The organism is Photobacterium aquimaris, assembly GCF_002954455.1.
In the GTDB taxonomy this organism is placed as follows: domain Bacteria; phylum Pseudomonadota; class Gammaproteobacteria; order Enterobacterales; family Vibrionaceae; genus Photobacterium; species Photobacterium aquimaris.
Genome location: NZ_MSCC01000001.1, coordinates 1,754,691 through 1,801,608, shown reverse-complemented (window position 1 = coordinate 1,801,608; position 46,918 = coordinate 1,754,691). Strand labels below are relative to the sequence as shown.

Sequence of the window (46,918 nt, the reverse complement as noted above, 5' to 3'; positions counted from 1 at the left end):
CCACAGGTTGAACCGCAGCCGTATGTTGCGCCAGTTGAGCAAGTAGCACCACAGGTTGAACCGCAGCCATATGTTGCGCCAGTTGAACAAGCTGCGCCTCTACAAGGTTTGTCTGTATCTGCACTTGAGCGCGAGCTTGAAAAAGATGAAGACTTTACTGTTGCTGTCGATGAGAAAACACAAAATGTGATTAATGCTGTTGTTAGTGAACAACCTGCGGCATCACAAGTTTATACTGCCCCGGTTGCTGAATCTTTTGTACCGACAGCGAATGTTGATACTTCAGAAGAAGGTTTAACCGATGAAGAAATCTTCCTAAAACGTATTCGTGATAAACAAAAAGAACAAGCACACCTTGCAGGATTAGATAATCCATTTTTAATGCAAAAAGAGCCTGATCTACCTGTACCAACATCACCAATGCCAACATTAGATTTACTGCAACCTGCACGTAAAACGGTTGAAAAGGCGTCTGATGAAGAGCTACAAGCCACTGCGGCCTTGATTGAGTCAAAACTTGCTGATTATAAAATCAAAGTACAAGTTAAAGGTATTTACCCAGGTCCGGTGATCACCCGTTATGAACTTGATCTTGCTCCTGGAGTAAAAGTTAGTCGTATTTCTGGGTTATCAAAAGATTTAGCACGAGCATTATCAACCACATCAGTACGTGTAGTTGAAGTGATTCCGGGTAAACCTTACATTGGTTTAGAACTACCGAATAAGAGCCGTGAAACGGTTTATATGTCTGAAGTTGTTGCCAGTGAGCAATTCCAAAATGTTGGTGGTGCATTACCTATCGTTTTAGGTAACGATATTGCGGGCGATGCTGTTGTGGCCGATTTAAGTAAAATGCCACACTTATTGGTTGCAGGTACCACAGGTTCTGGTAAATCAGTTGGTGTAAACGTCATGATCCTGAGCTTACTTTACAAATGTAAGCCAGAAGATTGTCGCTTTATTATGATTGACCCGAAAATGTTGGAGCTATCAATCTATGAAGGTATTCCACATCTATTAACAGAAGTGGTTACTGACATGAAAGATGCTGGTAATGCGCTGCGTTGGTGTGTCGGTGAAATGGAACGTCGTTATAAAGTATTAGCTGCTTGTGGTGTACGTAACCTTGCAGGTTATAACGCTAAACTGAAAGAAGCGGCAGAGGCGGGACATCCAATTCACGATCCATTATGGAAACCTGGCGATACCATGGATGAATACCCACCATTATTGGAAAAAATGCCAAGTATTGTGGTGATTGTCGATGAGTTTGCTGACTTAATGATGGTTGTGGGTAAAAAGGTGGAAGAACTGATTGCACGCTTGGCTCAAAAAGCCCGTGCTGCAGGTATTCACTTAGTATTAGCCACTCAGCGTCCATCAGTTGATGTTATTACCGGTTTGATCAAAGCTAACATTCCAACTCGAATGGCATTTACTGTATCAACCAAAACCGATTCTCGTACAATCTTGGATCAAGGTGGTGCAGAAACGTTATTAGGTATGGGTGATATGTTGTACTTACCGTCAGGTCAAAGTCATACCATCCGTGTTCATGGCGCATTTGCATCTGATGATGATGTACATAATGTGGTTAATGATTGGAAAGCACGTGGCAGACCACAATATATCGATAGCATTCTAAATTCAGATCAAGGTGCAGATAGCTTGCTTCCGGGTGAAGCACCATCAGGTGATGATGATTTAGATCAGTTATTTGATGAAGTAGCTGCTTTTGTTGCAGAAACGCGTCGAGCATCTATTTCAGGTGTACAACGTCGATTTAAGATTGGTTATAACCGTGCAGCGCGTATTGTTGATCAATTACAAGCACATGGCATTGTCAGTGCGCCGGGGCATAACGCTAACCGTGAAGTGTTAGCGCCGCCACCAGTACAACAACACGATTAATCATGATCGATAAATAACGACTCACTTGCTATGAAGCACTAAAGTGAAAACAAAGCTGCTGTGATAATGATTATCACAGCAGTTTAAGACCAAAGAGGTTAGCGAATATGATGAAGAAACTCGTAATGAGCATGCTAGTTGCTGCACCAATGTTGGTTGCGTCAAGTGCATGGGCTGCAACACCGCAACAAGCGTTAAGTAGCCGTCTCGATAAAGTGAATGCATTTAGCGCTAACTTTACTCAAAAAGTTACCAGTCCTGATGGTGAAGTTTTAGTAAATGGTACTGGTGATTTGTCGATTAAGCGTCCCAATTTATTCCGTTGGACAACCGAAACACCAGATAAAAGCTTATTAGTTTCTGATGGTAAAACCGTGTGGTATTACAGCCCGTTTGTTGAGCAAGTAACGGCAATGTGGCTTAAAGATGCCACTGAACAAACGCCATTTGTTTTATTAACTCGTAATAGTGCCAGCGATTGGTCAAAGTATAATGTAGCGCAATTAGCCGATACATTTACACTCACACCAAAAGATAAAACCTCATCGATGGATAAGTTTGTGGTCACAGTATCAAATACCGGTCAGGTACGTAATTTCTCGGTAGTTGAAACAGATGGTCAACGTAGTAAATACGTCTTAAGTGATTTTAAACGTACTACGCCTGCGGCGAGTTTATTTACCTTTACACCGCCTAAAGGTGTGGAGCTAGATGACCAACGTAACTAATTGTTACTGAATTTAATTATTATGAGAAGGTGGCGAATAAGCCACCTTTTTCTGTCTTAGGGGAGTCATTATATTGAGTAATTTCAGCCTAGATTTTTCCTCGGATTTTAGACCTTTAGCTGCAAGAATGCGACCTCGTACCGTCGAGGAATACATAGGTCAACAACATATTCTTGGTGAAGGTAAGCCACTACGTCGTGCTTTAAAAGCCGGCCAATTACATTCGATGATTTTGTGGGGACCACCGGGTACAGGTAAAACGACCTTAGCCGAAGTTGCCGCGCATTATGCCAATGCTGAAGTTGAGCGAGTGTCAGCAGTCACGTCTGGTATTAAAGATATTCGAGCAGCAATAGACAAAGCCCGTGACAATAAAATGGCAGGCCGACGGACTATTTTATTTGTGGATGAGGTGCATCGGTTTAATAAAAGCCAGCAAGATGCATTTCTGCCGCATATTGAAGATGGAACAGTAACCTTTATTGGTGCCACCACTGAGAATCCATCATTTGAGCTCAATAACGCACTGTTATCGCGCGCACGAGTGTATAAGTTAAAATCCCTTGAAGATGATGAAATTCTTGAAGTGATCGAACAAGCGTTAACAGATAAAGAACGCGGTATTAGCGAAACTGATTTTGAGTTTGTCGGTGAGGTAAAACAGCAGTTAGCGCAGTTTGTACGTGGTGACGCACGAATGTCACTTAATTATCTTGAACAGTTAATTGATATGGCGGAAGAAGATCAGCAGGGGATCAAACAAATAACGGTGGAGTTATTAGCTGAAGTCACGGGTGAAAAAGTGGCGCGGTTTGATAACAAAGGCGATCTTTGGTACGACATGATTTCTGCAGTGCATAAATCGATTCGTGGTTCTAATGCTGATGGTGCCTTGTATTGGTTTGCGCGAATGCTGCAAGCAGGCTGTGATCCGCTATATGTTGCACGTCGATTATTAGCAATAGCCTCAGAAGATATTGGTAATGCTGATCCACGCGCAATGCAAGTCGCTGTGTCGGCATGGGATTGTTATACCCGCGTTGGTGCCTATGAAGGTGAACGTGCTATTGCGCAAGCGATTGTGTATTTAGCCTGCGCTGCTAAAAGTAATGCAGTATATGTGGCCTTTAATCTTGCCAAAGCGGATGCGCGTGAATTTCCTGATTTTGAAGTACCGCCACATTTGCGTAATGCGCCGACCAAACTGATGAAAGAATTGGGGTATGGCGAAGGTTACCGTTACGCTCATGATGAGCCGGGTGCTTATGCGCCTGGTGAAGTGTATTTACCGCGCGAAATTCGTGATCGAGTTTATTATCAGCCTTCAAAACGGGGCTTAGAGATAAAAATATCGGAAAAGTTGGATTATCTTGCTTCTTTAGATGCAAAAAGCCCGCTAAAGCGCTACCAATAATAAGGCTTTTTGGGTATCGTTAAGTGATTGGCAACAATTTTTTATGGTTGCCTCCCAACTACAACTATTTTAATAAGAAATGCCTAAATAACGCGCATTTCAGACTATTAAGAGCACAGGATTAGCATGCTAGATTCTAAATTACTTCGAACTGAGCTGGATGAAACAGCTGCAAAACTCGCGCGTCGTGGTTTTAACCTTGATGTAGAAACTTTACGCAACTTAGAAGAGCAACGTAAGTCTCTTCAAGTAAAAACAGAAGAGCTACAAGCACAGCGTAACTCGCGATCGAAGTCGATTGGTCAGGCAAAAGCGAAAGGTGATCACGCAGAAGCTGAACGTATTATGGCTGAAGTTGGCAACCTAGGTTCTGAGCTTGATGAAGCGAAAGCAGCATTAGCAGAGCTTCAAGGTCAACTTGATACTATTACTCAAATGCTACCAAACATTGCTGATGAGTCAGTACCAACGGGTAAAGATGAGTCAGAGAACGTAGAAGTTTTACGTTGGGGTCAGCCAAAAACTTATGACTTTGAAGTAAAAGATCACGTTGATCTTGGCGAAATGTCTGGTGGCCTAGATTTCGCAAGCGCAGTTAAAATCACTGGCGCACGTTTCATCGTAATGAAAGGTCAATTTGCACGTCTACACCGCGCAATTGCACAGTTCATGCTAGATCTTCACACTGAAGAGCACGGCTACACAGAAATGTATGTACCGTACCTAGTAAACGCTGACAGCCTATTTGGTACAGGTCAATTACCGAAGTTTGGTGAAGATCTATTCCACACTCAGCCATTAACTGAAAAAGTGAATGATGAAGAGCCTCGCATTCTTTCATTAATTCCAACAGCAGAAGTGCCTGTAACTAACATGATGCGTGACACCATCACTGATGAAGCAGATTTGCCAATCAAGATGACGGCTCACACACCATGTTTCCGTTCAGAAGCGGGTTCTTACGGTCGTGATACACGTGGTCTTATTCGTATGCACCAGTTCGACAAAGTTGAGCTAGTTCAGATCACTCGCCCAGAAGATTCAATGGCAGCCCTTGAAGAACTAACAGGTCACGCTGAGAAAGTACTACAAATGCTAGAGCTTCCTTACCGTAAAGTGGTACTTTGTACTGGCGATATGGGTTTTAGTTCTTGCAAAACATACGACTTAGAAGTGTGGGTTCCTGCTCAAGAAACTTACCGTGAGATTTCTTCATGTTCAAACATGTGGGATTTCCAAGCGCGTCGTATGCAAGCGCGTTTCCGTCGTAAAGGCGAGAAGAAGCCTGAGCTACTACACACTCTAAATGGTTCTGGTTTAGCGGTTGGTCGTACTATGGTTGCTATTCTTGAAAATAATCAAGAAGCAGATGGCCGTATTATGATCCCTGAAGTACTACGTAAGTACATGCGCGGTGCTACGCACATCGGTTAATCACTGATGTAGTGATAAGTGTATGTCGTTCAAAAAACCAGTCTTAAGACTTAATGTCGTTCGAATAAGCATCATCGCTTATACCTAAACGAATACTTGGATGGCACAAACAGGACTGAACGTGGAAACGTTCGGTCCTTTCTTTTATCTGGCAGAATAAAGTGGCTGACGGCCTCTGCTTTAACTTGGCTGGGAGTGTTCCATCTGGACTTAATGCTAACCACCTAAGCTGGATGTCAATGAGGTTAATTGCTACCGTAAAACTCACTCGAGTCGACTTCACATCAGCATCTGCAGCTATCTGTACCATTTCTAGTCGCATTAAGTTATATGCTAGCCCCCCAGAGTTCTTGTTTTACTCTAGACGGGAACCGATTCCTCAATGTAACTTCGCTTTGCAACTGAGTTTGTTTTATCTCACCAAAGCCTTCCTCGATCTCCTAACGCTGCCAGTAAATGCGCAGTATCTCTGCGAGTGGGTATTGCTTTTGGTCAGCCAAAGAGAGCATAAAACCTTTAATTTCACCCGCAGGATCTTTGAAGCCCTGCCTGCCTGGTGGCTGGCTGCTCAGAGTTCTTCTTTCTCGCCTCTTTGGTTGAGATTGAAGAGCTAAGTCTAGAGAGCTACATACCTCCTTGATAGACTTGTTGCGTTGCAAACCCATCCAAATGACGAGTCATACGGCTTGTTGAGCTGATAATCGGCGATGTTGAATACTTGCTTTGTTAGTAGGGATTATTACTCGATCTTAGGATCGTTCAAGTATTTTAAACGATCGGCATTAAGTCTTAAGACTGGTTTTTTGGCTGCATTAAAGAGGATAGGTTTAGTATATGAGGCTATGGGTGTTTTCAGCATGACAATAAGCGTTAAATATTAATGCAATTATGATTCTATAACGAGCACTTAGATTTACTTTGACAAGATGACATCTACAAAGAATTAATTTTCACTTTTTTCATGATTAGTAGGTTTTTTTTGTAAAAATATATTTTATATAGGTTTATTTTCTATTTATCTGTCAAATCATAGGTGTAAAAGTAACATATTACTCTCTTTAATTCTCTATACTTTAATACGGCACTAATGGGTGAAAATCCAATGAGTTAAAATAATTATGAATGAGGGTGCGCCATGAATTTAAAACTACTAACTATCTTTCTTTTTGTCTCTGTTTGCTTAATTTGGGGAACCACTTGGTTCGCTATGGAAGTAGCATTACATTCTATTCCACCTATTTTTGCTACTGGTTTGCGTTTTTTACTTGCCGCTCCTTTACTTATGGTATTAGCGAAGGTATTTAAACAACCACTATTATTTCCTAAAGGTAAGCGTCGATGGTTGCTTATTGTTGCACTGATGTATTTTGCGATTCCGTTTACTTTGATGATCTTTGGTGAGCAATATATATCTTCTGGTTTGGCGTCGATAATCTTTGCCAATATGCCTGTCGCAGTGATGTTGATGTCAGGTCTATTTTTGAGTTTAAGATTAGCAAAGCATCAAATACTAGGATTAATGACAGCCGTTGTGAGCTTATGCTTAATTCTTGCAAATGAAATGCAAATGGGCAGTGAGGACTATCTCATTGGTACAGTGTGTTTAGGCGTTGCTGTTGCTATGCACGCTATTATGTATGTGTTAGTTCAAAAGCACTGTAAAGATATTGAGGTACTGACCTACAACGCTCTGCCGAGTTTAATTGCCGCTTTATTCTTATTTGGCGTTTCTGCTATGGCTGAAAATGTAAATATTGAAGCATTCACTTGGGATTCAATGTCAGCTGTTGTTTATCTTGGCTTCGTTGCGAGTGTTGGTGGTATTGTTGCTTATTTCAAATTGGTGCAGGTATCAACACCCTTTCAAGCGTCTATCTGCTTTTTGATTTTTCCTGTGGTTGCCCTAATTATTTCTGGTTATATTAACGGCGAAGCGTTGTCTCAACAATCATTGTTAATGATGGTTCCTCTTCTGTTAGGTATTTTATTGACCAAAGTGCCAAAAGGTATTTTAAAGCAGCGTGCAGCTCTAAAAATAGTGAGTAGTAATTAAATTGATCTGCTATTTATAGTTGATTGGTATAGGCAGATATTTCCTGTCTATACCTCTCTGTGAATAGTGTGGCCTATTAACTTCGTCATTTCCCACAGTGAATATCTACGAGGACGATAGAAATTCTTTTGTTCGCACGTTGTAGACAAAGTCTTTTTACTGGGATTATAGAGTATTTTCATTAGCATATTTACGGTCAATCTCGCGGTGAGTAGCTCACCTTACCGAGCATCTTAACGTGTAAGTTGAGCATTAAAAATACAATTTATTGTCCCTTTATATCTAATTTATTTTTTTGCAAAACCCAAAAAAGGGCACATTATGTGCCCTGAATTATGTTGTGCTCGCAAGTTTGTTACTCGCAGTTATTATTTCTGTGGCTGTGGATGAAAACGAACAACTTCATCTTCAGTTGCTGCTAGTGGATCATTAAAACGCTCAACATCCATTTCATCTTCAGATTTTGCAACAATACAGGTTACTACGCTATCACCCGTAATGTTCACCGCAGTACGCACCATATCAAGTAGACGATCAACACCCATGATTAATGCGATACCTTCAACAGGTAGACCCACTTGGTTAAGTACCATCGCCAGCATAATTAGACCAACACCAGGAACACCTGCTGTACCGACGGATGCTAACGTTGCTGTTAGAATAACCATTAGGTAATCAGTCATGGTTAGGTCGATATTAAACGCCTGCGCTATAAATACCGTTGCCACACCTTGCATAATTGCAGTGCCGTCCATGTTAATGGTTGCACCTAGTGGAACAGTAAATGACGCAATTTTATTGTTTACACCTAAACGCTTAGTTGCCGTTTCCATGGTAACAGGAATAGTTGCGTTTGATGATGCGGTTGAGAAGGCAAACATCACTGCGTCTTCCATTTTCTTTAAAAACGTAAGTGGGCTTAAACCAGTAAAGGCTTTTAGCATCACACTGTAAGTAACTAATGCGTGTATTAATAGAGCAGCAACTAATACTAGGAAGTAGTTAATTAAGCTATAAATAGCGTCAAGACCTAATCCTGTGAACAGCTTAGCCATTAAGAAGAACACACCAAATGGTGCAATATTCATCAATAATGCCACCAACTTCATGATCACTTCATTTAAATCAGCAAATACTGCTGCTAGACGCTCACCCGGTTTACCCGCAGCACTGATAGCGATACCAAATAATACCGCAAACACAATAATCTGCAGGGTGTTACCACTTGCCATTGCACTGATTGGGTTAGTTGGGAACATACCTACAATAACGCTACCTAATGATGGCGCTTCTTTTGAGGCAAAGGTTGTTGCAGCACTTAAATCGGCACCTGCACCTGGCTGAAAGATATTTGCCATTGTTAATGCAAGCGTAATTGCTAAGGCCGTTGTTGTTAGATAAAACGCAAGGGTTTTACCGCCTAAACGACCTAATGTTGCTAAATCTTTTAATGAGCTAGTACCACAAACCAGTGATACAAAAACCAGAGGAACAACCAACATCTTTAAACTGGCAATAAAGATTTTACCACCGACATCAAACAGGCCATTTACGATATAGTCATGAATAAAAGCGATATCAGCAAAAAGGGAACGGATCATAAATCCTGTTAGAATACCTAATACCATGCCGAGAATAACGCGGCTGGTGAGTGACATTTTTTTCTTTTCTGTGGTCATTAAAACTTATCCTTATGTTTATTCACTCTGTCCTTCGGTAATCAGAGTGCATTCGGAGAGTAGCAGTTATTCGTCTGTTAACGTGAAGTAATAATAATTATTAATAGCTAAAATATGCGCCAACTCACAAATTTTATACTGATTTCATGTTTAACATGCCAGTTTTTAACTGCATTTTAACAAAAGTGACGTTTTAAAATCATAATTAGTTGGTTGGTTATGATTTTTACGAGGTGTTTTGTCGGAATTTTCGATAAGTTAGGTTGGTGTGAATGAATAACTATAATTGATAGCTGTGGTGATAATTAGAGTAATTAAGCCACGCAAGTGAAAAAATCGCTCATACGTGGCTTAAATGAATAGAAGCGAAAATACCAATGGTATTATTTAGCGACGTTACCTGCGACGTTTATAATATCCCAAGTACGAGCAAAAGATGGCGCATAAGCAAAATCCATCATGCCTAATTGCTCGGTGGTTGCACCAAATGCGATACCTAAACCTAAGCTCGCAAATACACGTTTAGTAAAGCTATAGTGTTTGTTTTGCATGTGATAAAGAAATGCAATCAAGCCGACAAATATGGCGAGGATCGTTACAATACCTAAGGTCATCATGAATCCTTCATATCAAATAAAAGAGGGTGATTTTTATCATTCCAATATATTTAGAGTTAAGTTTTGCTTCTTTGATATTGCTTAGAGGTAAATTAGCGCCATTAATGTAAGGGATATTAATAGCTGTAAAAACGTTCAATATCGCTAATACTGAATGTGAGATGAATATTTAGGTGTAAAGTTTGAATTAGCAGCTGAGGTAGATCAAGACTCAACAGCCTATTAACAACGCGTAATAAGTTGACTCAATTTGGTGTATTGATGCGGGGATATATAAAAAAAGACAAAAAAATACCGATAACAAGGTTATCGGTATTTAAAATTTAAAATGGCGTAAATTACATTACACGCATACCTGGTTGAGCACCTTCATGGGGCTCTAGGATCCAAAGATCTTTACCACCAGGGCCTGCAGCAAGGATCATACCTTCTGACATACCAAATTTCATTTTACGTGGTTTTAGGTTAGCAACCATTACCGTTAATTTGCCAACAAGCTCTTCTGGTGTGTAAGCTGACTTAATACCAGAGAATACTTGGCGCATTTCACCACCGATATCCAATTGGAATTTCAGTAGTTTGTCTGCTTTTGGCACTGCTTCACAAGAAACAATTTTAGCAATACGCATATCAATTTTAGCGAAATCATCAAATTCGATTTCAGCTTCAATTGGCTCTGCTGCTAATGGGCTAACAGTTGGTTGAGCAGCTTCAAGTACAGCTTTATCAGCGGCAGCTTCTTCTTTTGATGCTTCAACCATTGCAGCAACGTGAGCAGGATCGATACGGTTAAACAACGCCTTGAACTTAGTTACTTCATGGTTTGTTAGTGGAGTTTCGATACCTTCCCAGGTTAATGTTTCGTTTAGGAAGCCTTCAGTACGCTCTGCAAGTTTTGGCATTACAGGTTTTAGGTAAGCCATTAACACGCGGAATAGGTTGATACCAACAGTACAGATTTCTTGTAGCTCTTGATCTTTACCTTCTTGTTTAGCAACAACCCAAGGTGCCTTTTCGTCAACATACTGGTTAGCTTTATCTGCCAATGCAGTAATTTCGCGAATAGCGCGGCTGTATTCACGGCTTTCATAAAGATCGCCAATGCGTGCTGCAGCTGCAACGAATTCTGCGTAAAGCTCAGGCTCGGCAAACTTCTCAGATAACATGCCGTCAAAACGCTTAGCAATAAAGCCTGCGTTACGTGATGCTAGGTTAACAATCTTATTCACAACATCGCTGTTTACACGTTGAGTGAAATCTTCAAGGTTAAGGTCTAGATCATCAATACGGTTGTTTAGTTTGGCTGCGTAGTAGTAACGTAGGCATTCAGGATCAAGGTGGTTTAAGTAAGTACCCGCCTTAATGAATGTGCCTTTTGACTTCGACATTTTCGCGCCATTTACGGTTACGTAACCGTGTACAAACACGTTATTTGGCTTACGGAAACCAGCACCATCTAGCATTGCAGGCCAGAATAGGCTGTGGAAGTAAACAATGTCTTTACCGATAAAGTGGTAAAGCTCAGTTGAACTGTCTTTATTCCAGAACTCGTCAAAATTAAGATCATCGCGCTTATCACAAAGGTTCTTAAATGAACCCATGTAGCCGATTGGTGCGTCTAGCCATACGTAGAAGTATTTGCCAGGTTCACCAGGGATCTCAAAACCAAAGTAAGGTGCATCACGAGAAATATCCCACTGTTGTAGGCCAGACTCGAACCACTCTTGCATCTTGTTAGCAGTTTCATCTTGAAGTGCACCAGATTTAGTCCACGCTTTTAGCATGTCTTCAAACTGTGGTAAGTCAAAGAAGAAGTGCTCAGAATCTTTCATGACAGGTGTCGCGCCAGAGACTGCTGATTTTGGATTAATCAGATCTGTTGGACTGTAAGTTTCACCACAATTGTCACAATTATCGCCGTATTGATCTTCTGCTTTACACTTAGGGCAGGTACCTTTTACAAAGCGATCAGGTAAGAACATTTCTTTCTCAGGGTCAAATAATTGAGAAATAGTACGGCTAGTAATAAAGCCTTTGTCTTTTAACTGAGTGTAAACAAAAGAAGCAAGTTCACGGTTTTCAGGTGAATGCGTGCTGTGATAATTACTAAAATCAATATCGAAACCAGCGAAGTCAGCTTGGTGCTCTTTGCTCACTTCTGCAATCATTTGCTCAGGTTCCACACCCATCTGCTGGGCCTTAAGCATGATTGGCGTACCGTGTGCGTCATCTGCACAGATAAAATGAACTTCATTGCCACGAAGGCGCTGATAGCGCACCCAAATATCCGCTTGAACATGTTCTAGCATGTGACCTAAGTGGATAGAACCGTTAGCGTACGGCAGGGCGCAGGTCACCAGAATTTTTCTTGGATTAGCAGCCATAATTACTTCTTTCGCTCATGATGGGTAAAAAAACATAGCTGCAAATACTACCTGATGGACAGCATATTGACTAGCGTCGATGCGGTTTTATCTGTTTTTGAGTAGGGGAAATCGGGCGGTAAGGACACTTTGGTGGTAGCATTAAGCAAAAGAGGTAAGTATTACTCGGCAGCATCAACGTTACTGGTTGTTTTGTATACGAATACTGTGACGCAGATGTTGCTCATAAGCTATGACATTTATGTGGAGCGCTAATTTATGGCAACAACGACAAACCATTTCGACAGTGTTGGTGATATCAGCCAATGGCTGAATCAGTTTGAACACCCACTGTTAAGTGCGGAATGGGCAGATGTTCCTCACTTTGTTTCAGTCTCGGCTGAGGGCGTTATCATTATCACGATCCCATTTGCAGCCAACGAATTAGCTCAGCAATTGCGTCAATGGATCGCACAGCAACAGCAACAAGGCATCATCAATAAAGGCTTAAATTTCGATGTCCGTTGTCGAGTTTCGCCACTGGCGGTTGTCGATAAACAGCCCCTTCGCGGCGTTAAAAATATTATTGTTGTGAGTTCTGCTAAAGGCGGCGTGGGTAAATCAACCACCTCGGTTAACTTAGCATTGGGTTTACAACAACAAGGTGCCAAAGTTGGATTATTAGACGCCGATATTTACGGTCCGTCGGTACCGATGATGTTAGGCACGATGGATCAAAAACCCCAATCGCCTGATGGCAAAATGATGTCACCGATTGAAGCGCATGGTTTATATACCAACTCTGTCGGTTATTTAGTGCCAGCTGAGAGTGCAACCATTTGGCGTGGGCCGATGGCGTCAAAAGCACTGGCTCAAATTATCACAGAAACCTGGTGGCCAGATTTAGATTATTTAGTGATTGATATGCCACCAGGTACGGGTGATATTCAATTAACTTTATCACAGCAAATTCCAGTAACGGGAGCGATAGTGGTGACTACGCCACAAGACCTTGCGTTAGCTGATGCAATTAAAGGTATCAGCATGTTCAATAAGGTTGATGTACCTGTGCTGGGTATTGTTGAGAATATGAGTTACCACATTTGTAGCAATTGTGGCCATCAAGAGCATATTTTTGGTACTGGCGGTGCAGCAAAAATGGCGCAAGATTATGCGGTGCCATTATTAGCTCAATTACCATTAGACATTAAAATTCGCGAGGATATTGATAATGGTACGCCAACGGTGATTTCATCACCTGAATCAGAACAGGCAGCTGCATACATTATGTTAGCTGCAAATATTGCCAGTCGATTATATTGGCAAGGTGAAACTGTGGTAGAGCAGATTACTATTCGTACAATGTAGGTATTGATTCGACAAGATTTGCCGAGATTATAATCAGATATGTCAGATGTCTCATTTTTACTGGTATCTGGCATAGCAACTGCTTATAATCAGAGGGTTTAATTTATCCATATTCGCCTTGCTACGTGGTCTAATAGGTACTTTCTGATATGTCTGAAACTTCACACCAATGCGTTATTATCGGTATTGCAGGCGCTTCTGCTTCCGGTAAAAGTCTGATTGCCAGCACAGTTTATAAAGAGTTAAAAGCAAAAGTCGGCGATCATCAGATCGGTGTAATCACGGAAGATTGTTACTATAACGATCAAAGCCACCTAACAATGGAAGATCGTGTTAAAACTAATTACGATCACCCTAATGCGCTTGATCATAATTTATTGTGTGATCACCTTGAGCAGCTAATGAAAGGTGAAGCAGTAGAAGTACCACAATATAGCTACAGTGAGCATACTCGTTTACAAGAAAGTACTACAATGACACCGAAAAAAGTGATCATTTTAGAAGGTATTTTATTGTTAACAGATCCTCGCTTGCGTAACATCATGCACGCTAGCGTATTTATGGATACGCCACTTGATATCTGTTTACTACGCCGTTTACAACGTGATGTTGCAGAACGTGGTCGTACAATGGAGTCAGTGTTGGTTCAGTACCAAAAAACGGTACGTCCAATGTTTATGCAGTTTATTGAACCATCAAAGCAATATGCGGATATTATTGTTCCGCGTGGTGGTAAGAACCGTATCGCAATCGATGTGTTAAAAGCACATATCGCGAAACTGCTACGTTCGTAATAATTTAAAATGAATAAGGCTGACAATATGTCAGCCTTATTTTTATGGTTATATTGGTGGAAATACCCGTTAACCGTTGTTAACCCATCAATTAAAAGTAATCATGATTGATGGGTTTATTATATCACTCACATGTGCTGAGCACTGATAGGATAGAGTGCGTATTACGCAGGAGAGAGCTTAAATGAGACTGTGCGATAGAGATATCAGGGCTTACCTTGATGAAGGAAAAATCAGCATTGAACCACGACCAGCTGATGATAGTATTAGTGGTTTAACGATTGATGTTAGTCTTGGTAATAATTTCCGCGTCTTTAATGATCATGGTGCACCATTTATTGACCTATCAGGTAAAAAAGAAGATGTTGCCGCTCAACTTGATAAAGTCATGAGTGATGAAATTGTGGTTGCAGAAAATGAAGCTTTTTTTCTTCATCCTGGTCAATTAGCATTAGCGGTTACCCATGAGTCGGTAACGCTGCCTGATAATATCGTAGGTTGGCTTGACGGACGTTCATCATTGGCACGTTTAGGCTTAATGGTACATGTGACAGCTCACCGTATTGATCCCGGCTGGTCTGGACGTATTGTACTTGAGTTTTATAATTCTGGCCGTTTGCCTCTAGCATTGCGTCCACATATGCCAATTGGTGCGCTAAGCTTTGAGACTTTATCTGGTTCAGCAGAAAAACCATATAATAAGCGTGCGGATGCCAAATATAAAAATCAGCAAGGTGCAGTGGCCAGTCGTATTAATGAAGATGACAAGCAAAGCTAATCTTCTTTAATCGCTAATAGGTGTATTCTCGCATACACATTATTGAAGGCAGCCTTTGGGTTGCCTTTTGTTTAGCTATTACGTTTGTGGTGAACTATTCTTGGAGTTAATGGTCTTAATAACATTGATTTTTAAGGTTAATCTTCAATAAATTATTTTTGCATAACGACCAATTCATTGTGGCGTTATATGCATAGCCGAGGACATAATGAAAAAAATACTTTATATTCTACTCGGGCTGATTTTATTAGTCGTGATTGGTATTGGTGCACTAGTAACTTTTGTTAACCCTAATCAGTTTAAGCCACTGTTAACAGAACAAGTTAAAAAGATAACCGGACGTGATTTGGTTATCAAAGGCGATATCAGTTGGCGTTTTTTCCCAACACTAGGCTTAAGTGTTGGCGAAACCGCATTTCGAAACCCAACCGGATTTGCACAGCCTAATTTAGTCCAATTTAAGCAAGCAGATTTATCTGTCTCTGTTTTACCTTTGTTGTCACAGCAGCTTGATATTGGCGATATGCGTTTAGAAGGGGCACATGTTTTTGTACAAACATTAAAAAATGGTGTGACTAACCTTGATGGTTTAACTGATAAGAGAGCCGTAGCAGACAACGCAATAACAGACAAAGCCGCTAATCAGCAAACTGCTAAACATTCGCAGTGGAAAGTGGCTGTTGCAGGTATCGAGCTGGTTGATGCGAGTGCTGAAATTCGTAATGACCAAACTAAGACTGTGGCACAACTGAATCATATTAATTTTACCCTTGGTAACTTTAAGTCACAAACATGGACCAAAGCCACTTTTGATATTCAAGGTAAAGTGAATGCCTTGTCTTTTAGTGCTAAAGGTAGTACTGAACTTAATCTGGCTGCTGATTATAAAAATGTTGAACTAAAATCATTTGCTGCTCAAATGAGCATGAATGATGGTAAGACTGAGATTAAAAATGCGCAATTAGGATTGGATCAGTTTACGATTGGACAATGGTCTAATGTTACTTTTGCCGTTAACGGACAAGTACCTAATTTAAGCTTTGATACTCACGGTAGTGCTAAAGTAAAACTGTCGCCAGATCATAATACCGTTACGCTGCAAGGGCTAAAAGTGACCAATGATTTAGCTGGTAGTGCCTTACCGCGCTCAACCATGAATGTGGTGGTTAATAGTGATGCAACGTATGATATTAATCAAAAGTTAGCGTTAGTGAGCAAGCTTGATATTAATGCTGATGGTACTAAGGTATCGGGTTCTGGTTCATATTTAGCAGCGGCTATTCCTGATGTTCGCTTTGCGTTATCAAGTGATAATATTAATATCGACAGTTGGTTACCGGCTAAAAAAGCCACGTCAGATTCTGCTGAATCGGCCGCTGAAGTCGGGGATACATCAGCCGCTGCGGTAACTCATCAACCTTCAACGGTTGAACCTGATCTTAGTGCACTCAAAAACATTAACGTTGCAGGCATGATTGCTATTAAGCAATTAAAAATCGCCAATGCTGACGTTGCGAATGTCAAAGTTGTTACGTCGATTAAGAAAGGTGTAGCAACCATCAATCGTTTTGAAGCAAATTTATATGACGGTCAAATCACCGGTAGCGCATCAGTTGATGTAAACAGTGCTTTACCTAGTTATCGTTTAAAAAATACCATTACCAATGTGGCTATTTTACCGTTATTAAAAGCGGTAGCGAATAATCAGCAACTGGCTGGTAAAGCAAACATTACTGCAGATCTGAGTGGTCGTGGTTTATCAGAAGCTAATATTCGTCACAATATCACCGGCTCTGTGAAAGTAAATATTGCTGATGGTACGGTATATGGGGTTAATATTTCTGATCTGTTACGTAATGCGAAGGCTAAACTAAAAGGCCAAGCAGAAGCTAAAACCGATACCACCAAGAAAACAGATTTCTCAGCCTTAACGACAACCTTACGCTTAGGTAATGGTATTGCTTCTACGGATAATTTCCAATTAGCCTCACCGTTATTGGCGATTAGCGGTCAAGGTAAAACCAATTTGGTTGATGAAGGTATTGATCTGATGATTAATACTAAGGTCGTTGCCAGTGGTAAAGGGCTTGATGAAATTAAAGGTATTAGTGTACCTATCCATGTTGGTGGTGATTGGCAGCAACCTAAATATCGTTTAAATATTAAAGATTTATTTAAAAATAATGCGGTATTAGAGAGTAAAGCTAAGAAAGAGATCAACCGTGGCTTAGAAAAACTGTTTGGTGATAAAGCCAAAGATGACAATATTAAAAATGCTGCAGATAAATTATTGAAAGGGTTATTTAATTAACCTTCAGTCTGTAGTGGTATCACTAACATAAAGTATGATAAAAAGGTTTGCTGCTATCGGCAAACCTTTTATTTTTAAACTCTATTATCAACCAAGTCACCACTATTTAGTGACTTGTTATTATCAAATGGCTGACTTTTATCCATTGTTAATATTGTTGAGTATTTTTATGACGCATCACTAAAATTATGACTAACAAAACCACATCTTCTGAAAAACCAACGTTAATTTCTAAAGTAATAGCGGGATTAACAGTGGTTGGGAATGCAATCAAAGCATTACCACCGATAGACCATTTTATTCGAGCTGCTGATCGATTTAACGATCGTCTAGGCAGTCAGTTTGGTGCAGCAATTACCTATTTTTCATTTTTGTCGCTGATCCCCATTTTAATGGTGTTATTTGCTGCTGCGGGTTTTATATTGGCATCAAACCAAACATTGTTGACCAATATTATTGATAAAATTGTTGCTGGTGTTACTGATCCAAACTTAGCCAATACCCTTAAACAAATGGTACAAACGGCGATTAGTCAGCGTACAACGGTGGGGTTAAGTGGTCTCGCGATTGCTTTTTATTCTGGCATTAGTTGGATGGGAAACTTACGTGAAGCTGTTCGCGCACAAACCCGTGATGTATGGGAACGTAAACCTGAAGACAAAGAGCATATTTTGCTGCAATACGCAAAAGATCTCATCGGCTTAACTGGGTTGGTAGCAGCGTTAATTTTTACCGTTGTATTGACGTCAGTTGCTGGCTCGGCACAAGCAACCATTGTTGATGCTCTAGGGTTAGGGGGGATCACTTGGTTGCGCCCAGTATTAACCACTATTGCGTTAACAATTTCGATTTTGGCTAACTATCTGATGTTTTTATGGATATTTTGGATGTTGCCTCGTCGTCGCTTTAATCGTAAAACATTAATGCAAGGCACTTTATTAGCGGCGATTGGTTTTGAAGCGATTAAATTTGCGATGACATTCCTATTACCTAAATTAGCCAGTTCACCATCGGGTGCGGCATTTGGCTCTATTATAGGTTTAATGGCTTTCTTCTATTTCTTTGCACGATTAACGTTATTTTGTGCAGCATGGATAGCCACAGCAAAAGAAAACCGCCCAGATTATGGTGTCGTTGTTGAAGATGGTACTGATACCGATAAATAACGCTCAAATCAGCGCGATTAAACCGTAATTATCTAAAAAGGATAGCCAGTGAGCTGTCCTTTTTTATTGGTCTTTATTTGTATCAATAGCGTTATAACAGCTAGAGAATAACAATCCCGTAAATGCATTTTGATGACTATTTATGACGCATTGGAAATCAGCATTGTGATGTTGTTATAGCCAATAACTTTGATTTGGTTATTTATTTGTGATTAATGTGTAACCTTAATAAATCCAATGGGTAGCGGGGTTGTTTTGTTGTAGTGGCAGTTTGTTGTGCTGGTTCTCAGAAGTGATATAAGACGATTATTGCTATTAAGTGATTTGATATTTATCAATATGAGCATCTGAGGTAACAGGCATTTTACTTCCTATGATAGGTATTTTGGAAACCAAAATATCAGTGATATATAGGGAGATAAGTCATGTTGTATTTGGAGTTTTTATTCCTGTTATTGGTGTTGTATGCCGGTAGCCGTTTTGGTGGTATTGGATTAGGTGTTGTTTCAGGATTAGGGCTGTTGGTGGAAGTATTTATCTTCCGTATGCCACCAACCTCACCACCGATCACCGTGATGCTGATTATTCTTGCCGTTGTCACTTGTGCCTCGATTTTAGAAGCGGCTGGTGGTCTTAAATACATGCTGCAGGTTGCTGAGCGTATTTTACGTAGTAACCCGAAACGCGTGACGATTGTGGGTCCGTTAGTGACTTACGTGATGACCTTTATGCTAGGTACAGGCCATGCGGTGTATTCAATTATGCCTATCATTGGTGATGTTGCACTTAAAAATGGCATACGTCCAGAACGACCAATGGCTGCTTCATCGGTAGCCTCGCAACTGGCGATAACGGCAAGTCCAATTTCAGCTGCAGTGGTGTACTATCTCGCGCAATTATCAGGCCTCAATGAATCTATCCACTTATTATCTATTTTAATGGTGACCATTCCGGCAACGTTAGGCGGAACCTTGTTGTTATCGTTGTATAGTTTACGTCGTGGTAAAGAACTGGCTGATGATCCTGAATACCAACGCCGTTTACAAGATCCCGTTTGGCGAGATCAAATTCTTCATACCACTAAAACGTCATTAAATGAGCAATTACCCCGTTCGGCAATGCACGCTGTGATGTTATTCGTAGTAGCGTTAGTCTCGATTGTTATTGTGGCAATGGTGCCAGAAATTCGCACTATTGGTGATGCTAAGCCAATCTCGATGTCATTAATTATTCAAATGATGATGCTTGGCTTTGGTGGCTTAATCTTGTTAGTGACACGTACTAATGTGCAGAAAGTGCCAGAAGGGGTGGTGTTTAAATCGGGTATGGTAGCGGCAATCGCTATTTTTGGTATTGCTTGGATGAGTGATACTTATTTCCAATATGCGATGCCATCGTTTAAATCGGGTATTACCGAAATGGTACAAGGCTATCCGTGGACGTTTGCATTAGCGTTATTTATCGTGTCTGTGGTGGTTAATTCACAAGCAGCAACGGCACGTATGATGTTGCCTGTTGGTTTAGCAATGGGATTAAGCCCAGCGTTGTTAATTGGTTTAATGCCTGCGACATACGGCTACTTCTTCATTCCTAATTACCCCTCAGACATTGCTACTGTCAACTTTGATGTAACAGGCACTACCAAAATTGGTAAATGGTACTTTAACCATAGCTTTATGATGCCGGGTCTAATTGGTGTTATCTCAGCATGTTGTATTGGTTATGTGCTTGCTCAAATTATTATCTAACCTTTTAGTTATTGATTTAAAAAAGGCACTCTGAGTGCCTTTTTTTATTTCAATAAACCCAATATGATTTTATTAGTATTATGTTTGATAGCCTGATTGTAATGGGATATTAGTAGCATATTGTTGCGTTAATTTGTTTCAAGATGTAATGTTTATTATTGTTTTTGATTTTTAATTCATTGTTATTTATGGTTTATTTTTAGTAAAGTTAAATATTAACGTTTGCTTTTGTTTTATATCGTTGACCATCTTATTTTTACAGTTATAATGCGCGCCGTTTATCCATAGCATCGAGCTTAATTTTAATGTTTGTATTAGATTGTGGTGGTAAAAATGGCGGCAGATAATAATTATAGTCTTGGTCCTGTGCCAATGACGGCAAGAAAAAGCATAGTATCATTAACCATGGTTATGCTTGGATTAACGTTCTTTTCTGCAAGTATGTGGACCGGCGGAGCGTTAGGTATTGGGCTTTCTTTTGATGACTTCTTTCTTGCTGTAATTATCGGTAACCTTATCCTTGGTATTTATACTTCTTTTCTAGGTTACATCGGTGCTTCAACCGGCCTTTCAACACATCTTCTTGCTCGTTTTTCTTTTGGCGTTAAAGGCTCTTGGTTACCTTCGGCATTGCTGGGTGGCACACAAGTGGGCTGGTTTGGTGTTGGCGTGGCGATGTTTGCTATTCCTGTCCATAAAGCGACCGGTATTGATACTAATATATTAATAGTGGTATCGGGGTTATTGATGACAGTGACAGTCTATTTTGGCATGTCAGCGTTAATGATTTTATCGGCCATTGCTGTGCCTGCGATTGCTTTATTAGGTGGATATTCTGTTTTTGATGCTATTGAGAGTATTGGTGGCGTGAGTGTAATCAAAGCAGTAAAGCCTGAAGTAAGTATTGATTTCTCTGTTGCGGTAGCAATGGTTGTTGGATCTTTTGTAAGTGCCGGAACCTTAACGGCTGACTTTGTTCGCTTTGGTAAAAAGCCTGCTGGTGCTGTGTTAGTGACGATGGTGGCATTTTTCATTGGTAATTCACTGATGTTTATTTTTGGCGCAGCAGGTGCGGCGGCAACAGGCGAAGCAGATATTTCAGAAGTAATGATTGCACAGGGATTATTGATTCCCGCGATTATCGTATTGGGGTTAAATATTTGGACCACTAACGATAATGCGCTCTATGCCTCAGGCTTAGGTTTTTCTAATATTACCGGATTACCAAGTAAGTATATTTCGATGGTTAATGGTGTTATCGGAACACTGTTTGCTTTGTGGCTATACAATAACTTTGTTGGCTGGTTAACCTTTCTTTCGTTAGCTATTCCACCTATTGGTGGCGTTATTATTGCGGATTTTATGGCGAATCGTAGCTGCTATAAAGATTTTGCAACGGCTGAATTTAAAAACGTCAATTGGGCTGGCATCATGGCGGTTGCTGTTGGTGTAGCTTGTGGACATTATTTGCCTGGGGTTGTGCCAGTCAATGCTGTTTTAGGTGGTGCAGTGAGCTATTTAATTCTTAATCCAATTTTTAATAAAAAGCGCGTAGCTGACGTTCAGCCAGCGTAAGGACATATCATGACAACTTTATTGATTAAAAATGCCACCCTTCAAGGTCAATCAAGCTTAAAGCAGATTCTGATTGAGAATGGCCAATTTAAACGTATTGAGAATAATGACGTTGATTTTGATTACCACGGTGAGATCCTTGATGCAGAAGGTGGATTAGCCGTCGCGCCTTTTTGTGAGCCTCATATTCACCTCGATACTACTCAAACAGCAGGTGAGCCTAGTTGGAACATTTCAGGTACGTTATTTGAAGGTATTGAACGCTGGGCTGAGCGTAAGCAAACATTATCGATTGAAGATGTAAAATCACGCGCTAAACAAACCTTAAAATGGCAAATTGCTAATGGCGTACAACATGTACGTACTCATGTTGATGTCTCAGATCCAACTCTGGTGGCATTGAAAGCTATGGTTGAAGTACGTGAAGAAATGAAGCAATGGGTTGATATTCAAATTGTTGCCTTTCCGCAAGAAGGTATTTTGTCATACCCAAATGGTAAGCAATTATTAGAACAAGCAGTGCAGTTGGGCGCAGATGTTATTGGTGCTATTCCTCACTTTGAATTTACTCGTGAGTATGGCGTTGAATCACTACATTACGTGTTTGAATTAGCTCGGAAATATGATTGTTTGATTGATGTTCACTGTGATGAGATAGACGATGAACAATCGCGCTTTGTTGAAACAGTTGCAGCGTTAGCACATAAATATGATATGGGTGAGAAGGTCACAGCAAGCCATACCACGGCTATGGGTTCATACAATGGCGCTTATGCTTCACGTTTGTTCCGCTTATTAAAAATGTCAGGGATTAACTTTGTTGCTAACCCATTGGTTAATATTCATCTGCAAGGACGTTTTGATGATTATCCTAAGCGTCGTGGGGTAACCCGCGTCAAAGAAATGCTAGCGGCTAACATTAATGTTTGTTTTGGCCATGATGATGTGTTTGATCCTTGGTATCCATTAGGTACGGCAAATATGTTGCAAGTGCTACATATGGGGCTACATGTGTGCCAAGTGATGGGCTATGACCAAATTAACCAGTCATTAGATTTGATCAGTAACAACTCAGCACGAACACTGAATATTCAACATCGCTATGGTATTGAGCAAGGTAAGCCAGGAAGCTTATTAATTTTACCAGCAGAAAATGGTTTTGATGCTGTGCGTCGTCAAGTGCCAGTGCGCTATTCGATTCGTCATGGCAAAGTAATAGCTGTGACTCAACCTGCTGTGACTGAGATTCATTTAAATGAAGTAGAGCAAGTTTCATTTAAACGTTAATTATTATTAAGTTATAACGTTAAGGGCGAATCATGAGATTCGCCCTTTTTTTATAGTAAATAAGTGTGTTTTTTAAAATTGATGATTAATCATCAGCTTGTTTTTTGCCCGGTTCTTGTGGCTCTTCATAAGGCCAGTAGTGATGACCAATACGGATCAGTACTGTTGCTGCTGCTAGAATAAATGCTGCTAGTGATAGCCAAATAATAAAGGTGCCATCAAGCTCTTTCATACCAAGGGTAATATAGCGGGCAATAGCCATAATCGCGATATAAAGCGGATATCGCACTGGAATTTTACCGTGAGCAACAAATTGCTGCACCATTGCTAGAATTTCGAGATAAATGAACATCAATAAAATATCAGTTAACTGAATGTTACGGTTAACAAATACATGAATAAATTCATTCACCATTGCGACAACTGTGGCTAAAGTAATCGCGGTTAATAATACCGCTTCTAAAATATGGAACACCTTTAGAAAAGGTTTACTAAATGAGCGAGGTAAATGGGAAGGCATATTTTCTCCAGCGTTAGCGCTGTTTATATTTTTATTGAGTATGCTCTTTATTGTAAGAGATAATGCTTATTCTAATAGTAAAATTTTGTTTAATTCAACTATATGTATGTTTATCATTCTGTGTGCATTTTATTTGAACATTGCTGGTGGCGATTTATTACCAATCAATACCTTTGCGGGCTTTGATACCTTGTTCAAAAGCATGCTTGATATTACGTACTTCAGAAACAGTATCAGCAATTTCAATTAATTGGCGATGAGCAGCACGACCAGTAATAATAACGGTTTGTTGTGGCGGTCGAGCATTGATGGCATCGATGATCTCAGCTAAATTAATATAGTCATAGGTCACCATGTAAGTGAGTTCATCAAGTAATACCACATCAAGTTTTTCATCAGCTAACATCGCTTTGCAATCAGCCCACGTAGTTTGTGCTGCGAGCGTATCTGCGACTTTATTTTGAGTTTCCCATGTAAAGCCTGTGGCCATAATAGAAAATTTAACCCCGTGTTGTTGTAGCAGATTACGCTCACCACAATCCCATGTACCTTTAATAAATTGTCCGACACCACATTGTTGTCCGTGGCCTACTGCGCGGGCGATCATACCAAAACCCGAGGTTGATTTACCTTTACCATTACCCGTAATAACCACTACCAGCCCACGTTCTTGCTGGGCGGCATTGATCTTATTATCAACCTGTTGTTTTAGTCGTTGTTGGCGGGCTTGATGGCGATCATCCTTGGTGGTTTTATCAACCATAATTTCCTCTCAAAAGCATTGTAGTACGAGTAATATCGTGTACTAGTGATTATAAACGAAAGCCCGAGTAGTCAAAGGACTACACGGGCTTTTTTATGTTACGAGATTATTTTAAACCAGTTAATTGATAGCTTAACCTAGAACGTCAGTGGCAACTTTATAGGTTGGATCTTCAAGCATATTCACTTCAACTAGATTACCCGCTTTTTGTAGCAGTCGACGACACTCTGGACTTAAGTGGCGAATATGAAGGGTTTTATTACGGCTTGCGTAACGTTCAGCGAGCGTATCAATCGCTTCAATGGCTGAGTGATCGGAAACACGGGAGTGGGCAAAATCAATAATCACAGTATTTGGATCATTACTCGCATCAAATAATTCTAAGAAATGAGATACAGAACCAAAGAATAGTGGGCCATTGACTTGGTAAACTTTAGCACCGTCTTTATCAGTATGAGACGTCGCATAAATTTGTTTAGCGTGATTCCATGCAAACACTAATGCTGAGTAAATAACACCTACAAACACTGCCACAGCAAGATCGGCAGCAACAGTCACACAGGTAACAAGAATAATGGTGAAAAAGTCATGCTTAGGCACTTTACGGATCATACGTAAACTTGCCCACTCAAAGGTGCCGATAACAACCATAAACATTACGCCAACCAGTGCTGCTAATGGAATCATCTCAATGAATGATGAGCCAAATAGGATAAACACTAATAAGCCAATAGCTGCAGTAATGCCGGATAAGCGACCACGACCACCCGAGTTAATATTGATCATTGATTGGCCAATCATCGCACAACCACCCATAGCACCAAACACTGAACAAGTGATATTAGCCATACCTTGACCGACACATTCACGGTTACCGTGGCCACGAGTATTGGTCATTTCATCAATAACAGTCAGTGTTAGTAATGATTCGATTAAACCAACAGCTGCAAGAATTAGCGAGTAAGGCAAAATTATTTTAAGGGTTGCAAGGTTAAAACCTACATCCGGTAGTGCAAATGTTGGTAGCGAGCCTGCAAGGGTAGCATTAGCATCACCACTCATAGTACGCACAAAATCAACCACGGTACGTGAATCTAGACCTAATACATGTACCAATGCTGTGACGGTTAAAATGGCAACTAACGAAGAGGGTACCGCTTTAGTGAGCTTGGGTAAAAAGTAGATGATAGACATGGTTAACAGCACTAATCCCAGCATGATGTAAAGCTGAGTACCGTGCATCCATTCAAGACCGCCAGCCAGTGACGGTACTTTAAATTGACCAAGCTGAGCTAAGAAAATAACAATCGCTAAGCCGTTAACAAAACCGATCATTACCGGATGTGGAACCATGCGAATAAATTTACCGAGGCGAAATACGCCAGCTAGAATTTGAAAAATACCCGCCAACATTACTGCGGCAAATAGATATTGAATACCGTGTTGAGCGACAAGGCTGACCATTACTACGGCCATTGCGCCTGTTGCGCCCGAGATCATGCCAGGGCGTCCACCAAAGATGGCAGTAATTAACCCGACAATAAAGGCTGCGTATAGACCAACCATAGGGTCGACACCTGCGACAAAGGCAAAAGCAACAGCTTCTGGTACTAGAGCAAGCGCTACCGTTAATCCAGATAGGATGTCATTTTTGACTGATTGTTGTGAGACTTGAGGAAATTCAGACATATATTAGGCGTTCTTCTCTTCGCTAAAATGAATGGAGAATTAAAAAATATTGATTAACAGAATGTTACCGAAAGATTTACATTGCTTCAACTTAAGCTGTTAAATGCGGTAAAGATGTGCTTTGGGGACATATTAATGACGTTAAGCAATCAGATTGTTAAAAATTATGGATGTTTTTGACTCAAAAAAAGAGTAATAAAAAAAGCCATGCAGATGCATGGCTTTTTATTAGCAGTTTAAAATAACTTAGTCAAAAGATGGCTTAGTCATTGGTGCTGCTGCTGTATTGGTCGCTGTTTGGCTACCTGCAGAACGTGTTGTTGTCGCTTCACGTAATGGTGCTGCTTCAACTTTTACGCTTGCCACTGTTTCTGTTGGTGCCGGTGCTTTCGTCATTGCTGCTACCGCATGGAAACCACGTGGAGAGGTTGCTGTTACAGCTATCGCTTCAGTGACAATTTTAGTCATTGGTGCTGATGCTGTTTTTGCAACTGGTGCTTCAACTACTGATGTTTCAACAACAGGTGCTTCAACCACAGGTGCTTCAACAACAGGTGTTTCAACCACAGGAGTTTCAACAACAGGAGTTTCAACAACAGGTGCTTCAACAACAGGTGTTTCAACCACAGGAGTTTCAACAACAGGAGTTTCAACAACAGGTGCTTCAACCACAGGTGCTTCAACAACAGGTGTTTCAACCACAGGAGTTTCAACCACAGGTGCTTCAACCACAGCCGCCGTACGTAATGGGAAAGCTTTACCCATTGCGAGTTCAGGCATCGCAACACCACCTAAAGTAGGTTGTGATACAACCTCTGGTAGTGTTTGCGCTATTGTTGGCTGATGTGCTTGTTCAGTAACAACTTCTGTTTTTGCTACAGGCACTTCAATTGTTGGTTTAATGCGAGACCATACTTTACCCATCGCCATTTCTGGTGTTGCTACACCTGATGTTTGACGTAGTGCTTTTGGTTTCTCAACAATAGAGACAACATTTACCATATCGCTAATAGTATCTGCTGCTTCAACAACTGCATGCTCAACTGCGTCGGCAACATTGTAGCAGCTTGGATCTTCATGCTGCTTATAATCTTGTTTTTCAACACGCGTATCACGAATACGACGACGGCGTTGACCACTTGCACGTAAGTGACGTGGTGAACGACGGTTACGACGTTGGTTGTTATCTTGCTCATTGTTTTCAGCTTGTCCATCAATCACAGCCTGATCTTGAACAGTTGTCGTTTGAGCTTCTTTCGCGATCGTTGTACCCATCTCCATTAATGGTGATGGTGTCGTAAGCGCGGTGATAGCATTTTTTTCAACAACAGCTTGCTCTACAACAGTCGTTTCTACGTTGTTATCAGTGATGCGGATTTTTTTCTGCAACTGACGACGTTGACGACGTTGTTTAGCTTTAACGGTTTTCTCTTCAGCTTCAACAGTGTTATTTGTTTTCGCTTTTACTTCTTCTGATTGTTGGCGCTGTTGCTTCTGCGCTTGAATCTCTTCTTTACGAGATTGGCGCTGCTGCTCTTTCGCTTCTTCAGAACGAGGTTGACGTTGTTGCTTCGCTGGACGCTCTTGAGATTGACGGTTTTTGTCCGTGCGCTCATTACGATCATTGCGACGACGAGGTTGACGCTGCTCGTTATTGCGATCTTGTTGTTCAGCGTTGTTGTCTTGAGCACTCTCTTGGTTGTTATTACGGCGAGAGTTATCGCGATTACCTTGACGGTCATTACGACGATTATCAGGACGACGGTTATTATTGTTACGACGATTATTGTTGTTTGTTTGCTCTTTTACTGGTGCTTCAACTTCTTGCTTAACAACTGGCTGTTCAGTTTTGTTATTGAAGAAAGATGAAATAGCAGCAAAAATACGGCTAAAGATACTTGGCGCTTGAGCAATAATCGCTTGTGGCTTAGCAACAGCAACAGATTGTACTTCTGGTGTTGTGGCCACAGGAGCTGGTTGTTTTGGCGCTGCAAAACCGTGTAGAACAGGTTCTTCACGTTTTTTAGCTGTACGTTCTTGTTGTGGTGACTCAATCGCTTCAGCTTCTTTTAGTGCTTCAATAGTACTAGGAAGATGGTACGAAAGTGTATCTTGCTCTTCACCTTCACGAATACGTAACACTTCAAAGTGTGGCGTTTCCATGTCAGCATTTGGCACAATAACAACACGAACATTATGGTACTTTTCAATGTGCTGTACAGCAGGGCGCTTTTCGTTGAGTAAGTAAGAGGCAACAGGCACAGGTACAATAGCAACCACTTGTGAACTGTTATCTTTTAATGCTTCTTCTTCGATTAAACGTAAAATTGATAGTGATAATGATTCATTATCACGCACAACACCTGTACCCGTACAACGAGGACAAACATGATGGCTTGCTTCTGCTAAAGAAGGGCTTAAACGTTGACGAGACATTTCAAGCAAACCAAAGCGAGATATGCGACCAATTTGTACGCGAGCACGGTCAACACGAACCGCTTCACGTAAACGGTTTTCTACTTCACGTTGGTGACGAACTGGCGTCATATCGATGAAATCAATAACTACTAGACCACCAAGATCGCGAAGACGTAATTGACGTGCAATTTCATCTGCTGCTTCTAAGTTAGTTTGTAGTGCTGTTTCTTCAATATCACCACCTTTCGTTGCACGCGCTGAGTTGATATCAATAGAAGTCAGTGCTTCTGTTGGATCAATAACAACAGAGCCACCTGAAGGTAAACGAACTTCACGCTGGAACGCAGAGTCAATTTGGCTTTCAATTTGGTAGTGGCTAAATAGCGGTACTTCGCCTTCATAACGCTTAATACGCGATAAGAAGTCTGGACGAATTAGCTTGATATGATCACGTGCGCGATCGAATACTTGTGGGCTATCGATAAGGATCTCACCGATATCGCGACGAAGATAATCACGAATAGCACGTGCAATAACGTTACTTTCTTGGTGAATCAAGAATGGAGCAGCTTGAGACTCAGCGGCTTCTTTCACTGCACTCCAGTGATTAAGTAGCACATTTAAATCCCACTCAAGCTCTTCACCTGATTTACCAACACCAGCAGTACGTACAATTAGACCCATACCGTGAGGCAGTTCTAATGTGCTTAATGCAGCTTTAAGTTGTGTACGCTCTTCACCTTCGATACGACGAGAAATACCGCCAGCACGAGGGTTATTAGGCATTAATACAAGGTAGCTACCTGCTAATGAGATAAAGGTTGTTAGTGCGGCACCTTTGTTACCACGTTCTTCTTTATCAACTTGAACGATAACTTCTTGGCCTTCTTTCAAGACTTCCTTAATGTTAGGACGACCTTGGTAAGAATAGTTTGACGGGAAGTAATCTTTAGCGACTTCTTTTAAAGGGAGGAAGCCATGGCGTTCAGCACCGTAATCAACGAACGCAGCTTCCAGGCTTGGTTCGATACGAGTGATGCGGCCTTTGTAGATATTTGCTTTTTTAGATTCGTGACCTGGGCTTTCGATATCAAGATCAAATAGCTTTTGGCCATCAACTAATGCGACGCGCAACTCTTCCTTTTGAGTCGCGTTAATCAACATTCTTTTCATTATATTGTACTCATTATTGTTGTTGTATTAGCGCCGCTAATTACATCAATTTTTTGATGGTGCCTGACTCCAAGTCTTATGTACGGGTGCAACCTCACGGTTGGAATGCAGGAGTGCTCTATGGCCACACGTATTAGCCAACTATGTCGAGATGGTTAGATCTGAAACACACAGCTGGTATCACCACATCGAGGTGTGGTTGTATCTGTTACATCAAAAAAATCTGTAATCTGACGGGCTAAAAAAAACTCCGATAACCATAACGTCTTACGCCACGTGCTGCGTTTATCACCTGAGTTGTATATAAAATAGCCGAAATGATGAGAGCGTGCTCACCTTGTCAGTAAAATAAGCAAAAAAACTTATTCTAGAATGCAATCATAGCAGGCTCACTTTTTTGCGGCAATCTGCTTTATTTGCATGGTACAATCAAACTTATGACAGAAGATAAACCTAAAGTGCAATTCATCGATATTACCGATGATTTTGCTGGCCAACGGATCGATAATTTTCTCCGTGCTAGGCTTAAAAATGTACCAAAAAGTATGATTTACCGTATTTTGCGTAAAGGCGAGGTGCGAGTAAACAAAAAACGTATTAAACCTGAATATAAATTGCAGGATGGTGATCTCGTACGTGTCCCGCCGGTTTTTGTTCCTGAGAAAGATGAGCAAGCACCGATCAGCACCAAACTTAATAAAGTGGCTGAACTTGAATCATGCATTATCTATGAAGATGATCATGTGTTGATTTTAAATAAGCCATCAGGCACTGCTGTTCATGGCGGCAGTGGTTTGAAGTTTGGTGCGATTGAAGCGTTACGTGCATTACGTCCTGATGCGCGATATCTTGAGTTAGTACACCGTATTGACCGTGATACATCAGGCATCTTGTTGGTTGCTAAGAAACGTTCTGCGTTACGTAAACTGCAAGAGCAATTTAGAGAAAAAACGGTACAGAAATATTATTTTGCCTTAGTGATGGGGGAATGGAAGGCAAATTGTAAGCGAGTCACTGCGCCGTTATTGAAAAATGAAGTCAACAGCATTGTGCGTGTTAACCCACAAGGTAAAGCTTCAGATACACGTTTTAAAGTGCTTGAGCGTTTTGCACAAGCGACGTTGGTTCAAGCGAGCCCTGTAACAGGTCGTACTCACCAAATTCGTGTTCATTGCCAATATGAAGGCCATCCTATTGCTTGGGATGATCGTTATGGTGATCCACGATTTGATGCTTACACTAAAAAAGCTGGTTTAGGACGATTGTTCCTGCACGCTGCAAATATTAGATTTACTCATCCTAATACTGATGAGTTAATGGATATTAGTGCGCCAATGGAACCTGTGCTAGAACGCTGCTTAGCGAAATTGCGTACTTTTTAACTGCCTCAATGCAGTAAGGGGCAGGATAAAACAAATAAACAAGGCGAACATTATGTTCGCCTTGTTTATTGTTATAAAACTGAAATTTGTTCATTGGCCAGCATTTCTCGCAGGGCAATAAGTGGCAAGCCAACGAGTGTATTAGGATCTCGTCCTTCTAATCTATCAAATAAGGCTATGCCTAAGCCTTCACTTTTAAAACTGCCAGCACAGTAAAGAGGTTGCTCTTTAGTGACATAATGGGCAATCTCATTTTCAGTGAGAGTTCTAAAATGAACATGAAACGGTTCACAAATAACTTGGGTCGTTTCAGTGCGAGTATTATATAAACACAACCCGGTATAAAAAGTAACCACCTTGCCGCTGGCAGCACGTAATTGTGCACACGCATTAACTTCAGTATGAGGTTTACCTAAAATCTTATCATCAATGACACATACTTGGTCTGAACCTATAATAAGATGATTAGGGTAATCTGATGCACAAGCCAGTGCTTTGGCTTGTGCTAATCGCTTCACGAGCGCCGTGGCTGACTCATTTTTTAATATCGCTTCATCTACATTTGGATTTGCCGTCGTAAACGGTAGCTGAAGCTTTTCTAGTAAGCTTTTACGAAATGGAGAGGTAGATGCAAGAACAAGTGACTGGTTCATAGACTATTTCTTTATCAAAATGAATAACTACTAATGAGTGTAACCATCACCGAGCAGCAATGCTAGTGAGCATAGTTTTGTGATTGTTTAGGTTTCGGTGCAGACAGACGATGTCATCGTTACAGCACAATGGTATTATAAGCGGCAATCATTGATTTTAATTTAAATAGAACCATTATTGGCTATCATTTAAACGATGATTAAGTGATCTCTTGTCATTTTATCAGCAATCATCAAGTGATTGAGTGGCGGAGAAATAAAAACTTTTTAATGAGGAGAGGGAATGAATTTTCATGGCAGCATGAGAATTACTCAAAAGCCGTTAATTCAGGCACATTTCCTTTGACTCAACCAGACTATAAGGCTAATATTCGCGCCCTATGCAAAAGGTAAAATTGCCGCTAAAGGTAGATCCAGTACGCACAGCACAGAAAAGACTCGACTATGATGGCATCATCAAAGCGGATCTTCTGTCTCGTTTAGCTGGTTCAACCCAGAGCGTAATAAGTGATGCAAACGTCAACTTGTCTTTTGACCTTGACCAACGTCGTATTCCTTTCATGCGCGGAAACGCAAGTGTAGATGTGATGTTGACCTGTCAGAGATGCCAGGAAGAATTTCCACACACAATTAGTGTTGAATTCTGTTATAGTCCGGTTCGTGATGAAGAGGCTATTGACAAGTTACCGGAAGCCTATGAGCCGACAATTGTCGACGAAAATGGTGATATTAATCTAATTGAAATCATCGAAGATGAATTGATGTTAGAGTTACCACAAGTAGCAAGACATGATGATGACGATTGTAAGATCGGCACGCATAACTTGTCTTTTGGTGATATTCCCGTTGCTGATGAGCGTCCGAATCCGTTTGCAGTATTGAAAAATCTTAAAAGTTAAATTTAACAGGAGTAGGGTTAATGGCCGTACAAAAGAGCAAAAAATCACGTGCAGCACGTGGTATGCGTCGTTCACATGATGCACTAACTACAGCAGCAGTATCTGTAGATTCAGCATCAGGTGAAACTCACCTACGTCACCACGTGACAGCTGACGGTTTCTACCGTGGCCGTAAGGTTATCAACAAGTAAGGTTGAACCTTGATGGGTCTTACCGTTGCACTTGATGCAATGGGCGGGGATTTCGGTCCTCAAGTAACAGTGCCTGCCGCCGTGCAGGCACTGTTGCATTCGCCTGAGCTCAAACTCATTCTTTTTGGTGATATAAGTGCTATCACTGCGCAACTTACTCTTCTAAATAAGCTCAATCATCCTCGGCTATCAATCGTCCATTGCGATAACGTTATAGCCAACGAAACACGTCCATCTCAAGCATTACGTCATAGCAAAGGTTCTTCGATGCGAATGGCATTAGATGCTGTTGCAACAGGTGATGCAGATGCCTGTGTTAGTGCTGGTAATACTGGCGCACTGATGGCGCTATCTCGCTATGTGCTTAAACAACTTCCTGGTGTTGAACGTCCTGCTTTAATTTCAGAGATCCCTAATCGTAATGCTAATCATACTTGGTTATTAGATTTGGGTGCCAATGTTTCCTGCGATGCTGATACCTTATTTCAATTTGCCGTTATGGGGTCGGTCGTTGCTGAACAAACATTAGGTACAGCACCTCGAGTCGCATTACTCAATATTGGTGAAGAATCGATTAAAGGCAACGATTTGGTTAAGCGTTGTGCTGAAATGTTAACTCAATCAGCTGATATTAATTACATTGGTTATATTGAAGGTCACCAATTGTATTCAGATAAAGCAGATGTGATTGTATGTGATGGTTTTGTCGGTAATGTGAGTTTAAAAACCAGTGAAGGGGTGGCTAACCTGTTCATTGATTGTATTAAGCGTAATATTGGTCGTAATCCATTTAAGCGATTGATTGCTAAATGGCTGTTTCGTGAGCTGTTTAATAGCTTACAACAATTGAACCCCGACCAGTATAATGGCGCAAGTCTGTTAGGATTACGCGGTATAGTAGTGAAAAGCCACGGAAGTGCTGACACCACAGCTTTGGAGAATGCCATAAGCCAAGCGGTTTATGAGATTAAACGCCAAATACCGATGAAAATCAGTGACCGTCTGGAAGAGGTCTTACTAGAGAGGCATTATTAGTCTTCATGTATAGCAAAATTCTAGGAACTGGCAGCTACCTGCCACAACAAGTACGTTCAAATGCGGACTTAGAAAAAATGGTAGAAACAAGTGATGAGTGGATTGTTGCGCGTACAGGTATTCGTGAGCGTCGTATTGCATCTAAAGATGAAACCGTTGCCGTTATGGGCTACCAAGCGTCGTTAAATGCAATAGAGATGGCTGGTATCAATAAAGAAGATATCGATCTGATTATTGTTGCTACTTCTAGCGCAAGCCATTCATTCCCCTCCGCTGCTTGCCAAGTGCAAGGAATGTTAGACATAAAAGGCTGTCCTGCGTTTGATTTATCAGCGGCATGTACTGGCTTTGTGTATGCTCTGAGTGTTGCTGATCAGCATATTAAAACGGGTATGGCGAAAAACGTACTCGTGATTGGCTCTGATGCACTGTCTCATTGCTGTGATCCACAAGATCGTTCAACGGTTATCCTATTTGGTGATGCAGCTGGTGCGGTCGTTATTGGCGCGAGTGAAGAGCCAGGGATCATTTCAACACATCTGTATGCGGATGGTCATTTTGGTGGTTTATTAAGCCTTGCTGTGCCAGAACACGGTAAAGATTTTGACGCTAATACATGGCTTTACATGGCTGGTAATGAAGTGTTTAAAGTGGCGGTAACCCAGTTATCGAACTTAGTAAAAAGCACGCTTGCTGAAAATAATATGGATAAATCTGAGCTTGATTGGTTAGTGCCACACCAAGCAAATATGCGTATTATTTCCGCGACAGCGAAAAAGTTATCAATGTCTATGGATCAAGTAGTTGTGACGCTTGATCGCCATGGTAACACTTCAGCGGCAACGGTACCGACTGCGTTAGATGAAGCAGTACGTGATGGCCGTATTCAACGCGGTCAAACGCTATTATTAGAAGCGTTTGGTGGTGGTTTCACTTGGGGCTCAGCACTGGTGAAATTTTAAACTAAACTCGAATGGGTTTAGTTTGCGTCGCTAAAAGAATTTTGCGATAAGGCAGAAGGTTGAATATAGTAAACGCTGTCTTATTAGCTATTAATTTTACTGAACGATCAGTATATAAAGAATAAGGATTCTCAAATGTCTAAGTTCGCGATTGTTTTCCCTGGACAGGGTTCTCAAACTGTTGGCATGCTTGCTGATTTAGCAGAGCAATTTGATGTGGTTAAGCAGACGTTTGCTGAAGCCTCTGATGCGTTAGGTTACGACCTATGGGCATTAGTACAAAATGGTCCAGTTGAAGATTTAAATCAAACTCAATGTACACAGCCGGCATTATTAACAGCATCTGTGGCAATTTGGCGAGTATGGCAACAACAGGGCGGTGAACAGCCTGCTGTTTTAGCTGGACACAGCTTAGGCGAGTACTCTGCGCTTGTATGTGCAGGTGTGATTGATTTCCAAGCTGCGGTTAAGTTAGTTGAACTACGCGGTAAGCTAATGCAAGAAGCTGTGCCTGCTGGTGTAGGCGCTATGTCTGCAATTATTGGTCTTGATAACGATGCGATTGCAGCAGCATGTGCGCAAGCGGCTGAAGATCAAGTATGTTCACCGGTTAACTTTAACTCGCCTGGTCAAGTTGTGATAGCGGGTAACAAAGAAGCAGTAGAGCGTGCTAACGTATTGTGTAAAGAAGCTGGTGCTAAGCGTGCATTACCATTGCCAGTATCAGTACCTTCACATTGTGCATTAATGAAGCCAGCTGCAGATAAACTAGCAATTGCATTAGAAGGTTTAGCATTTAATGCGCCGACAATCCCTGTGATTAATAATGCAGATGTAGCGACTGAAACTGATCCTGTTGCAATTAAATTGGCACTTGTTAAACAACTATACAATCCAGTACGTTGGACTGAGTCTGTAGAACGTATGGCGTCTGAAGGCATTGAAGAGTTGCTAGAAATGGGACCGGGTAAAGTATTAACGGGCCTAACTAAACGTATTGATCGTGCACTTGGCGGCGCAGCGGTAAATGATGCTGCATCATTAACTGCAGCACTGGCGAAGTAATTAAGCTTTAAAGAGGATTTACAATGAGCCTGGAAGGTAAAATTGCACTAGTTACAGGTGCGAGCCGCGGTATTGGTCGTGCTATTGCCGACATTTTAGTTGAGCGCGGCGCAACAGTTATTGGTACAGCAACATCAGAAAGCGGTGCTGACGCTATTAGTGCGTATCTTGGCGATCACGGTAAAGGTTTTGCGTTAAACGTAACTTCACCAGAGTCAATTGAGACAACATTAAAGCAAATTAAAGAACAATATGGCGATATTGATATTCTAGTAAATAACGCCGGTATTACTCGTGATAATCTATTAATGCGTATGAAAGATGACGAATGGCAAGATATCATGGATACCAACCTAACGTCTGTATTCCGTCTGTCTAAAGCGGTACTGCGTGCTATGATGAAAAAGCGTAATGGTCGCATCATTAGCATTGGTTCTGTTGTTGGTACGATGGGGAATGCTGGTCAAACTAATTACGCCGCAGCAAAAGCTGGTCTATTAGGTTTTACCAAATCAATGGCGCGTGAAGTTGCTTCTCGTGGCATCACTGTTAACGCTGTTGCGCCTGGTTTCATTGAAACTGATATGACAAAAGCGTTAAATGACGATCAACGCGCAGCAACGTTAGCAAATGTTCCTGCTGGTCGTTTAGGCGATCCGCGTGAAATTGCAGCAGCTGTTGCTTTTTTAGCCTCTGATGACGCTGCTTATATAACAGGCGAAACATTGCACGTTAACGGCGGCATGTATATGATTTAAGCAATTTCTTTGTAATACTTCATGATTCAAGTCAAATTGAACTATTTTTCTGGTTAAATCGTGGTTTGACCAGCATTATGAGTATTGCAACTTTTGCTGTAATGAATAAACTACAACAAATCGCATTAGCGAATTCTTGTTAAAGGAAATATATTAGTATGAGCAACATCGAAGAACGCGTAAAAAAAATCATCGTTGAGCAACTAGGCGTAGACGAAGCAGAAGTTAAGAACGAAGCATCTTTCGTTGACGATCTAGGTGCTGATTCACTAGATACAGTTGAACTAGTAATGGCTCTTGAAGAAGAATTCGATACAGAAATCCCTGACGAAGAAGCTGAAAAAATTACTACTGTTCAAGCTGCAATCGACTACGTAAACAGCGCACAGTAATATAAAAATGAATATCTCCAGGCGGTCATTATGACCGCCTGTTTTTTTTCAGTTCCCGTTTTATCCTCAATTCCCGGAGAAATTAATCGTGTCTAAGCGTCGTGTAGTTGTAACTGGCATGGGTATGCTTACCCCGGTTGGTAATTCTGTTGAATCTTCTTGGAAAGCTTTACAGTCTGGCACTAGTGGTATCAGTACCATCCAACATTTTGATGCAAGTGCATTTGCTACTCAATTTGCCGGAATGATCAAAGACTTCAATTGTGAAGATTACATGTCTAAGAAAGATGCACGCAAAATGGATTTATTTATCCAATATGGCGTTGCAGCTGGCGTACAAGCGTTCAAAGATTCTGGTATTGAAGTTACAGAAGAAAACGCACCACGTATTGGTGTTGCTATCGGTTCTGGTATTGGTGGTTTAGGTTTAATTGAAGCTGGCCATCAAACATTAATGGACAAAGGACCACGTAAAATCAGTCCGTTCTTTGTTCCATCAACAATTGTTAATATGATCGCAGGCCACATGTCTATCATGTACGGTCTACGTGGTCCAAATATCGCTATCTCTACAGCGTGTACGACAGGTCTTCATAACATTGGCCATGCTGCACGTATGATAGCATACGGCGATGCTGACGCTATGTTAGCGGGTGGTGCAGAAAAAGCATCAACAGAATTAGGCATGGGCGGCTTTGCTGCTGCTAAAGCGTTATCGACACGCAACGATGATCCTCAAGCGGCTTCTCGTCCATGGGACAAAGATCGCGATGGTTTCGTGTTAGGTGATGGCGCTGGTGTGATCGTACTAGAAGAGTACGAACATGCGAAAGCACGTGGTGCGAAAATCTACGCAGAGCTAGTTGGTTTTGGTATGAGTGGCGATGCTTACCATATGACATCGCCAAGTGCTGATGGCTCCGGTGGCGCATTGGCAATGGAAGCATGTATTCGTGATGCTGGCATTAACGCAGACCAAATTGGTTACATTAATGCACACGGCACATCAACACCTGCGGGTGATGTGGCTGAAACATTAGGCATCAAGCGCGCTATGGGTAGTGCAGTTTATAATGTAATGGTCTCTTCTACTAAGTCAATGACTGGTCACTTATTAGGTGCTGCTGGTTCAGTTGAATCAATTATTACGATTCTAAGCTTGGTTGATCAAGTTGTACCACCAACAATTAACTTGGATAACCCAGGTGAAGGTTGTGATCTTGATTACGTTCCAGGTGAAGCACGTCAAGCGAACCTAGAATATGCATTATGTAATTCATTCGGTTTTGGCGGCACTAACGGTTCGTTATTGTTTAAGAAGATCTAATTTGATTGTTGCCTCTTGAGCAATAATTGCCAGAATCTGATATGATTAGATGGCCTGATATTTCGATATCAGGCTATTTTTTTAGCTGTGAAAAAGGACCTTCGATGGCGTTAGTCAATGGTTGTGAGCAACAAACACTTGCTATCACAGATAGAGCAACTCAATACGGCGATGGTTGTTTTACAACGATATTGGTTGACCAGCAATGCGTTCAGTTGTGGTCATTGCATTTAGCTCGCTTAGAGTTGAGTTTACAACGACTAGCGATTTCCGCACCAAATTGGCAGCAGATATATAGCCAAGTTGCGGTATTAGCCTTGAAATACCCTGATAAAGGCGGTATTAAAATACTCATCAGTCGCGGTAGTGGTGGTCGAGGCTATAATCCGCTTGGTTGTCACGATACCCAAGTAGTTATCAGCGATTTTGAATGGCCATTGCATTATCAGCAATGGCAACAACAAGGGATTACATTAGGTGTGTGTCAGCAACGAATGGGAAATAGCCCTATGCTTGCAGGTATGAAACATCTTAATCGCCTAGAACAAGTATTATTGAAGCAAGAAGTTGAAACGGCCGGTTGGGTCGATGCGATTACACTTGATGGGGACGATCGCGTAATTGAAACCACAGTCGCAAATCTGTTTTGGCGTCACGGTAATACTGTATATACTCCAGCCCTACAGCGGACAGGTGTTGCAGGGGTGATGCGTCAGCAAGTGCTGAATATGCTTGATGAGCTCAATTATGACTATCAAGTGGGTGATTTCAGTGTTGATGCTGTGTTGGCCGCCGATGAGGTATTTATAACCAACTCACTGATGACATTAGTCCCTGTTAATCAAATACAAACAACACAATATTGTCAACGTACAATGTTTAAAACACTATGGAAGAGGTTACATTCGTGCTAAAGAAGTTGATGCTTGTGGTTTTCATTCTGGGCTTGCTAACAGCAAGTGCGGCAGGTTGGGGCTTTTATCAACTCCAATCAGCAATTGATAAACCGGTGCAGATTAAACAACAAACGTTTATTACCGTGAAATCAGGCACGTCTTTTCGTGGCTTATTAGCCCAGTTAAGTGATGAAAAAATCATTAAAGAATCGCCATTATTGCGATGGGTTGGCTATTTAGAGCCGAGTTTAACTGATATTAAAGCGGGTACTTATGCAATAGAGCCGCAACAAACATTGCATGCCGTGTTAACCATGCTCACCGAAGGCAAAGAATACCAATATGCCATTACCTTGGTTGATGGTGAACGTTTTAGCGAATGGCGTCAGTTGCTACAAACTGATCCGCATTTAATCCATACCACTGATGACATGACTCAGCAGCAAATTAGCCAAGCGGTTGGGATTGATAATGATAAGATTGAAGGCTATTTCCTGCCAGATACTTATCATTTTACCGCTGGTACCAGTGATATTAGTATTCTAAAGCGTGCGCATGTAGCAATGATGAAAGAGTTAGATCTTGCTTGGCAGCAGCGTCAAAAAGATCTACCACTCAAGACTCCTTATCAAGCATTGATTATGGCATCGATCATTGAAAAAGAAACCGCAGTGGCAAGTGAGCGTGGTTTAGTGGCATCGGTGTTTATGAATCGCTTACGTGCGAACATGCCATTACAAACAGATCCTACGGTGATCTATGGTATGGGTGATAAGTATGATGGCAATATCACTAAAAAAGATCTGCGTACGCCAACAGCTTATAACACATATACCATGCGCGGTTTACCGCCAACGCCGATAGCGATGCCAAACAAAGCTTCTATCATGGCAGCTGTTGATCCAGATAACAGTGATTATTATTATTTTGTCGCAGATGGCAAAGGCGGCCACAAATTTTCAACTACGTTAGTCGAGCACAATCGTGCGGTTCGTGCTTACCTTAAAATATTAAGAACACAGAAATGATCGGTAAATTTATTGTTATTGAAGGCCTTGAAGGAGCTGGTAAAAGTACAGCTATTGCCCAAGTTATTGCAACATTAGCAGAGCATGGTATTGAAAATCCACAATCAACCCGCGAACCCGGTGGTACGCCATTGGCTGAACAAATGCGTGCGTTGGTTAAACAAGGCCATCCTGATGAGCCGTTAACAGATATGGCAGAGTTGTTACTGCTGTATGCCGCGCGCATTCAATTGGTTGATAACGTTATTAAGCCAGCACTTGCCCAAGGGCGCTGGGTGGTCGGTGACCGTCATGACATGTCATCACAGGCTTACCAAGGTGGCGGTCGTGGTTTTGATCGTGCATTGATGGAAAATCTGCGTGACACAGTTTTAGGTGATTTTCGTCCGGATTTAACTATCTATATGGATATTGATCCGGTACTAGGTTTACAACGTGCCCGTGGTCGTGGTGAGCTAGATCGTATCGAACAAATGGATATTGCTTTTTTTGAGCGTGCCCGTGAGCGATTTTTAGCGTTATGCACTAATCAGCCTAATGTAATTATCATTGATGCGAGTCAAACGTTAGAACAAGTCACTACTGATTTAATCCAAGCATTACAGACTTGGTTGGAGCAACAATAATAATGATCTATCCATGGCAACAAACTTTGTGGCACAACTGGCAGCAGTTGCTTGAGCAACGACGTTTACACCATGCTATTTTGTTATTAGCGGCAAAGGGCAGTGGACGTGGCGTATTAGCACGACAATTATCCAAAACCGTACTCTGTCAAAACTCAGACAGTGAAGCTTGTGATGTTTGCCATAGCTGTAAATTGTTTGAAGCAGAAAGCCATCCCGACTTTCATGTTATTAAGCCCGAGCAAGATGGTAAACAAATTGGTGTCGATGCGGTTCGACAATGTAATCGTTGGGCAACAGAAACCTCACACCTTAATGGTCAGCGAGTGATTTTAATTGAACAAGCGGATGCATTAGGTGAAGCTGGGGCAAATGCGATATTAAAAACCCTTGAAGAGCCACCTGCGGGGTGCCAATTTATTCTCACCGCGCAAAGCCTTGATCGGTTATTACCTACCATTGTTAGTCGTTGTAATAAATGGCGTTTAAATCCACCCGATGAAAAAAATGTCAAAAGCTGGGTTGAAAGTCAGCTGCATCAGTCTATTTTCTTAGAAAGTGTGCGACTTAATAATGGCGCGCCATTAGCAACTTTAGCTTTTATCGAAAGTGGGTTAGACATTCGCTATGGTAACTTAGTCAAAGCGTTTACTGAGTTTGTGCAGCCGCCGCATATTGGTATTTATGATGTGGCGGCGATGTGCAGTGCCGATGGAATTGTTACCCTGCAATTGTTGAGTTACTTGCTTGTTGATAGCTTAAAATGGCAACAAGGGGCAACCGAATATCTTGTTCATCAAGAGTCATTAGCTGCTGTAGAAGCGATTGCGACCACAATACCAACGGTATTATTATTAGAACAAGTACGTAATATTAATAACTTACATCGTCAATTAGCAAAGCATACTGGGCTTAATATTGAGTTGTTAGTGGTTGAATGGTTAACTGGATTTATTGGTCAGTAGCACTGATCAGTAACCTTTTCGATAACCACGTATTACCTGTGTTATAAAATGAAGTAATAGAATAAATTAAGAGGAAAGCCTGTGTTAGTCGATTCACATTGTCACCTTGATAAACTTGATTATGACAAATTACATACAGGGATTGATGATGTATTAAATAAGGCCAAGGAACGTGGCGTTGAATATTTTCTGTCAGTAGGGGTTACATTAGCCGCCTTTCCTAAAATGATGGAATTAATTGCACCTTACGATAACGTGTTTGCATCATGTGGTATTCACCCATTAGATGTTGAATCTGGTTATGATTCAGAGCAATTTAAAGCCTACGCTAGTCATGAAAAAGTGGTTGCGATTGGTGAAACAGGGCTTGATTACCACTACCAGCCAGAAACAGCGGAATTACAGCAAAAATTGTTTCGTGAGCAAGCGCGAGTAGCAGTTGAATTAAATAAGCCACTAATTATTCATACTCGTATGGCGCGTGAAGACACGATGCGTATTTTACGTGAAGAAGGCGCAGAGAAATGCGGTGGTGTGTTGCACTGCTTTACTGAAGACTTAGATATGGCATTAGCGGCGATTGAGCTAGGCTTCTATATTTCAATCTCTGGTATTGTCACCTTCAATACAGCCAGCGATCTGAAGAACGTAGTGAGTCAATTACCGTTAGATCGGTTATTGGTTGAAACTGATTCACCATTCTTAGCGCCAATCCCTTACCGTGGTAAGCAAAACCAACCCGCTTATACTCGTGAAGTAGCGCAATACATTGCATTACTAAAAGGTGTTTCTGTTGAAGAAGTTGAGCAAGCAACAACTAAAAACTTCTTTACTCTGTTTTCATTAGCGAAACAGTAACAGCGATTGTTGAGATGACATTAAAGAGAAGCTTCGGCTTCTCTTTTTTTTTGGGGCTGGTGGCTGGTGTGACAGAATCGCTTGGTGTTTACTCTGTCTATTATCCGTCATCTCGGAAGTTGAGGTACGAGACTATCCGTGATCTACTCACCGCGTGATTGAGCCTTAAAGATGGCGATTTTTGAGAGGTTTAGTTTTGACGTTCATAATTTGAGCTCGCGGGTATTCACTGTCGGGAATGACGGAGGGGAGTTGGGTAAGAGATAGCTACGTGTTTATTTATAAAATTATAATTAGATAAGTGACCGATTTTTTATATTTATAACCATTAGCGAATTAAATTTGGTTATTTAAACTAATACAAACCCAACAGTTTGATTGTTTTTTAAACGTGATCAATAGTTGTATTCGAGATTCCCACTAAGAAGAAAATAGCATTTGCTGTTTTAATTAGGTTAAATATTACGCTGTAGTCTAATTGTATTATTAATGCGTATTTCTGAGTTACATTGTGTTACTTACGTTTCGTTTCTGTAATAAAAGTTTTATTGGAATTACATTTTTTTGTTTTTATTATCAGTAATTTACGGCTCGTAGTCTGTTCTATGTGATCAATGTTCTATATTTTGCATGTTATTTAAGTATATTCTGGAAAAATCGGTCAAAAACGAGCAATATGCTATCGGGGATACGTCTGTGAAGAATGTTTTAATCAATTTATTATTAAAACCAGCTCAAATTAGATTTATTAAAGTAGACGCTCACGTTATATGAATCCCATATTAAGCTAATTAAATTAATAACTTATTACGTATGTACTAGTGCTATATTATTACATTCACTGGTATTTGTTTGAATATAAAAGGTAAAAATCATGTCGAAAGATATTCAATCTTCAGCGGCGAAGATCCTCGAAGGGATTGGCGGTGCTGGTAACATTAAGTTTCTGACGTGCTGTGCAACGCGTTTACGTTTTGAATTAAACGATAACTCAATTGTAGATAAAGCCGCATTAGATGCTGTTCCTGAAGTAATGGGTTGTGTTCCTCAAAGTGGCGAGCGCTACCAAATTGTTGTTGGTGGCGGTGTTGCGACGATGCATAGTGCACTGCAACAGTTAATTGAAGATAGTAAAGCAAGCGGTGGTGCTGATAACACTAAAACTGAAACTAAAGCAGCATCAAATGATGATGTAAAAGCCTCACTACGTTCAAGTGGCGTTCGAGGTAAAGTTGCTTGGGTTGATGGTTTCTTTGAGTACCTTTCAGATTCGTTCCGTCCCATTTTAGGTATTTTACTTGGCGCATCATTAATTATTGCATTATGTGCAGTATTAGATGCGTTACACATTGTTGATTTCCGTGGTGATAAGTCTGCAGGTTGGGTCTTTGTCGATGCAATGTGGCATTCTGTATTCTACTTCCTGCCTATCATGGTTGCTTACAACGCATCGAAAAAACTTAAGGTTGACCCTTGGTTAGGTGCGGCGATCATGGGCGCGTTAATGACACCTGATTTCCAAAAGCTAACGTCGCTAGCATCTACAACGTCAATTAAAGATGCAACATTAGGTACTGTCTCTCACGTTGCTCACGTGTTTGGTTTACCAATGCAGCTTAATGATTACTCTGGTAACGTATTCGTACCGTTGATCATGGTTGCTGTACTAGCGCTGGTATATCGTTTCTTAAAGAAAATTATTCCTGATAACCTACACATGGTATTTGTACCATTCCTTTCTTTGATCATCATGATTCCGTTAACTGCGTTCTTGATTGGTCCACTAGGTGTATGGATTGGTACTTATTTAGGTCTTGGTTTAGCTTGGTTAAATACGCACGCACCGTTTGTGTTCGCGATTCTAATCCCATTACTGTACCCATTCCTTGTTCCATTGGGTCTACACTGGCCACTAAACGCACTAATGTTAATGAACATTCAAACGTTAGGTTACGACTTCATTCAAGGCCCTATGGGTGTGTGGAACTTCGCTTGTTTCGGTGCAACAGCAGGTGTATTGCTAATTTCACTGCGTGAAAAAGATGCAACAATGCGTCAAACCGCTTCTGGTGCGCTAGCCGCTGGTCTATTTGGTGGTATTTCAGAGCCATCACTATACGGTATTCACTTACGCTTTAAGAAAGTTTACCCACGCTTACTTGCAGGCTGTCTAGCGGGTGGTGTAACGCTAGCTGTTCTTAGCTCAATGTACGGCAGTGTTAAAACTCAAGCGTTTGCATTTACGTCACTACTAACGATCCCTGTGTTCCATCCAATGTGGATTTACGCAGTATCAATCGCGGTTGCTTTTGTTGTGCCAATGGTACTGATTGTTCTGTTTGATTACCGAACAGCAGAAGAAAAAGCAGAGCATAAAGAATAAGTTTATTTTTATTCATTAATTCAAAAATCCCGTGATGAAAATTGCGGGATTTTTTATGCGTAAAAAATAATATATCAACAATGACCAAGGGATTAATAACCATCTATATTGGCTGAGGTGGTTATAAAAAGATTAATGATTACTTTGTTGAGTTTAAAATAAAGTCGGACGTGGTTGTCTCTTATAATTTATAAATTACAAGCGAGACGGCTGGAATGATTATATAAAAAGTTAAATTCCAATCTTATATTACAATCAATTAACAATTGTTACTTATTATTGATGTTACATAGGTTACAAAGGTTACTTATTAGAGATGGTTTAAATTGTTTTAATTAGCCTGTTTGTGTGTTTTTTCTTGTTTTTTATCAATCAATTATGTGTTTTTATTTAAAATAAAACCTAATTGTTTCATTGTGATCTGCATTATAAATTGAAACTATAAATAATTACTTATTTGTAACTTTGACAGCCATCAAGTTATATTATCCGCCGCATTTTATACTAATGCTCGAAATAGACATAAAACAGGATTAGCAAAATGACTACGGGGGTATGTCGCTAATGCTGAGTCTTATTTTAATTTAATATACTCAGGAGCAAACAATGTTCACTAACGCAATTACCGTTGGTAATTGGAGCTGGTCTCTAACCGCGAAAGTGTTCAGCAAATGCTTATTTGTTTTTGGACAATGATTTAGAAATAAGACTCAATAGAGTCTGAAATTTATTTCATCGACAAGTTTAGAGTTCATCTCAAGGAGAGAAGGTAATGAAAGCCTTTTTCAGTAAGTTATCTCAAGCGGTAATGCTACCGATAGCCTTGCTACCAGCCGCTGGTATTATGCTAGGGCTTGGTGGTAGTTTTACTAACCAAAGTATGATTGATGCGTACCAAATTGGTATTTTGCAAGACGGAACACTTTTAAATAGTTTCCTACAGGTTATGACCGCAGCTGGCGGTATCGTCTTCGCAAACTTACCATTAATGTTCGCACTTGCGATTGCGATTGGTTTTGCACGTGCAGAGAAAGGTGCTGCAGCACTGGCTGCGACGATTGCATACCTAGTAATGAACGTTGCTATTGCTAAAACACTGACTGTTGCGGGTATGGTTGATACTACCAACAACACTGTTGTGCTAATGGGCAACCACTACGCTGGTGTACTTGCTGACGTATTGGGTATTCAAAATACACTGAGTATGGGTGTGTTTGGTGGTCTTATTGCTGGTGGTATTACTGTTATTCTGCATAACAAATACCATGACATTAAGTTACCTGAATTCCTAGGCTTCTTTGGTGGCGCACGTTTTGTACCTATTATTAGTGCATTCTCGGCATTATTCTACGGTATTGCGTTAGTATTTATCTGGCCATATATCGGTGCTGCATTTGGTTCTATCGGTGCAATGCTTGGTGAAATGACAGCTTCTGGTCACGGTTACATTGCATCATTCATTTTCGGTATTATCGAACGTGCATTGATCCCTGTTGGTCTACACCACGTATTCTATCTTCCACTATGGCAGACAGAAATTGGTGGTACAGCTGAAATCGCAGGCCATGTGTTTAAGGGTACTCAAAACATCTTCTTTGGCTCGTTAGCTAACGGTGATTACTCTCAATTCTCTTCAACTAACTTCATGAGCGGTAAATTCCCATTCATGATGTTTGGATTACCTGCTGCAGCTTACGCGATGTACACTG

Annotated in this window: 37 protein-coding genes and 1 pseudogene; 29 read left to right on the top strand and 9 right to left on the bottom strand. The window is 40.9% G+C overall.

Going from position 1 to position 46,918, the window contains the following annotated elements:
* The 4 genes from BTN98_RS07875 to serS form a co-directional block, all read left to right on the top strand.
* Window positions 1–1,911 (top strand): DNA translocase FtsK (locus tag BTN98_RS07875; RefSeq protein WP_240616113.1); only part of this gene is annotated, 1,911 nt, incomplete at its 5' end.
* Between the two features lie 110 nt (window positions 1,912–2,021).
* Window positions 2,022–2,639, top strand: coding sequence for an outer membrane lipoprotein periplasmic chaperone LolA (gene lolA / locus BTN98_RS07870; protein ID WP_060998250.1), 618 nt, complete (start codon window positions 2,022–2,024; stop codon window positions 2,637–2,639).
* A 73-nt stretch (window positions 2,640–2,712) separates the two neighbouring features.
* Window positions 2,713–4,053 carry a replication-associated recombination protein A gene (locus tag BTN98_RS07865; RefSeq protein ID WP_060998211.1) on the top strand — a complete coding sequence of 447 codons (1,341 nt, stop codon included), beginning with the start codon at window positions 2,713–2,715 and terminating at the stop codon, window positions 4,051–4,053.
* A 126-nt stretch (window positions 4,054–4,179) separates the two neighbouring features.
* A complete protein-coding gene (gene serS, locus BTN98_RS07860) occupies window positions 4,180–5,487 on the top strand; it encodes a serine--tRNA ligase (RefSeq protein ID WP_060998212.1) in 1,308 nt (435 codons plus the stop codon).
* A gap of 71 nt (window positions 5,488–5,558) precedes the next feature.
* Here the strand turns inward: serS and BTN98_RS07855 are convergent.
* Window positions 5,559–6,078 (bottom strand): annotated as a pseudogene (locus tag BTN98_RS07855) (IS4 family transposase); the annotation flags it as partial.
* A gap of 544 nt (window positions 6,079–6,622) precedes the next feature.
* Here BTN98_RS07855 and BTN98_RS07850 point away from each other — a divergent pair.
* On the top strand, window positions 6,623–7,540 hold the full coding sequence (locus tag BTN98_RS07850) for a DMT family transporter (protein WP_060998215.1): 918 nt from the start codon (window positions 6,623–6,625) through the stop codon (window positions 7,538–7,540).
* A 368-nt stretch (window positions 7,541–7,908) separates the two neighbouring features.
* Here the strand turns inward: BTN98_RS07850 and BTN98_RS07845 are convergent, their stop codons facing one another.
* The 3 genes from BTN98_RS07845 to metG form a co-directional block, all read right to left on the bottom strand.
* Window positions 7,909–9,219: a dicarboxylate/amino acid:cation symporter gene (locus BTN98_RS07845; RefSeq protein ID WP_060998216.1), complete on the bottom strand. Its 1,311-nt coding sequence runs from the start codon at window positions 9,217–9,219 to the stop codon at window positions 7,909–7,911.
* A 383-nt stretch (window positions 9,220–9,602) separates the two neighbouring features.
* Window positions 9,603–9,836 (bottom strand): hypothetical protein, encoded by a 234-nt coding sequence (locus BTN98_RS07840; RefSeq protein WP_174545291.1) that lies wholly within the window; start codon window positions 9,834–9,836, stop codon window positions 9,603–9,605.
* 338 nt (window positions 9,837–10,174) lie between these two features.
* A complete protein-coding gene (gene metG / locus BTN98_RS07835) occupies window positions 10,175–12,220 on the bottom strand; it encodes a methionine--tRNA ligase (RefSeq protein WP_060998218.1) in 2,046 nt (681 codons plus the stop codon).
* Window positions 12,221–12,478: 258 nt separating this feature from the next.
* On the opposite strand from metG, the gene apbC reads away from it, so the two are divergent.
* The 8 genes from apbC (at window position 12,479) to BTN98_RS07795 (ending at window position 23,226) form a co-directional block, all read left to right on the top strand.
* Window positions 12,479–13,567: an iron-sulfur cluster carrier protein ApbC gene (gene apbC / locus BTN98_RS07830; protein WP_060998219.1), complete on the top strand. Its 1,089-nt coding sequence runs from the start codon at window positions 12,479–12,481 to the stop codon at window positions 13,565–13,567.
* Between the two features lie 149 nt (window positions 13,568–13,716).
* Window positions 13,717–14,361 carry a uridine kinase gene (gene udk, locus BTN98_RS07825; RefSeq protein WP_060998220.1) on the top strand — a complete coding sequence of 215 codons (645 nt, stop codon included), beginning with the start codon at window positions 13,717–13,719 and terminating at the stop codon, window positions 14,359–14,361.
* Window positions 14,362–14,545: 184 nt separating this feature from the next.
* Window positions 14,546–15,139 (top strand): dCTP deaminase, encoded by a 594-nt coding sequence (gene dcd, locus BTN98_RS07820; protein WP_060998221.1) that lies wholly within the window; start codon window positions 14,546–14,548, stop codon window positions 15,137–15,139.
* A gap of 208 nt (window positions 15,140–15,347) precedes the next feature.
* On the top strand, window positions 15,348–17,450 hold the full coding sequence (locus BTN98_RS07815; protein WP_060998222.1) for an AsmA family protein: 2,103 nt from the start codon (window positions 15,348–15,350) through the stop codon (window positions 17,448–17,450).
* A gap of 188 nt (window positions 17,451–17,638) precedes the next feature.
* On the top strand, window positions 17,639–18,616 hold the full coding sequence (gene yhjD, locus BTN98_RS07810; RefSeq protein ID WP_060998223.1) for an inner membrane protein YhjD: 978 nt from the start codon (window positions 17,639–17,641) through the stop codon (window positions 18,614–18,616).
* A gap of 425 nt (window positions 18,617–19,041) precedes the next feature.
* Window positions 19,042–20,364: an anaerobic C4-dicarboxylate transporter gene (locus tag BTN98_RS07805; RefSeq protein WP_060998224.1), complete on the top strand. Its 1,323-nt coding sequence runs from the start codon at window positions 19,042–19,044 to the stop codon at window positions 20,362–20,364.
* Window positions 20,365–20,697: 333 nt separating this feature from the next.
* Complete coding sequence (gene codB / locus BTN98_RS07800) at window positions 20,698–21,939, top strand: cytosine permease (RefSeq protein WP_060998225.1); 1,242 nt, start codon at window positions 20,698–20,700, stop codon at window positions 21,937–21,939.
* 9 nt (window positions 21,940–21,948) lie between these two features.
* Window positions 21,949–23,226 (top strand): cytosine deaminase, encoded by a 1,278-nt coding sequence (locus tag BTN98_RS07795; protein WP_060998226.1) that lies wholly within the window; start codon window positions 21,949–21,951, stop codon window positions 23,224–23,226.
* Window positions 23,227–23,311: 85 nt separating this feature from the next.
* On the opposite strand, the gene BTN98_RS07790 is transcribed toward BTN98_RS07795, so the two are convergent.
* The 4 genes from BTN98_RS07790 to rne form a co-directional block, all read right to left on the bottom strand.
* Window positions 23,312–23,746 carry a phosphate-starvation-inducible protein PsiE gene (locus BTN98_RS07790; RefSeq protein WP_060998227.1) on the bottom strand — a complete coding sequence of 145 codons (435 nt, stop codon included), beginning with the start codon at window positions 23,744–23,746 and terminating at the stop codon, window positions 23,312–23,314.
* Between the two features lie 157 nt (window positions 23,747–23,903).
* The gene (gene cobO, locus BTN98_RS07785; RefSeq protein ID WP_060998228.1) at window positions 23,904–24,509 is read right to left on the bottom strand and encodes a cob(I)yrinic acid a,c-diamide adenosyltransferase; all 606 of its coding nucleotides are present in this window, start codon (window positions 24,507–24,509) and stop codon (window positions 23,904–23,906) included.
* A 132-nt stretch (window positions 24,510–24,641) separates the two neighbouring features.
* Window positions 24,642–26,198, bottom strand: coding sequence for a SulP family inorganic anion transporter (locus BTN98_RS07780; RefSeq protein WP_060998229.1), 1,557 nt, complete (start codon window positions 26,196–26,198; stop codon window positions 24,642–24,644).
* 246 nt (window positions 26,199–26,444) lie between these two features.
* Window positions 26,445–29,789 (bottom strand): ribonuclease E, encoded by a 3,345-nt coding sequence (gene rne, locus BTN98_RS07775; RefSeq protein ID WP_060998230.1) that lies wholly within the window; start codon window positions 29,787–29,789, stop codon window positions 26,445–26,447.
* Window positions 29,790–30,226: 437 nt separating this feature from the next.
* Between rne and rluC the strand changes: the two genes are divergently transcribed.
* Window positions 30,227–31,171, top strand: coding sequence for a 23S rRNA pseudouridine(955/2504/2580) synthase RluC (gene rluC / locus BTN98_RS07770; protein ID WP_060998231.1), 945 nt, complete (start codon window positions 30,227–30,229; stop codon window positions 31,169–31,171).
* Between the two features lie 71 nt (window positions 31,172–31,242).
* On the opposite strand, the gene BTN98_RS07765 is transcribed toward rluC, so the two are convergent.
* A complete protein-coding gene (locus tag BTN98_RS07765) occupies window positions 31,243–31,824 on the bottom strand; it encodes a Maf family protein (RefSeq protein ID WP_060998232.1) in 582 nt (193 codons plus the stop codon).
* 380 nt (window positions 31,825–32,204) lie between these two features.
* Here BTN98_RS07765 and yceD point away from each other — a divergent pair, with 380 nt between their 5' ends.
* From yceD to BTN98_RS07690, 15 genes are all read left to right on the top strand, one after another.
* Window positions 32,205–32,723 (top strand): 23S rRNA accumulation protein YceD, encoded by a 519-nt coding sequence (gene yceD, locus BTN98_RS07760; protein ID WP_036793929.1) that lies wholly within the window; start codon window positions 32,205–32,207, stop codon window positions 32,721–32,723.
* A gap of 20 nt (window positions 32,724–32,743) precedes the next feature.
* Complete coding sequence (rpmF, locus tag BTN98_RS07755; RefSeq protein ID WP_006231206.1) at window positions 32,744–32,914, top strand: 50S ribosomal protein L32; 171 nt, start codon at window positions 32,744–32,746, stop codon at window positions 32,912–32,914.
* A gap of 9 nt (window positions 32,915–32,923) precedes the next feature.
* Window positions 32,924–33,949 carry a phosphate acyltransferase PlsX gene (gene plsX / locus BTN98_RS07750; protein WP_162271142.1) on the top strand — a complete coding sequence of 342 codons (1,026 nt, stop codon included), beginning with the start codon at window positions 32,924–32,926 and terminating at the stop codon, window positions 33,947–33,949.
* Between the two features lie 5 nt (window positions 33,950–33,954).
* Window positions 33,955–34,911 carry a beta-ketoacyl-ACP synthase III gene (locus BTN98_RS07745; protein WP_060998234.1) on the top strand — a complete coding sequence of 319 codons (957 nt, stop codon included), beginning with the start codon at window positions 33,955–33,957 and terminating at the stop codon, window positions 34,909–34,911.
* A 135-nt stretch (window positions 34,912–35,046) separates the two neighbouring features.
* Window positions 35,047–35,976, top strand: coding sequence for an ACP S-malonyltransferase (fabD, locus tag BTN98_RS07740; protein WP_060998235.1), 930 nt, complete (start codon window positions 35,047–35,049; stop codon window positions 35,974–35,976).
* Window positions 35,977–35,999: 23 nt separating this feature from the next.
* Entirely contained in the window at window positions 36,000–36,734 is a 735-nt protein-coding gene (gene fabG / locus BTN98_RS07735; protein ID WP_060998236.1) for a 3-oxoacyl-ACP reductase FabG, read from the top strand.
* Window positions 36,735–36,892: 158 nt separating this feature from the next.
* The gene (gene acpP, locus BTN98_RS07730; protein WP_004406112.1) at window positions 36,893–37,126 is read left to right on the top strand and encodes an acyl carrier protein; all 234 of its coding nucleotides are present in this window, start codon (window positions 36,893–36,895) and stop codon (window positions 37,124–37,126) included.
* A gap of 88 nt (window positions 37,127–37,214) precedes the next feature.
* Window positions 37,215–38,453, top strand: a complete 1,239-nt coding sequence (gene fabF / locus BTN98_RS07725) for a beta-ketoacyl-ACP synthase II (protein WP_060998237.1) — start codon at window positions 37,215–37,217, stop codon at window positions 38,451–38,453.
* A 104-nt stretch (window positions 38,454–38,557) separates the two neighbouring features.
* Window positions 38,558–39,367, top strand: a complete 810-nt coding sequence (pabC, locus tag BTN98_RS07720) for an aminodeoxychorismate lyase (protein ID WP_060998238.1) — start codon at window positions 38,558–38,560, stop codon at window positions 39,365–39,367.
* Window positions 39,361–40,377 (top strand): endolytic transglycosylase MltG, encoded by a 1,017-nt coding sequence (mltG, locus tag BTN98_RS07715; protein WP_060998251.1) that lies wholly within the window; start codon window positions 39,361–39,363, stop codon window positions 40,375–40,377. The genes pabC and mltG overlap by 7 nt, the downstream gene beginning before the upstream one ends.
* Window positions 40,374–41,003, top strand: coding sequence for a dTMP kinase (gene tmk / locus BTN98_RS07710; protein WP_060998239.1), 630 nt, complete (start codon window positions 40,374–40,376; stop codon window positions 41,001–41,003). The genes mltG and tmk overlap by 4 nt, the downstream gene beginning before the upstream one ends.
* 2 nt (window positions 41,004–41,005) lie before the next feature.
* On the top strand, window positions 41,006–41,968 hold the full coding sequence (holB, locus tag BTN98_RS07705; RefSeq protein ID WP_060998240.1) for a DNA polymerase III subunit delta': 963 nt from the start codon (window positions 41,006–41,008) through the stop codon (window positions 41,966–41,968).
* Window positions 41,969–42,049: 81 nt separating this feature from the next.
* Window positions 42,050–42,826, top strand: a complete 777-nt coding sequence (locus BTN98_RS07700; protein WP_060998241.1) for a TatD family hydrolase — start codon at window positions 42,050–42,052, stop codon at window positions 42,824–42,826.
* 874 nt (window positions 42,827–43,700) lie between these two features.
* The gene (locus tag BTN98_RS07695; protein ID WP_060998242.1) at window positions 43,701–45,209 is read left to right on the top strand and encodes a PTS transporter subunit EIIC; all 1,509 of its coding nucleotides are present in this window, start codon (window positions 43,701–43,703) and stop codon (window positions 45,207–45,209) included.
* Window positions 45,210–45,981: 772 nt separating this feature from the next.
* Window positions 45,982–46,918, top strand: a 937-nt coding sequence (locus BTN98_RS07690; protein ID WP_167390204.1) for a PTS transporter subunit EIIC, incomplete at its 3' end; no start/stop codon positions are given.

Excerpts from the sequence above, each read along its gene's own strand:
- apbC (WP_060998219.1), top strand. The coding sequence starts at position 12,479 with ATGGCAACAACGACAAACCATTTCGACAGTGTTGGTGATATCAGCCAA.
- BTN98_RS07790 (WP_060998227.1), bottom strand. The coding sequence starts at position 23,746 with ATGCCTTCCCATTTACCTCGCTCATTTAGTAAACCTTTTCTAAAGGTG.
- BTN98_RS07745 (WP_060998234.1), top strand. The coding sequence starts at position 33,955 with ATGTATAGCAAAATTCTAGGAACTGGCAGCTACCTGCCACAACAAGTA.
- rne (WP_060998230.1), bottom strand. The coding sequence starts at position 29,789 with ATGAAAAGAATGTTGATTAACGCGACTCAAAAGGAAGAGTTGCGCGTC.
- codB (WP_060998225.1), top strand. The coding sequence starts at position 20,698 with ATGGCGGCAGATAATAATTATAGTCTTGGTCCTGTGCCAATGACGGCA.
- BTN98_RS07805 (WP_060998224.1), top strand. The coding sequence starts at position 19,042 with ATGTTGTATTTGGAGTTTTTATTCCTGTTATTGGTGTTGTATGCCGGT.
- BTN98_RS07845 (WP_060998216.1), bottom strand. The coding sequence starts at position 9,219 with ATGACCACAGAAAAGAAAAAAATGTCACTCACCAGCCGCGTTATTCTC.
- BTN98_RS07815 (WP_060998222.1), top strand. The coding sequence starts at position 15,348 with ATGAAAAAAATACTTTATATTCTACTCGGGCTGATTTTATTAGTCGTG.
- serS (WP_060998212.1), top strand. The coding sequence starts at position 4,180 with ATGCTAGATTCTAAATTACTTCGAACTGAGCTGGATGAAACAGCTGCA.
- yceD (WP_036793929.1), top strand. The coding sequence starts at position 32,205 with ATGCAAAAGGTAAAATTGCCGCTAAAGGTAGATCCAGTACGCACAGCA.
- holB (WP_060998240.1), top strand. The coding sequence starts at position 41,006 with ATGATCTATCCATGGCAACAAACTTTGTGGCACAACTGGCAGCAGTTG.
- cobO (WP_060998228.1), bottom strand. The coding sequence starts at position 24,509 with ATGGTTGATAAAACCACCAAGGATGATCGCCATCAAGCCCGCCAACAA.
- dcd (WP_060998221.1), top strand. The coding sequence starts at position 14,546 with ATGAGACTGTGCGATAGAGATATCAGGGCTTACCTTGATGAAGGAAAA.
- rluC (WP_060998231.1), top strand. The coding sequence starts at position 30,227 with ATGACAGAAGATAAACCTAAAGTGCAATTCATCGATATTACCGATGAT.
- BTN98_RS07695 (WP_060998242.1), top strand. The coding sequence starts at position 43,701 with ATGTCGAAAGATATTCAATCTTCAGCGGCGAAGATCCTCGAAGGGATT.
- tmk (WP_060998239.1), top strand. The coding sequence starts at position 40,374 with ATGATCGGTAAATTTATTGTTATTGAAGGCCTTGAAGGAGCTGGTAAA.
- BTN98_RS07840 (WP_174545291.1), bottom strand. The coding sequence starts at position 9,836 with ATGATGACCTTAGGTATTGTAACGATCCTCGCCATATTTGTCGGCTTG.
- fabG (WP_060998236.1), top strand. The coding sequence starts at position 36,000 with ATGAGCCTGGAAGGTAAAATTGCACTAGTTACAGGTGCGAGCCGCGGT.
- udk (WP_060998220.1), top strand. The coding sequence starts at position 13,717 with ATGTCTGAAACTTCACACCAATGCGTTATTATCGGTATTGCAGGCGCT.
- acpP (WP_004406112.1), top strand. The coding sequence starts at position 36,893 with ATGAGCAACATCGAAGAACGCGTAAAAAAAATCATCGTTGAGCAACTA.
- BTN98_RS07765 (WP_060998232.1), bottom strand. The coding sequence starts at position 31,824 with ATGAACCAGTCACTTGTTCTTGCATCTACCTCTCCATTTCGTAAAAGC.
- lolA (WP_060998250.1), top strand. The coding sequence starts at position 2,022 with ATGAAGAAACTCGTAATGAGCATGCTAGTTGCTGCACCAATGTTGGTT.
- metG (WP_060998218.1), bottom strand. The coding sequence starts at position 12,220 with ATGGCTGCTAATCCAAGAAAAATTCTGGTGACCTGCGCCCTGCCGTAC.
- BTN98_RS07780 (WP_060998229.1), bottom strand. The coding sequence starts at position 26,198 with ATGTCTGAATTTCCTCAAGTCTCACAACAATCAGTCAAAAATGACATC.
- BTN98_RS07795 (WP_060998226.1), top strand. The coding sequence starts at position 21,949 with ATGACAACTTTATTGATTAAAAATGCCACCCTTCAAGGTCAATCAAGC.
- yhjD (WP_060998223.1), top strand. The coding sequence starts at position 17,639 with ATGACTAACAAAACCACATCTTCTGAAAAACCAACGTTAATTTCTAAA.
- pabC (WP_060998238.1), top strand. The coding sequence starts at position 38,558 with ATGGCGTTAGTCAATGGTTGTGAGCAACAAACACTTGCTATCACAGAT.
- rpmF (WP_006231206.1), top strand. The coding sequence starts at position 32,744 with ATGGCCGTACAAAAGAGCAAAAAATCACGTGCAGCACGTGGTATGCGT.
- BTN98_RS07850 (WP_060998215.1), top strand. The coding sequence starts at position 6,623 with ATGAATTTAAAACTACTAACTATCTTTCTTTTTGTCTCTGTTTGCTTA.
- fabD (WP_060998235.1), top strand. The coding sequence starts at position 35,047 with ATGTCTAAGTTCGCGATTGTTTTCCCTGGACAGGGTTCTCAAACTGTT.